The organism is Herbaspirillum rhizosphaerae, from assembly GCF_046025915.1.
Taxonomy (GTDB): domain Bacteria; phylum Pseudomonadota; class Gammaproteobacteria; order Burkholderiales; family Burkholderiaceae_D; genus Herbaspirillum; species Herbaspirillum rhizosphaerae_A.
The window spans coordinates 1-57,258 of the sequence record NZ_JAQQFR010000017.1; the positions used below are offsets into that span (position 1 = coordinate 1).

Consider the following 57,258-nt stretch of genomic DNA (forward strand, 5'->3'; position numbering starts at 1 on the left):
ACGGACAAAAAAAAGCCTGCATGATGTTCATGCAGGCTTTTTCTATTTGCGATCAAACATCTCGTCGCTGATCAATCATCAATGATCAGTCGCCGCTGATATCGCGATAACGTCCGAGGCTTTGTGCCAGATGGCGGCTGCATTCGTCGGCATTGCCGATGGTTGGCGACAACGTTTCCAGTAAACCATCGTGCACGCCATATACCAGCGCGTGAACGCTAAGCTCCTGACCACGTTCCCAGGCGTCGGTGACGATGGTAGTGCGGCAGATATTGGCGACTTGCTCCAAGACGTTCAGTTCGCACAGGCGATCATGCTGATCACCTTCGGACATATGCTCATGGAAACAACCGACGTGCTTTTCATGCACATCCTGCACGTGTTGCAGCCAGTTGTCGGCCAGACCGACACGACGCTTGGTCAATGCCGCTTGCACGCCGGCGCAACCGTAGTGACCGCAGATGATGATGTGTTTGACCTTCAGCACGTCGACCGCAAATTGCAGTACCGACAGGCAATTCAAGTCGGTGTGCACGACCACGTTGGCGATGTTGCGATGGACGAACAATTCGCCCGGCAACAAACCCAGCAAATCGTTGGCAGGTACGCGATTGTCGGAACAGCCGATCCAGAAATATTCAGGAGAACGTTGCGAGCCCAGCTTCAAGAAGAAGTCGGGATCACGCGCCGTAATTTCGGATGCCCAGCGGCGATTGCCCTGGAGGAGGAGTTCCTGAACCTGGTCTTGTTGGCTTGGTTTGGTCATAGTCGGCAAGATCGAGTGTCACACTTCCGTCGCACAGCGTATGAAATGACACGATACGATGTGACGGCATGCATGGTGGTGAATGAACGAAAAACGGTGCACACGCGATCGCGGCGGACGCTGCTTCCGCCCTGCCGGCCCGATCGGCTGAAGCAATCAGCCTTGGCGCATGCAAAAATGTCTTTCGGGAAATGTTCGGCAATCAGGATACAACACTGACTGCCGCGACTGCATTGTATAGAAAATACATGCAAAAAACCTGCAACGCTTTGACTTATGGCCGAAGCGCCGCAGGTTTTATAGGGAGCTTACTCGAAGAATTCCTTGACCTTGTCTTTCCAGGTCTTGGTCTGCGGACTATGCTTGGCGCCGCCTTCGATGGTCAGTTTCTCAAATTCGCGCAACAGGTCTTTCTGGCGTTCGGTCAATTTGACCGGCGTCTCCACCACAACGTGGCAGAACAAATCACCGGCGTAACCGGAACGAACACCCTTGATGCCCTTGCCGCGCAAGCGGAAGGTCTTGCCCGATTGCGTGCCTTCAGGAATCGTGAAGGACGCCTTGCCGCTCAAGGTTGGCGCTTCAATTTCGCCACCCAGTGCTGCCTTGGCAAAAGAGATCGGCATTTCGCAATGCAGGTCGTCGCCGTCGCGCTGGAATACTTCGTGTTGCTTGATGTGGATTTCCACATACAGGTCGCCTGGAGGACCGCCGTTCATGCCGGGTTCGCCGTTGCCGGACGAACGGATACGCATGCCGTCGTCGATACCTTCAGGGATCTTCACTTCCAGCGTCTTGTTGCGTTTCAGACGGCCGGCGCCGGCGCAGGTCGGGCATGGCTCAGGAATGACCTTGCCGCTGCCGTGACACTTCGGACAAGTCTGCTGAATGCTGAAGAAACCTTGCTGCATGCGCACCTGGCCGTGGCCGCCGCAGGTGCCGCAAGTCGTCGGCGAAGTACCTGGCTTGGCACCGGAGCCATGGCAGGTGTCGCACTCGTCCCAGGACGGTACGCGGATCGTGGTGTCGAAACCGTGGGCCGCTTGTTCGAGCGTGATTTCCAGGTTGTAGCGCAAATCGGCGCCGCGATAGACCTGTGGCCCCGAGCTGCGACCACGACCGCCACCACCACCGCCAAAGATGTCACCGAAAATATCGCCGAAGGCATCGGCAAAACCGCCTGCACCCGCACCGCCACCGCCGCCACCCATATTCGGGTCGACGCCGGCATGACCATAACGATCGTAGGCATCGCGTTTTTGCGCATCCGACAACATCTCGTAGGCTTCCTTGACCTCCTTGAACTTGTCTTCCGCGCCCTTGCTGTCAGGGTTGCGGTCAGGATGGTACTTCATCGCCAGTTTGCGATAAGCCTTCTTGATTTCGTCGTCAGTGGCGTTTTTCGCCAGACCTAGAATTTCGTAAAAGTCACGTTTTGCCATGTTTTATAACACCTTGTTATTGGATTTTTCTTGTGGGCGGTCAACACCAACAAGAAACCAACAATGTGAAAAAGCCGAGAGACGATCTTTCGACCATCTTGCTCGGCGTGTCGCCCGGTAAAGCCGGTCGACGTGTTCCTGAATGACTGCTTCGCTTGCCGGCGGAGAAACGTACTCAGAATCGAGAACGCCACCGCCGGCAATCGAAATTACTTCACTTCCTTGAAGTCGGCATCGACCACGTCGTCGTCCTTCGGACGCGATTCGCCTGCACCGGCAGCACCTGCACCTGCCGCGCCAGCTGCACCACCGGCCGCAGCCTGTTGCGCCTGCTGGTCAGCGTACATCTTTTCGCCCAGCTTTTGCGCTGCCACGGACAGTGCTGCTGTCTTGGCGTCGATGGCGGCCTTGTCGTTCGCCTTCAACACTTCTTCCAGTTCCTTGACGGCAGCTTCGATGGTTTCCTTCTCGCCGGCATCCAGCTTGTCGCCGTATTCAGTCAGTGCCTTGCGTGTGGAGTGAACCAGCGCGTCGCCCTGATTGCGGGTTTCGGCCAGCTCCTTCAGGCGCTTGTCTTCGTCGGCGTTAGCCTCGGCGTCGCGCACCATCTTTTCGATCTCTTCTTCATTCAAGCCGGAGTTGGCCTTGATGGTGACCTTGTTTTCCTTGCCGGTGGCCTTGTCCTTGGCGCCGACGTGCAAAATACCGTTGGCGTCGATGTCGAAGGTCACTTCGATTTGCGGCGTGCCGCGCGGCGATGGTGGAATACCTTCCAGATTGAATTCGCCCAGGCCCTTGTTGCCGGCAGCCATTTCGCGCTCACCCTGATAGACCTTGATGGTCACGGCAGGCTGATTGTCGTCGGCAGTCGAGAACACCTGGCTGAACTTGGTCGGGATGGTCGTGTTCTTCTTGATCATCTTGGTCATCACGCCGCCCATGGTTTCGATACCCAGCGACAGTGGTGTGACGTCCAGCAGCAGCAAGTCCTTGCGTTCGCCCGACAGAACCGAACCTTGAATCGCAGCGCCGACGGCGACTGCTTCGTCAGGGTTGACGTCCTTGCGTGGATCCTTGCCGAAGAACTCCTTCACCTTCTCTTGCACCTTAGGCATACGGGTCATACCGCCGACCAGAATGATGTCGTCGATGTCGGTGACCTTGACGCCTGCATCCTTGATCGCCATACGGCATGGCTCGATCGTCTTGGCGATCAGCTCTTCCACCAGCGATTCCAGCTTGGCGCGGGTGATTTTCAGGTTCAAGTGAACCGGCGCGCCATTTGCCATGGCGATGTACGGTTCGTTGATTTCAGTTTGTTGCGACGACGACAGTTCGATCTTGGCGCGCTCAGCAGATGCCTTGATGCGTTGCAGAGCGATCGCGTCTTTCGACAGATCCAGACCGTTGATCTTCTTGAACTCTTCGATGATGTAATCGATGATGCGTTGGTCGAAGTCTTCACCGCCGAGGAAAGTATCGCCGTTGGTGGACAACACTTCGAATTGCTTCTCGCCATCGACATCTGCGATTTCGATGATGGAAACGTCAAACGTACCGCCGCCCAAGTCATACACCGCGATCTTGCGGTCACCCTTTTCAGTCTTGTCCAGGCCGAACGCCAGCGCAGCAGCTGTCGGTTCGTTGATGATGCGCTTGACTTCCAGACCGGCGATACGACCGGCATCCTTGGTTGCCTGACGTTGCGCGTCGTTGAAGTAGGCAGGAACGGTGATGACCGCTTCCGTCACTTCTTCGCCAAGGTAGTCTTCAGCAGTCTTCTTCATCTTGCGCAGCACTTCTGCGGAGATTTGCGGTGGCGCCAGCTTGTTGTCGCGTACGCCGATCCAGGCGTCGCCGTTGTCGGCTTTGACGATCTGGTAAGGCATCAGGGAAATGTCTTTTTGCACTTCCTTCTCGTCGAACTTGCGGCCGATCAGACGCTTCGCTGCGTAGATGGTGTTCTTTGGATTGGTGACGGCCTGGCGTTTGGCAGGTGCGCCAACCAGCACTTCACCGTCTTCCTGATACGCGATGATGGAAGGCGTGGTACGCGCGCCTTCGGAGTTTTCGATGACTTTCGGCTGACCGCCTTCCATGACGGAGACGCACGAGTTGGTTGTACCCAAGTCAATACCAATGATTTTGCCCATGATTTTTCCTTCGATCCTTAAGTCCCCGAATAGGGAACAACAATAGTTTTGATAGTTTTAATATGTGGAGAAAACTGGCGCTTTCAAGCGTGGAATGTCACTTAAAAGCAAATTTTGTGCCGTTTGTTCTCTTTTTTCTGTTTCGTTGCTGCCGAGGCTACTTGTTTGCTGCTTATATTTGATGCTTACAACAGCTTATTTACCTTGTGCCACAGTCACCAACGCCGGACGCAGCAGGCGCTCGGAAATCGTATAACCCTTTTGCAACACTGCCACGACGGTATTGGCTTCCTGCTCTGCCGGCACGGCAGAAATAGCCTGGTGCTTCATCGGATCCAGCTTTTCGCCGGCTTGCGGATGAATTTCCAGCAACTTGTTCTTTTCGAAAGCCGACGACAATTGCTTCAATGTCATGTCGACGCCTTCCTTGAGCGATTCAACCGATGGCGTCTCGATCTTCAGCGCCATTTCCAGACTGTCCTTGACCGCCAGCAGCGACTCGGCAAAACCTTCGATCGCAAACTTGTGGGCACGGCTGATATCGTCCTGAGCACGGCGGCGAATATTTTCGGCTTCGGCTTTGGCGCGCAGGAAAGCATCCTGCATCTCGGCAATCTTCGCCTCGGCGGCGATCAATTGATCTTCCACCGTTGGCTCAGTTGCAGCCGGAGCCGCGTCGGACTGATTAGCCTGAGCGTCCTGCCCTGCTTGTGCGGTTTGCACCTGTTCGTTTTCCGTCTGTTTTTCTGTATCTTGCATATTTAACAATCTCCAACTGATAACGCATATTTAATCTTCAGCGCCTGAACCTGAGCTGAGTCTGGGTCTACACCTCAGACCGGCCATTTTTTGACCGCACGCCGTGCATGGCAAGGCACATGAGGCTATAACCCTTGTTTTTCAAGGGGTATGACACGGGATAGATAAATGTTCAGTTGTTCAGCGAGCATCGGCCGATCAATCGATCGCCGCAAAAAAGTCATCTGCATCAAACTAAACGTTCTAAGCCGCATCTAACGTCTTGTTACAGAATTTACTACACTTGAAATAGGGAATCGCGTTGCAACATTTATGATGATGTCATCGCTCTTTTTCCCCTAACAACCTTCAAGGAGACGTCATGAAATTGCCGCTTATCTCCGCCACCGTCATTGCCTACACCTTGCTGGCAGCAGCCTGGATCAGCTATTCGCAGCTCATCGCGCTGTACTGAATCTGCTTCAGCGGGGCCATATTTCAAGCCCGGCATTGTCTTGGCAATAACTTCACAAGACTTTTGCATTTCCGTAGCGCAATAACTGCGCAGCCCGTTATTTTAACAGGCTGACGCTCGCTTACATCCACTTTAGTCTATTGAGTCGCGCCCAGACGGCGGGCTTGTTCGGCAGAGATTTCGGCCTGCTTCTTTTCTTCTTCGCGCAGCGCGGCGCCGGCCATGGTTGGCCAGCCGACCATATGCAGCTCTGCAATTTCCATCATGCCTTGCACCCAGGCTGCATCGCCATTCAGGCACGGGATGAAGTTGAACTCCTTGCCGCCGGCATGCAGGAACTCCGCCTTGGCTTCCATCGCGATTTCTTCCAGCGTTTCCAGGCAATCACTGGTAAAACCGGGACACATGACATCCACCCGCTGCACACCTTGGCGCGCCAGCTCCTGCAAGGTCGGCGCCGTATAAGGTTGCAGCCACTCGGCCTTGCCAAAGCGCGACTGAAAAGTCACCACATACTCGGTCTCCTTTAAACCTAGCGCCGTTGCCAGCAACCGTGCCGTCTTGTGGCATTCGCAATGATAGGGATCGCCGAGCAGCAAGGTGCGCTTGGGCACACCGTGAAAACTCATCACCAGCTTGTCCGGCTGGCCGTTGGCAGCCCAATGCGCCAGTACGGAAGCCTTGAGCGCCTGAATGTAAGCGTCGTGGTCGTGATAATGCTTGATCAGGCGCAGCTCGGGGACGTTGCGCACCTTGGAGAAATGGCTGAACACCGCATCGAAAATCGATGCTGTCGTCGTACCGGAATACTGCGGATAGGCCGGCAGAATCAGGATACGATCGCAACCCTGCGCCTTGAGGCTGTCCAGCACGTCGGGCAATGCCGGCTGCCCGTAACGCATCGCATACGTCACTTGCACCCGATGGCCGCGCTCTTGCATGCGCGCGCGCAACAGCGTTGCCTGACGCTCAGTATTCACTTTGAGCGGCGAACCTTCGTCAGTCCAGATCGAGGCGTATTTTTCTGCGGATTTGCTGGAGCGAAACGGCAGGATGATGAGATTCAAGATGAACCACCACACCGCCCTTGGGATTTCCACTACACGCGGATCGGACAAAAATTGCTTCAGATAGCGGCGCACCGCACGCGTCGTCGGCGCATCAGGCGTGCCAAGATTGACCAGTACGATCGCGGTACCGGCTGGCGTGCCGTGGGTGTAGGGGGGTTCTTTACGAAATGGCATGAAAGTCCGTGATGGTCTGGCGATGGCGGGAAAATGGAAGCTGCAGCGACGTCAGAGGGCGAGCAATTCACGAGCATGCTTGCGCGTGGTTGCTGTGATTTCCAGGCCGCCCAGCATGCGTGCGATTTCTTCCACGCGCGACTTGGCGTCCAGCGCTTCGATCTGCGACACGGTCTTGCCGCCGTCATTGCGCTTGCTGACCTGGAAGTGCTGATTGCCTTGGCTGGCGACCTGCGGCAAATGCGTCACGCACAACACCTGGCGATCCTGCCCAAGGCGCTTGAGCAGGCGCCCCACCACTTCGGCCACACCGCCGCCGATGCCGCTGTCGACTTCGTCGAAAATCAAGGTCGGCGTCGCCGTCGAGCTGGATGCGATCACGGAGATTGCCAGCGCTATGCGCGCCAACTCACCTCCGGAGGCAACTTTCGCCAGCGGGCGCGGTACGACGCCAGCATGACCTGCAACCAGAAACTCGACTTGCTCCAGACCATACGCCGCCGGTTCGCATGCTTCGAGTCCAATCGAAAAGCGTCCGCCGGACATGCTCAGATCCTGCATGGCTGCGGTCACCGCCTCGCTCAGGGCCTTGGCGGCTTTGGTGCGGCCTCTGGACAATTTCTGCGCGGCGCTGGTGTAAGCGGCCTTGAGTTTTTCTTCCTGCGCGCGCAAAGCGTCGAGGTCGCTGGCGTCGGCCAGTTGCTTCAATTCTTCGGCCAGCTTGATGTACTCTTGCGGCAGCTCATCCGGCGTGACGCGGAATTTACGCGCGGTTGAATGAATCGCTTCAAGACGCCCTTCTACCTGCTGCAGACGCGCCGGATCCAACTCGACGCGATCGAGGTAATCATTGAGCGCGTAAACGGCTTCCTGCAACTGAATCTGCGCCGGCTCCAGCGCATCCATGACCGGCTTGAGAGCGGCATCAACGTCAGTCAGCTTGCTAAGCTTCAGGGTCAGGGACGAGAGTTGCGACAGGATCGGCGACTCCGATTCGGAAATCGCGCTGAGCGCTTCCTGCGCGCCTTCGATCAGACTCGCAGCGTGCGACAGGCGGCTGTGTTCGTTGCTGATATCGCTCCACTCGCCCGGCTTGACGGCCAGCTTTTCCAGCTCGCTGACTTGCCATTCCAGACGCTCGCGTTCGAGCAGAACGTTTTTGGCGTTGATTTCAAATTCTTCGCGTTGCCTGGCAAGCGCCCGCCATGTTTTGTAGGCGGCGGCAACGGCCTTTGCCTCATCCAGCAACCCGGCCTGACTGTCCAGCAACTGACGCTGCGCATCCGCCTTGAGCAAGGACTGATGTGCATGCTGGCCGTGAATATCAACCAGCATTTCGCCCAGCTCCCGCAACTGCGTCGCAGTGGCGGCAATGCCGTTGATGAAGGCCTTGGAACGTCCGGCGTTGTCGATCACGCGGCGCAACAGCACGGCACCATCTTCGTCGGCGAACTCATGCGCTTCCAGCCAGGCAGCGGCCTCGTCACTCACACTGAAATCAGCCGTAATATCTGCTTTGGCCGCGCCTTCGCGCACCACACTGGCGTCACCACGCCCACCAAGGGCCAACGCCAGCGCGTCGATCAGAATCGACTTGCCCGCGCCGGTTTCGCCGGTGAAGACGGAAAATCCGGGTGCGAACTCAAGTTCGATGGCATCGACGATAACGAAATCACGAATCGACAGGGTACGCAGCATGGGATGTTGAGAATGGATGTTTTTAAAATATCGCTTGCCGCGTCCGCGCAGACAGGCCGCGGACTTGGAGATTGGCCGTTATTGTAAGCGGCCTTCGACTGAAGGGTATTCGTTCCAATGTAATTTTTGCCGCAGCGTGTCGTAGTAGCTCCAGCCTTCCGGATGCAAAAAGGTGATCTTGTGCGCTGAACGCTTGATCACAATCAGGTCGCCATGAGTGAGACTGGTCAACGATTGCATATCGAAATTGGCGCTGATGTCGCGGCCATTGACGACGCGGATCAAGATTTCGCAAGAATCTGGAATCACAATCGGACGGTTCGACAGGGCATGCGGCGCAATCGGTACCAGCACGATGCCATGCAAACTCGGATGCAGAATCGGGCCGCCCGCTGATAAGGCGTAGGCCGTCGAACCGGTCGGGGTCGCCACGATCAGGCCGTCGGAACGCTGGTTGTACATGAAGCGACCGTCAACTTCGACGGTCAGCTCGACCATGCCGGACGATGCGCCGCGCGCCACCACCACGTCATTGAACGCCAGCGCATTGAAAATCTGTTCGCCGTCGCGATATACCGTCGCTTCCAGCAAGGAGCGCGTCTCGACGTCGACTTTTCCATCCAGCATGTCGGCCAATACCGGTATCATGCGGTCTAGGGAAATATCCGTCATGAAACCCAGTCGCCCCTGGTTAATGCCGATCAGCGGTACATTAAAAGGTGCGAGCTGGCGGGCAATGCCAAGCATCGTACCGTCGCCGCCGACCACGATGGCGGCATCGGCGAACTGGCCGATCTGCTCCGGCGACATGGCGTCGTAGCCTTCCAATGCGACGTTTTGCGCAGTCTCGGCTTCAAACACGATCGTGTGACCGTGCGCCTCCAGAAACGCTGCGATATCGGATAAAGACTGCGCGATGCCGACGGCATGAAATTTGCCGACGATCGCGATGGTTTTGGGCGTTGCCGCCTGTACGGGTAATTTGATGGGCCACATGCTGCGGATTAAAGCATAATTTAGACGATTCTGAACCGATTTTCATGAACAAAACCAACATACAGGCCGTCCTGTTCGACCTCGACGATACGCTCTGGGCCATCGAGCCGGTGCTGCATCTCGCCGAAAGCCAGCTTTACGACTGGCTGCGTCAACACGCACCAGGCGTAGTCCAACGGGAAACGATCGAAAGCCTGCGCGCGCGCCGCATGCTGCTGGCAAAGAGCGATCCGAAGTACAAGATCAACCTGTGGGCGTTGCGCCATACCGCGTTAATCGCTGTGCTGACCGAACATGGCGAAGACCCGGCGCTCGCCGATCCGGCCATGGAGATTTTCACGACCGGTCGCAATGCCGTCACGCCATTCGACGATGTGGTTCCGGGCCTGCTCCAGTTGAAACCGCGCGTCAGGCTCGGCACCGTCTCCAACGGTTTTGCCGACCTTGGCCGCATCGGGCTGGCGGAGCATTTCGAGATTTCCATTGCTGCGCACCAATTCGGCACGGCCAAACCCGATCCGACCATCTTTCATGCCGCCTGCACGGCGCTGGACGTCGCACCTGAACAGACCGTCTATGTCGGCGACGACCTGACACTGGACGTGCTGGGCGCTCAGCAGGCCGGCTTGCGGGCCGTCTGGATGAATCGTTTCAAACGCGAGCTGCCCGATCATGTGCGCCCTGATGCGGTGTGTACCGACCTGACCGAACTGGCAAGCTGGCTGGCAACCTGAACAACCATGCACATATAAATCAGAAGACGCTGGCAGGCCTGCCCCCGGGTCGTTAGAATGAAGACATGCAACTAGACAATCGCGCTCAAACCCTGCTCAAGGCACTGGTGGAACGGTATATCGCCGATGGCCAGCCGGTCGGCTCGCGCGCGCTCTCCAAGATTTCGGGGCTCGAACTGTCGCCGGCGACCATCCGCAACGTCATGGCCGACCTGGAAGACATGGGCTTCGTCGCCAGCCCGCATACCTCTGCCGGACGGATTCCGACGCCGCGCGGTTATCGCGTGTTCGTCGACACCTTGCTGACCATCGAGTCGATCGATGCCATCGATGAGGCGACGCTAGAGACAAAACTGCAATCGCGCTCACAGATCAACTCGCCGCAAAAGATCATTTCCAATGCGGCCCAGGTGTTGTCGTCGCTGTCGCAATTCGCCGGCGTGGTCATGACGCCCAAGCGCGAGTCGATCTTCCAGCAAATCGAATTTCTGCGTCTGTCCGAAAAACGCATCCTGCTGGTCATCGTCGGTCCGCGCGGCGACGTGCAAAACCGCCTGCTGCTGACCGACGTTGATTACACGCCATCGCAACTGGTGCAGGCAGCCAACTACATCAATCAACACTACGGCGGCCTCGGTTTCGACGAAGTGCGCCTGCGCCTGCAAAACGAACTACGCCAACTGCGCGACGACATGACCAGTCTGATGCAGGCGGCGGTCGAAGCCGGCAGCGACGCCATGACGGATGAATCCGACAACGTCGTGATTTCCGGCGAGCGCAATCTGTTGAGCGTGTCCGATCTGTCGTCGAACATGACGTCCCTGCGCAAGCTGTTCGACATGTTCGAACAGAAGACCAGCCTGATGCAACTACTGGATGTATCGAGCAAGGCCACCGGTGTACAGATTTTCATCGGCGGCGAATCGCAACTGGTGCCGATGGACGACATGAGCATCGTTACCGCGCCCTACGAAGTCAACGGCAAGATCGTCGGCACGCTGGGCGTGATCGGTCCGACGCGCATGGCGTATGAACGGGTAATTCCCATCGTCGACATTACCGCCAAGTTGCTCTCAAGCGCGTTAAGCAACAGTTGATCTCTGAGGCAGCGAGCAACAATGTTGCAAACTCCTTACCCAACTTTACGGGCGCAGGACAGAAAATAAAAAAGCCATCCAGTATGACTACCGGATGGCTTTTTTACAGGTAATGCTGAACCGCTGCTGAACGACTGCTGAACGACTGCTGAATCCAAGCCTTACTTTTTGGTTTTTTGGCAATCGCGGCAATGTCCGTAGAGCGCCAGCGCATGGTCGGCGATCTCAAAACCATGCTCCTGAGCAATCTTGACCTGGCGCTTCTCGATTTCGGCGTCGAAGAATTCTTCGACCTTGCCGCAATCCAGGCAGACCAGATGGTCATGGTGCGAGCCTTCGTTCAGTTCGAACACGGCCTTGCCGGTTTCGAAGTGATTACGCTGCAACAGGCCAGCCTGCTCGAATTGGGTAAGCACGCGGTAGACCGTTGCCAGCCCCACGTCCAGATTATCGGCCAGCAGGATTTTGTAGACGTCTTCGGCACTGAGGTGACGCACTTCAGTGTTTTGGAAGATTTCCAGGATTTTCAGACGCGGCAGAGTAGCTTTGAGGCCGCTGGCTTTCAGTTCGGATGGATTATTAGGCATGTTTCAGTAAAAATCGGGTTATCTGCTTTATCATATAGCGTTTTAGCACAATTGCTCAACCAATTGAAATCTTTATGCGAATGTTGCCTTCCACCCGTATTACCGCCCTCACGCTAATCGCGCTGGGCTCCCTGCTGTCCGGCTGTGCATCCAACAAACCGGCAGAAGGCGCAGCATCGGCTGACGCAAGCGGCGTACATGTGATCAAGAAGGACGGCAGCCTGTTCGGCTTCTTCAAACCTTATCGTATCGATATCCAGCAAGGCAACTTCGTTTCCAAGGAAATGGTTGCTCAGTTGAAGCCTGGCATGACGCGCGAGCAAGTGCGCTTCGTCCTCGGCACACCGCTGCTGACCGATGTTTTCCACACAGATCGCTGGGATTATGAATTCCGTCTGGCCAAAGGCAACGGCGAAATCATGAGCAGCCGCGTTTCGGTGTTCTTCAAGGACAACCTGATGGATCGCTACGAAGGCGGCAACGACTTGCCGACTGAGCAGGAATATCTGTCACTGATCGCCGGTTCCAAAAAAGGCGCCATGCCTGAACTGTCCGATACGCCGATCGCCCCGACCATTACGAACAAGTAAGACTTTAGCACTATGAGCGCACTGAAAATCGCCGTAGCCGGCGCTTCCGGCCGTATGGGCCGCATGCTGATCGAAGCCATCCAGAACGCCGACGACATGGTATTGGCCGGCGCACTGGATGTGCCGGGCTCGCCGAGCCTGGGCACTGACGCAGCCTCTTTCCTCGGCAAGCCTGCCGGCGTCGCCATCGAATCCGACCTGGCCAAAGGCCTGGCCAACGTTGATGTCCTGATCGACTTCACCCGCCCTGAAGGCACGCTGAAGCACGCAGAATACTGCGCCGCTCACGGCATCAAGATGGTCATCGGCACCACCGGCCTGGAACAAGACGCCAAGGATGCCATCGCTGCCGCCGCGACCAAGACGGCCATCATGCAGGCGCCCAATATGAGCATCGGCGTCAACGTGACGCTCAAGCTGCTGGAAATGGCGGCCAAAAGTTTTACGCACGGCTATGACATTGAAATCATCGAAGCGCATCATCGTCACAAGGTCGATGCGCCGTCCGGTACCGCGCTGAAAATGGGCGAAGTCATTGCCGACGCTATCGGCGTCAAGCTTGACGACGTTGCCGTCTACGCCCGCGAAGGCATTACCGGCGAACGCGATCCGTCGTCGATCGGCTTCTCCGCGATCCGTGGCGGCGACATCGTCGGCGACCACACCGTGCTGTTTGCCGGCATCGGCGAACGTATCGAGATCACCCACAAATCGTCCAGCCGCGTCACCTACGCTCATGGCAGCCTGCGCGCCGCGCGCTTCCTGGCTGACAAGTCGACCGGCTTGTACGACATGCAGGACGTGCTGGGACTGAAGTAAGTCATCCCGATCCGGTGCGCCTGCTTTCATCGCGTGCCGGATTGAATCTGCATCGAATCTTTTCACGGATGACCGCTCCAACGGATTGCCATTCCTTTGCTCTTCTATTGCCGTTAACCTAGAGATCACACCATGGAACAAACCGTTGGATTCGCCCATTATTGGGCACAGGGCGACGCCGTTTCACATGCTGTCGCTTATGTATTGCTGGTGATGTCCATCGCCAGCTGGTATTACATCCTTTCCAAAACCTGGAGTTCGTGGCGCATCCGCCGCAGCAGCAATGCACTGGACGGCTTCTGGAAAGCGCCGACGCTGACCGACGCCATCGCTGCCATGCAAGACGTCGACAGCGAAGAAATCTATGTCCCTCTGGCGCTACGCTCGTCCGAAGCGGCCAGTATTTCCTCCAAACAGCAAGGCGCGCCGTCGCTGAACGCCGCCACCGACCCCGGCGAGTTGATCACGCGCACGCTGCGCCGTGAAATCAACCGCGTCTCAGCACGGCTTGAGCGCGGTCTGACACTGCTGGCGTCAGTCGGCTCGACCGCGCCTTTCGTCGGCCTGTTCGGCACGGTCTGGGGCATCTATCACGCGCTGGCGGCGGTATCGGCCAGCGGCACCGTGCAAATCGACAAGGTCGCGGGCCCGGTCGGCGAGGCGCTGATCATGACCGCGCTCGGTCTGGTGGTGGCGATTCCTGCGGTGCTTGCCTACAACGCCTTCACGCGCATCAACCGTCTGACCTTGGCGGAACTCGACGGCTTTGCACACGACCTGCACGCTTATCTGACGACCGGCGAACGTGTCGGCGAGAGGCAATCATGAGCTTCGGCGGCTTCAACGACAATCAGCATTCTGGCCCGATGGCCGAAATCAACGTCACGCCGATGGTCGACGTGATGCTGGTGCTGCTGGTGATTTTCATCCTCTCGGCACCGCTGTTTACTCACTCTTTGCAACTCGACCTGCCGACCGCCAAATCCGCACCGGCACCGGAAAAGCCGCAAACCATCAGCGTCGCCATCGATGCTGCCGGCAAACTGTACTGGCAGGACCAGCCCGTGACGCTGGCCGAACTGACCAACCGCATGAGCGCAGCCGCCGCCAAACAACCGCAGCCGGAAGTCCAGCTGCGTGCGGACAAGGCGACGCGTTATGAAGTGATTGCGGATGTCATGTCTGCGGCGCAAAGCAACGGTCTCACCAAACTCGGTTTTGTCACCGATCCCAAACCTGATTCGCCTGCGGGCGCGGAGAAAAAATAATCATGCCAACCGCCCGCCTGAATGGTGAACTCATCACCGACTGGGAAAGCTTCCACACCGAATGCGAGAAAGTATTCGGCTTTCCCGATTTCTACGGCCGCAACATGAACGCCTGGGTCGATTGCCTGAGCTATCTGCGCGATGACGACGGCATGAGCAAGTTCGTGCTGAAGGAAAATGAAGTACTGACGATTGAAGTCCAGCACAGCGAAAAGCTGCGCGCCGCCGCGCCGGACATCGTGGAAGACCTGCAATTCTGCGTCGCCATGATCAACGAGCGCTGCGAAGACTACGAAGAAACAGCAACGCTCAAGCTGGCGCTGCTGTAATCCTCTTTTTTCCTGAAGAGCTGCTCGATCAGTCGATCACTCAGTCGATCACTCAGTCAATAAGATTATCGCCGTCATAAAACGGATACGGCCCGTCGAACTCACCAACGTAGGCCGTGTGACTGATCAGTCCGGCCCGCTCATCCCACAGATGCAACTGAAATCCCGGCGGTTCCATGACAAACTGCGACGCCGCCTGCGGATCCAGATCCAGCACCACCTGATGCGACACACCCGGGCAGGTTGAGGCAATCGTGCCGCCGAAACGCGTCGTGATCGGGCGGTGCAAGTGGCCGCACAAGACGCGCTCCACCTGAGGATGACGCCGCACCACTTCTTCAAGCAACTGCGGATTCGCCAGACCGATATCGTCCATGTGACCGATGCCGGTCGTGAACGGTGGATGATGCATCACAATCACCGTCGGCCGCTGCGCTTGCTCAATCAGGACGCGATCCAGCCAGACCATGCTGGCGGGTGCAAGCTCGCCGTTGCTGGAACGTGGAATCACCGTGTCCAGCGCAACGATGCGCAACGCATGTTCGTCGATGACGTATTCGATGCGCTCACCACCTTGCTGAAGATAGGCATGCTCCGGAAACGCCTCACGCAACGCCTGGCGCTCATCATGATTGCCCGGCAACAGGTAGTAAGGCACGCTCAGCGGTGCCAGCAAGCTGCGCAGCATCGCGTACTCTTCGGGCAAACCGAAGTCGACCAGGTCACCCGTGAACACCACCGCGTCGGGACGCTGTTTCAACTGGTTCACTTGCGCGATACAGCGACGCAGGCTTTCGGCCGTATCGACCACCTTGTAGGATTTCTTGCCTGCCGCCTTGATGTGCAGATCGGAAATTTGACAGAGAATCATGCGCGTTCCTCTCCTTCCCATGGCTTGCCCGGCAGCTGCATGACCGCCTGTTCAGGCACGCGCAGGCCGATGCGCTCGCCGGCGTGCCAGACGCCGCGGCGGCGCGTTTCCACGATGATCGGCATCTCGCCGCCGATGTCCACCAGCAAGCGCGTGCGGTCGCCCATGAAGAAGGTCGACATGACGTCGCCGAAGATCTCCGCCCCGACGGTTTCCAGCGGCACGATGTCGACATCCTCAGGACGGAACATCGCCGTCATGGTCTGGTTATCCTTCACCGCAGCCATTGGCACCGCACCGGCGGAGAATGACAGCTGCCCTGCGCGTCCCACACCGGTGACACGATTCATCGTGCCGATGAAGTCGGCGACGAAGTTGTTGACCGGACGATAGTAGATGTCTTGCGGACTGCCGATCTGTGCGATCTTGCCGCGCTCCATGACCACCACCCGGTCGCCCAGCGCCATGGCTTCGCCCTGATCATGGGTGACGTAAATCGCCGTAATGCCGAGCTTGCGCAGTAATTGATTGAGGTCGGCGCGCAGAGTCTCGCGCAGCTTGGCATCAAGTGCCGTCAGCGGCTCGTCCAGCAGCAAGACCTTGGGTTCGACCGCCAGTGCGCGCGCCAATGCGACACGCTGCTTTTGGCCGCCCGACAACTGGTCGATGCGGCGATGACTCAGCCCTTGCAGATGTACCATTTCCAGCAGGGTATCGATCTTTGCCAACCGCTCGGCGGGCGCCATCTTACGGATCTTGAGACCATACGCGATGTTCTCGCCGACGGTCATGTTCGGGAACAGAGCGTAGTTCTGGAACACCATGCCGACGCCGCGCTTCTCGATCGGCAAGTCGGTGACATCTTCATCGCCGAAGAGTACGCGGCCACCGGCGTCGGGAAACTCCAGGCCCGCGATCAGGCGTAAGGTCGTGGTCTTGCCGCAGCCGGACGGCCCGAGCAGAACCAGCGTTTCGCCGGGATGGATTTCCAGGTCAATCGGTTCCAGTGCAGGTGCACCATTGCCGAAGGTCTTGGAACACTGAACCAATTTGATCGACAGCGGTTTCAGCGCTGTAGTGTTGGAAAAACTCGTGGAAGAACTCATGGACATACTCATAGCCGTACTCGTGTGCGTGTAGTCTGCGTCACCCATTGCATGGCGATCAGCAGAGGAATAATCATGAAAAGAAAAATCAGCGTATAAGCCGAACCGACCTCCAGCCGCATCGACGCGTAGCTATCGGCAAGTCCCACAGGCAAAGTCATGGTCAGCGGCGTATGCAGCATCCAGGTGATATTAAACTCACCGACGGACAAGGTCACCACCATCAGCGCACCGGCCAGAATACCGGACATCACGTTGGGCACCACCACGCCAAAGAACCGCTGCGACATGCTCGCGCCGAGACTAGCTGCGGCCTCTTCCAGCACCGCCAATTGCGACGATTGCATCACCGCCAGCACCGGCCGCACCATGAACGGCAGCGTGAACAATACGTGCCCCACCAGGATGAACAGCAAACTACTGCGAAACGCGCGGTACTGGCCGTAGGCCATGATCAGCGCCAATGCCGTGGCCAGACCGGGAACCGCAACCGGCATCATCAACAGTTCTTCAAACACGCGCGCCAGGCGGCTGTTGCCACCCTTGTAGCGCGCCAGCATGTAAGCCAGCGGCACGCCAACGACCAGCGTCACCGCCAGGCAAGCCAGCGCGATGACGATGGAACGCCAGATGGTCATCTGATAGGTATCCCACACCTGCGCCACCCAGCGCAAAGTAAAACCGCTGGACAAGCCGACGAAAAAATTCTCCGTCACGCCGGCCAGCATCGACAGCACCACCGGCACGATCAGGAAGGCGCACACCAACAAGGTGAACGCCAGTTGCAGATAGAAACGAAAGGATTGCTTCATACTCTTTTTCACGGTCTTTTCCTCCCTATGCCGTTGCCGGCACAGTGCTGCCGGAAAGAGAACGCGCCAGCGCCAGAGCGATCCAGGTAATCACGCCGAGCACAATCGACAAAGCCGCCGACATCGCGAAATTGGCGTAGCTGGTGAATTCGTTATAGATCGCCATCGGCAAGACATCAATGTTGGTCGCCAGCGTGAATGCGGTGCCGAAGGCGCCGACGCTGGTGGCAAAGCAGATCGCCCCGGACGAAATCAGCGCAGGCGTGAGCGCCGGCACCATGACGTCGAGGAACACGCGCACCGGATTCGCACCGAGTGAACGGGCGGCTTCTTCCAGTGAAGGATCAAGCTTTTCCGCCGCGGCGATCACCGTGAGGATCACGCGCGGAATCGAAAAATACAGATAGCCCAGAAACAAGCCCGCCAGCGAATACGCAAACACCAGCGACTCGCCGAACAACTTGTCGGTGAGCGCGCCGATCAGGCCCTGCCGTCCGGCCAGCATGATGACCATGAAACCGACCACCACACCGGGGAACGCCAGCGGAAACGTCAGCATCGCCAGCAGCAGCGGCTTGCCGGGAAAACGATTACGTTGCAAAAACAAACCGACGAAAGACGAAATCGCCAGCGTCGCCACGGTGACAACGCCGGACAACACCAGCGTCGACACCAGGCTCAAAAAGTAGTGGCGATTGGTCACGACGGCCAGATAGGCCATCGCTCCCGTCGGACCGCTGGCGCCGACGCCGACCAGACGCAGCATCGGCAGCAGCCAGAACGCTGCGAACAGCGTCATGCCCGGCACCGCAAACAACCAGACTTTGCTGCCCGGGCGTTTGCGGTGGGACTTATTAGTCACGTGCACCGACATCGCTATTTCACTTCAGCCAGGTAACGTTCGCTGAACTGACGCTGCACTTGAGCCATCTTGCCGTAGTCGACCGACTTGGCGCGCGCATAGTCGGCGGCAGGCAGGAAACGTGCTTCGGCTTCTTTCGAAATGGCCGAGGCGCGCACCGGGCGCAGGTAAGCGTTGGCCCAGATTGCCTGACCTTCATTCGACAGCAGGAAATCCAGTACCTTCTTGGCGTTGGCCTGGTTCGGACCATTCTTCACGAGACTGACGACGTAAGGTACGGTGACGCTGCCTTCTGCCGGGATCACGAATGCGACATTGGCTTTGTCCTTGTACTTGGCGCGGTAAGCGTCGAAGTCGTAGCCGAACAGGATAGGAATTTCACCCGAGATCAGACGTGCGTAGGAAGTTTGCTTCGGCACAATCGGTTGATTCTTTTGCAGCGACTTGAAGAAGTTGATGCCGGGTGTGAAGTTGTCCAGCGTGCCACCCAAAGCCTGGTTCACCGCCACGGCGCCGACATAGCCGACGAAGGCGCTGGCAGGATCCAGGTAGCCGATCAGCCCCTTGTACTCAGGCTTGAGCAGATCCGCCCATGAGCGCGGTACCGGCTTGCCCTTCAATGCATCAACATTGACCATCAGGCCCATGGTGCCCGAGTGGATTGTGGTCCAGTAACCCTCCGGATCTTTCAGACCGGCAGGCACGTCGTTCCAGCCGGCTGGCTTGTACGGGGTGATGATGTCATTTTTCTTGGCTTCGATACCGAAGGTCACGCCGACATAGGTGAAGTCGGCAACCGGACTGGCCTTCTCTGCCATGATCTGCGCCAGCGCCTGACCGCTGTTCTTGTTGTCAGGCGGCACGGTGATGCCAGTCTTTTCCTTGATGGTCTTGATCTGGGTAGCCCAGTCAGCCCATTCCGGCGGACAGTTGTAGCAGATGACGTTCTGCGCCGCGACGTTGAACGAGGCCGCGAGTGCTACACCAGCTACGAGCGTCTGAAGAACTTTGGACGATTTTGCAAATAAGCGCATGGGGATTCCTTTCTGTTGCTGTTGATATTTTGTAAAACGAAAAACTCAGGGAACAAAAATTTGCACCGATCCGCCGTGACGGATCGCGTGCGCGAGAATGCTGGAAGCGGGCTGACCGGCACCATCAGGACTGCCCTGCTCGATTGCCGCCACCAGCGTACGCAGCGCGACTTCGCCAATCTGCTCCGACGGCTGCACCGCACTGGCCAGTACGGGCGACATCATTTCGCCCAGCGGGATGCCGTCGAAACCCATGACGGAAATATCCTGCGGCACGCGCAGACCCAGCGCGCGCAAGTCGCGCATGGCCGCAAATGCCAGCAAATCATTCGAACAGAACAAGGCGCTCGGGCGCTGCTGCGGGTCTGCAAAGGACTGCAGATAATCGACACCGAGACCGGTGTGACGCGGCACTTCGATCGGCGTCAGCGGCGTCAGGCCGTGTTCGCGCATGGCGTCGACGTAGCCTTGATAACGCTGGATCGCGCGGTCGGAAGCGTGAAAATAACCAGACAGCATCTGGATACGCGTATGTCCCAATGCAATCAAATGTGCCACTGCGTCGCGCGCGGCAGCGCGATTGTCAACCGAGACCGACAGGCGAGAAGCCTGCTGCGGTTGGTTGTAAGTCAGGACATAAGGAATACGTTCGCTGTCGAGCACGTCCAGCGTGGCGCTGGCGCTGGCGTCGGCCACCGTCAGGATTACGCCGTCGACGCGATGACTCAGCAGCAGATCGACTGCGGCGGCCTCATCTTCCTGGCGGTATTCGGTGGCGGTGAACATCACCGAGTAATCCAGCGAACGCGCCGCCAGCTCGATACCCTGCAAACACTGTGCAAAGACCGTGTTGGACAGGGTCGGTACGACGACGCCAACAGTGCGCGAGCGTCCGGCACGCAGGTTGCGGCCGTTGAAGTTGGGCCGGAAGCCCAACGCGGCGATGGCCTGATTGATCTTGTCGGCCGTATCCGAACTCACTGATTCCGGCTTGTTGAGCAGGCGTGACACCGTCGCGGTGGAAACGCCGGCTTGCTGGGCAACTTGTTTGATGGATGGTGGCACGATGTCGGGTGATGACTGTTATGAAAACGATTACATCGTGCCAGCGCAATGTTACGGGCTTATGACCTTGAAACTTTTTCGAGAAAAATTGCGACTATTTCACTATGGAAATTAAAAATCTTTCCGCACAGTCATTTTTTGTGGCCAAACTGACATCAACGCTAAACTAGGTCGACACAGAGGCGAGCCAGTATAATGTCGGGTTTCGATCTTTCCTTTGCCTCAACCCGTCATGCAAGATAAATATAGCCCCGCAGAAGTAGAACAATCCGCGCAGCAGCACTGGATCGCGACCGACGCTTACAAAACCGTCGAACACGCGAAAGACAAGAACGGCCGCGACAAGAAGAAGTTCTACGCCTGTTCGATGCTGCCTTACCCATCGGGCAAACTGCACATGGGTCACGTGCGCAATTACACGATCAATGACGTGATGTATCGCTACCTGCGCATGAGCGGCTACAACGTGCTCATGCCGATGGGCTGGGATGCGTTCGGCATGCCTGCGGAAAACGCAGCGATGGCCAACGGCGTTCCGCCGGCGCAATGGACTTACTCGAACATCGAGTACATGAAGAAGCAGATGGCTTCCATGGGTCTGGCGATCGACTGGTCGCGCGAGATGACGGCCTGCTCGCCTGAATACTACAAGTGGAACCAGTGGATGTTCCTGAAGATGCTTGAGAAGGGCATCATCTACAAGAAGACCGGCACCGTGAACTGGGATCCAATCGACCAGACCGTGCTGGCCAACGAACAAGTCATCGACGGCCGTGGCTGGCGCTCGGGCGCGGTCATCGAGAAGCGTGAAATCCCGATGTACTACGCCAAGATCACCGACTACGCCGAGGAGCTGCTGGACCACGTCGAAACCAAGCTGCCGGGTTGGCCTGAGCGCGTGCGCCTGATGCAGGCCAACTGGATCGGCAAGTCGACCGGCGTGCGGTTCGCCTTCCCGCACGATATCAAGGACGACGGCAACGAAAATAAACTCATCAATGACGGTAAGCTGTGGGTCTTCACCACGCGTGCCGACACCGTGATGGGCGTGACCTTCTGCGCTGTAGCGCCGGAACACGCGCTGGCGACCTTCGCCGCGAAGAACAATCCTGCGCTGCAAGACTTCATCGCCGAATGCAAAAAAGGCAGCGTCATCGAAGCTGACATGGCAACGATGGAAAAGAAAGGCATGCCGACCGGTCTGTTCGTCACGCATCCGCTGACCGGAGCACAAGTCGAAGTGTGGGTCGGCAACTACGTGCTGATCACCTACGGCGACGGCGCTGTGATGGGTGTGCCTGCACATGATGAACGCGATTTCGCTTTCGCCAAGAAATACAATCTGGCGATCAAGCAAGTCGTGGCCGTTGAAGGCAAGACTTACTCCACCGACGCGTGGGAAGAATGGTACGGCGACAAGGAAAGCGGCAAGACCGTCGACTCCGGCAAATACGACGGCCTCGGCTATCAGGCTGCGGTCGATGCGGTTGCTGCTGATCTGACCGCCAAGGGTCTGGGCGAGAAGAAAGTCACCTTCCGCCTGCGTGACTGGGGCATTTCGCGTCAGCGTTACTGGGGCACGCCGATCCCGATCATCCACTGCGGTGATTGCGGTGACGTACCCGTACCTGAAAAAGATCTGCCGGTCGTGCTGCCGGAAGACTGCGTGCCGGACGGCAGCGGCAACCCGCTCAACAAGCATGAAAAATTCCTGCACGTCGATTGTCCCAAGTGCGGCAAACCGGCGCGCCGCGAAACCGACACGATGGATACCTTCGTCGACTCGTCGTGGTACTACATGCGCTATACCTCGCCGCAGAGCAGCGACGCGATGGTCGACAGCCGCAACGATTATTGGATGCCGATGGATCAGTACATCGGCGGTATCGAACATGCCGTGTTGCACTTGCTGTACGCGCGCTTCTGGACCAAGGTCATGCGCGACTTCGGTCTGGTGAAGTTCGACGAGCCGTTCACCAACCTGCTCACGCAAGGCATGGTGCTCAATGAGACCTACTATCGCGAAGACGCCGCCGGCAAGAAGACCTGGATCAATCCTGCCGACGTCGAACTGACGCATGACGACAAGGGCCGTCCGGTTACGGCCATCCTCAAGGAAGATGGCCAGCCGGTCATCATCGGCGGCACCGAGAAGATGTCGAAGTCCAAGAACAACGGTATCGATCCGCAAGCACAGATCGACCAATACGGCGCCGATACCGCGCGCCTGTTCACCATGTTTGCTTCGCCTCCGGAACAAACGCTGGAATGGTCGGGTACCGGTGTCGAAGGCGCCAACCGTTTCCTGCGCCGCGTCTGGGCGTTCGCTTACAACAACGCTGCGCGCATCGAAGGCGCCGGTGCTGTAGATGTTGTACAACTGACCGACGCGCTCAAGACGCTGCGCCGCGAAGTGCACAAGATCCTGCAGCAAGCCGATCACGATCTGAAGCGCATTCAGTACAACACCGTGGTATCGGCCTGCATGAAAATGCTCAACACGCTCGAAGCCGCCAAGCTGGAAGACAGCCCGGTCGCCAACGCCGTGCTGGCAGAATGCACCTCGATCTTCCTGCGTATCCTCAATCCGATCACGCCGCACATTACGCACGCGTTGTGGCAGGAACTGGGCTTCGCCAAGCAACAAGGCGATATCCTCGACGCCGAGTGGCCGCAAGTTGATGCCTCTGCGCTGGAGCAAAGCGAGATCGAAATGATGATTCAGGTCAACGGCAAACTGCGCGGCAGCATCACCGTCGCCAAGAACGCCGACAAGGCTGCCATTGAAGCACTGGCGCTGGCCAACGAAAGTGTGCAGAAATTCCTGACCGGCGCACCGAAGAAAGTGATCGTCGTGCCGGGCAAGCTGATCAACATCGTTGCCTGATATCGGTATTCATCGCGATACGTACAACTCACGCCCACGAACCTGACCACGGACACACACTACATGCCATTTCAACTTCACCGACGCAAAGCGCTGCAATGGTTCCTGATGCTGCTGGCAGCGGTCATGCTCAGCGCCTGCGGCTTTCACATGCGCGGACCGGCGCAGTTGCCGTTCAAGACGATTTACCTCGGCTTTTCCGGCAACTCGTCGCTGGGTACCGAGCTGAAGCGTTACATCCGCGCCAGCGGCGTGGAAGTCACCGATCAGGCCACCGAGGCGGAAGCAGTAATGCAAGTGCTCGCGAATACAACTGAGAAGAAGATACTTACCCTTAACAGCAATGGTCAGGTTCGCGAGTACAGCTTGTATCAACGCTTCAGTTTCCAGGTGAAAGATCAGGCAGGGAAAGTAACAATCGCTCCCATCCAGATCGTCTTGAAGCGCGATGTGACTTATGATCCAAACCAGGAACTTGCAAAGCAGGCAGAAGAGGTATTGCTGTACCGCGACATGCAAAGCGACCTGGTTCAACAGATCCTGCGCCGCCTGTCCGCGACCAAGACCAACGTCGACGAAACCGTCGAGGAATAAGAGATGCAGCTGCGGCTAGACGCGCTTGAGACGCACCTGGCGAAATCACTGTCGCCGCTGTATGTCATCGCCAGCGACGAACATCTGCTGGCGCTGGAAGCCGCCGACAAAATCCGCAAGACTGCACGCGCCAACGGCTATACCGAACGCGACGTGCTCGTCGTGGAACGCAGCTTCAAATGGGGTGAACTGCTCGCCGCCAACCAGTCGCAATCGCTGTTCGGCGACAAAAAACTGATCGAGCTGCGCATCCCCACCGGCAAACCCGGCAAGGATGGTGGCCAGGCGCTGCAGGAATATGCTGCCAACCTGAATCCCGACAATCTGACCATCATCAGCCTGCCCAAGCTGGACTGGGCCACCGCGAAAGCCGCCTGGGTCGGTACGCTGCAACAGGCCGGCGTGTACATCGACATTCCGCTGGTCGAGCGCGCGCATCTGCCCGGTTGGATCGGCAACCGCCTCGCTGCCCAGCAACAGAGCGCCGATCGCCAGTGCATGGATTTCATCGCCGACCGCGTCGAAGGCAATCTGCTCGCCGCGCATCAGGAGATTCAAAAGCTCGGCCTGCTCTACCCCACCGGCAAGCTGACGTTTGAGCAAGTGCATGACGCCGTGCTGAACGTGGCACGCTATGACGTCTTCAAGCTCAACGAAGCCATGCTGTCGGGCGACGCTGCACGACTGATGCGCATGATGGATGGTTTGAAGGGCGAAGGCGAAGCCCTGCCGCTGGTGCTGTGGGCCGTCGCCGAAGAAGTCCGCACGCTGCTCAAGCTGAAGTCCGGCGTTACGCAAGGCAAGCAACTGGGCATGCTGCTCAAGGAATACCGCATCTGGGGTCCGCGCGAAAAATTGATGGAACCGGCACTGCGCCGCATCAGCCTGTCTACGCTGCAGACCGCATTGCAGGAAGCCGCGCAGATTGACAAGATGGTCAAGGGCTTGCGGGCGAAGGCATTTTCCGGCGACGCCTGGGATGCGCTGTCGCAGCTGGGCCTCAAGCTCGCACGCGGCTATTGAGACAGCTACTGAATTTAGTTTAGAGAACACATCATGACGCTCAACATCGAACAATACATGACCGACATCGGCCAGCGCGCCCGCAAGGCGTCGCGCGCCATGGCCAAGGCAGACAGCGCCGCCAAGAACCGCGCGCTGATGCTGATCGCCGCCGCCATCCGCCGTGATGCAGACACCTTGCGCGCCGCCAACCAGCAAGACCTGGCCGCCGCCCGCGCCAACGGCTTGTCGGACGCCATGCTCGACCGCCTGACGCTGTCCGACAAAGCCATCGCCACCATGGCCGAAGGCCTGGAACAGATCGTCGCCCTGCCCGATCCTATCGGTGAAATTTCCAACATGAAGTACCGCCCGACCGGCATCCAGGTCGGACAGATGCGCGTGCCGCTGGGCGTCATCGGGATCATTTACGAAGCACGCCCCAACGTCACCGTCGACGCTGCCGGCCTGTGTATCAAGAGCGGCAACGCGACGATACTGCGCGGCGGTTCCGAGGCAATTCATTGCAATCAGGCGTTGGCGAAACTGGTCAAGGAAGGCCTGACCGGGGCCGGTCTGCCGCAAGACGCCGTCCAAGTGGTTGAGACCACCGACCGTGCTGCCGTGGGCGCACTGATCACCATGACCGAATATGTTGACGTCATCGTACCGCGCGGCGGCAAAGGACTAATCGAGCGCCTGATCAAAGAATCCAAAGTGCCGATGATCAAACATCTGGACGGTATCTGCCACGTCTACATCGACGACAAGGCCGATCTGCAAAAGGCGCTGGACATCGCCTTCAATGCCAAGTGCCACCGCTACGGCACCTGCAACACCATGGAAACCCTGCTGGTGGCGCGCGCCATCGCAGCCGACGTGTTGCCGAAGCTGGCCGAGCTGTATCGCGCCAAAGAAGTCGAGCTGCGCGGCGACGCCGAAAGCCGCCAGATCCTGGCTGGTTATCCGTTGCTGAAAGAAGCCGTCGAAGAAGACTGGAGCACCGAATATCTGGCCCCGATCCTGGCGGTGAAAATCGTCGCCGACATGGACGAAGCAATCGAGCACATCAATACCTACTCGTCGCAGCACACGGACGCCATCATCACGGAAGACTACACCCGCGCCATGCGTTTCCTGCGCGAAGTCGATTCGGCCTCGGTGATGGTCAATGCCTCGACGCGTTTCGCCGACGGTTTCGAATACGGTCTCGGCGCCGAAATCGGCATCTCCAACGACAAACTGCACGCACGCGGCCCGGTCGGACTGGAAGGCCTGACTTCGCTGAAATATGTCGTACTGGGACAAGGGCAAGTGCGCCAGTAAGCGTTACTGTTTTACCTCTCAGCCAATCGCCAAAAAGGAAGTCACATGCTCTGGATCAAAGCCCTGCACATCGTATTCATTGCCTCGTGGTTCGCCGGCCTGTTCTACCTGCCGCGCATCTTTGTCAATCTGGCGCAGGAAACCGAAATCGTCGTCAAAGAACGCCTGCTCGGCATGGCGCGCCGCCTGTATCGCTTTACCACCATACTGGCGATTCCGGCGATCGCGCTGGGCTTGTATCTGTATCTGGTCATCGGTATCGGCAAAGGTCCGGGCAACGGCTGGATGCACGCCAAGCTGGCGCTGGTGATTCTGGTGATCGGTTATCACCATGCCTGCGGTTCGCTGCTCAAGAAGTTCGAAAACGGTCAAAACAAGCGCAGCCACACCTGGTTCCGCTGGTTCAACGAAGTCCCGGTATTATTGCTGTTGGCCATTGTGATCCTGGTCGTCGTCAAGCCGTTCTGATTCTTATCTGATTTTTATCTGATTTTTGGTGCTCCACTTTCGATTCACCCGACCCACCTTTTACGGAGTCCTTCATGGGCAAAGTATGTGAATACTTCTTCGCGCCGCATTCCCCGTTTGCTTACCTGGGACACGCGCGTTTTGTCGCTTTGGCCAAGCAATACGATGTGCAGGTCGTGCTCAAGCCTTTCGACCTGAGCAAGATTTTCGGCCAGTCCGGTGGTTTGCCGCTGGCCAAGCGTGCGCCGCAACGCCAGGCGTATCGCCTCAAGGAACTGGCGCGCTGGAGCAAATTCCTCGGCCTGCCGATGAACCTGCAACCGACTTACTTCCCGGTGCAGAGCGACGCTGCCGCACGCCTGATCATCGCCACACAACTGGCGCACGGCACCAACGCCGCGCTGGAGCTGACCGGCGCCGTCATGCGTGCGATCTGGGAAGAAGAAAAGAACATCGCCGACAACGATACGCTGCTGGCAATCGCCAACGGCCTGGGTCATGACGGCGTGAGCCTGCTGAAGTCTTCCGAGACCGCCAGCGTGCAAGCTGAGTTTGATCGTTTCAGCGAAGAAGCCACCGCCGCCAATGTGTTCGGCGCACCATGGTTTGTCGTGGACGGCGAAGGCTATTGGGGCCAGGATCGACTCGATTTCGTCGAACGTGCATTTGCAGAAAAGTAATTTCCCGAAACTGATTTCAGATCAGTAACGGCAGTAACAACAGTAAGAGATTCGTCATTCCCGCCCAGGCGGGAATCCGGCGACGTTGATCGGAAGATGCCGTCGACGTCGCCGGAAGAAACACCCGCAACGCGATATCAGATCGTGCTGCAACACAGGCATCACTCTCCCCAACGGACAAAAGGTACCCCTTATGAGCACCAACTATTCCTATTTTTGCCCCTGCCCGCGCGGCCTCGAAATCGCACTCGCAGAAGAACTCAACGAGATCGCCTTGCTGGCCGGTCCCGACGCCAATCTCAAAGTACATACCCAGGTTCCCGGCGGCGTGCATTGCTCCGGCAGCATCATCGGCGCTTACCAGTTGAACCTGCGCTCGCGCATCGCCAGCCGCGTGCTGCTGCGCCTGGCCCACGGCTCCTACAAGAACGAAAACGACATCTACGACATGGCACTCGAGCAGGAGTGGGAGAACTGGTTCGAGGTGTCGCACACGATCCGCGTCGACGTGACCGCGGTCAAGTCGCCGCTGCGCAGCCTCGAATTCGCCACGCTGAAAATCAAGGATGCCATCTGCGACCGTTTCCGCGAACGTTTCGACGAGCGTCCATCGGTCAACACCAAGACACCGGACATGCGCATCTCGGGCTTCCTCGACGCACACACTTTCACCCTTTATCTCGATACCTCCGGCGAAGCGCTGTTCAAGCGCGGCTGGCGCGATGACACCGGCGAAGCGCCGCTGCGCGAAAACCTCGCTGCGGGCCTGCTGCGCACCAGCGGCTGGAAGCCTGGCATGGTGCTGTTCGACCCGATGTGCGGCTCCGGCACCATCCTGGCTGAAGCGGCGCAAATGCTGGCCGGCATTCCACCGGGCGCGCGCCGCCGTTTTGCGTTTGAGAAGTTCGACAACTTCGATGCCGAAGCCTGGCTGGCAATCAAAGGTAACTTCAAGCCTAATCCATTGCCGACCGTACCGACGATTTTCGGCAGCGACATTTCCGGTGACATGGTCAACATCGCGCGCAACAATCTGCGCAAGGCCGGTATCCAGTTCGACGTGCCGCTGAAGCAGATCGAGGCGCAAGAAGTTAAGCCTCCTGTGGATGGCAACGGCAATCCGACCACCGGCATCATGCTGACCAACCCGCCCTACGGCGAGCGTCTGAGCGTGCGCGGCGATGCCGCCGTGCCGACCGACGAGCTGTTTGTGGCCTTCTTCAGCGCCTTCGGCACCACGCTCAAGCAGCGTTTCGCAGGCTGGAGCGTATTCCTGTTTTCGGCCGACCTCGGCCTGCCGAAATTGTTGCGCCTGAAAGAAGCTCGCAAGACGCCATTCTTCAACGGCGCCCTGGAATGCCGTCTGTTCCGCTTTGACATGGTGGAAGGCTTCAATCGCCGTGAGGCGGCCAAGCCCAAGCCAGATCAGGCTTAAGCATTGCCAACGGGATGAATTGTCGCGATTGTCAATGCAATCGAGACAATTCATCCCGCTGCGACTTATTTATCCCAAGCTCGCTTTTCCTTACAGTTACTCCCATCGAAGCCAATCCTGGCCTCATTCATCTCTGGGAGCTAACATGACCACTACCATCAATACCAAAGCCGACTACGCCGCCTTCCTGCTGCGCGTGACTTCCGGTTTGTTTTTCCTCGCCCACGCCGCGATGAAGATTTTTGTCTTCACCCTGCCCGGTACCGCTGCGTTCTTTGAATCGCTGGGCCTGCCCGGCTTCCTCGCCTATCTGGTCATCCTGTTGGAAGTGGTTGGCGGCATCGCACTCGTCATCGGCTTCTACGGCGATCTGCTGGCGATTCCCCTGGCCATCGACCTGGTCGGCGCCATCGTCACCGTGCACGGCAAGAACGGCTTCTTCTTCACCAACCCCAAGGGCGGCTGGGAATATCTGGTCATGTGGATTGTTGCGCTGATCGCCGTCTATCTGCTCGGCAACGGTGCCTTCGCCCTCAAACGCAAGAGTCTGAACAACGCTGCATAATCGTTAGCAAAACGTTTTCCACGGGGCGGCGGCCCCAATTCTGGACTGGATTGGAGTACATCATGTCTATCGCACTGCCTTCGCTTTTCGTCTCCCACGGTTCGCCCATGCTGGCGGTGGAGCCGGGCAAGACCGGCCCGCTGTTGCGCAGCATCGGTGAGCGCCTGCCTGCACCGAAAGCCATTCTTGTCGTATCGCCGCACTGGGAAACCCAGACGCCGCGCGTCGGCAATCTGGCCAAGCAGCGCGTGATCCATGATTTCGGCGGCTTCCCGCGCGAATTGTATGCGCTGGATTATCCTGCCGCCGGTTCGCCGGAACTGGCAGAACGTGTCGCCGGCTTGCTGCGCGACGCCGGCCTGCATGCGCAGACCGACGACGGCTGGGGCCTTGACCACGGCACCTGGGTGCCGCTGCGTTATATGTATCCGCAGGCAGATATCCCTGTCGTGCAATTGTCGCTGCAACCTCATCAGCCGCCGGCCTACCACTACAAGATAGGGCAGTTGCTGGCGCCACTGGCGAAGGAAGGCATCCTGCTGGTCGGCTCGGGCAGCTTCACGCACAACCTGCGCGAACTGCGCCGTAATGATCCGAATGCAGAAGATGCACCGCACACGATCGAGTTCCTGCAATGGTTTCTGACGCAGATGCAGGCGGGTAATCTGGAAGCGCTGCTGGACTATCGCCATTCCGCGCCGCACTCGGTGCGTACGCATCCGACCGATGAACATTTGCTGACCTTGTTCTTCGCCATGGGTGCCGCCGACGACTGGACCCAACTGGTGCATCTGGACAGCGGTTCGACGTATCATAGCCTGCGCATGGATGCCTTCGCTTTCGGCAGCCAGTCCTCCATCCTCGCGGATTTACCTGCTGCTGCCTGAACCTGCCCTGAGAGAATCGCTTGAACAAACTGCGCGAAATCGAATGCTTCATCGCTGTTGCCGAACTGGGCAGCTTCGTCAAGGCGGCTGACGCCCTGAACGTTTCCAAGGCGGCGGTTTCGCGCACGATTCTTGAACTGGAGGCCCGGCTCGGCGCGCGCCTGATGCAACGCACGACGCGCCGGCTGTCGCTGACCGAAGCTGGCTCCTTGTATCTGGAACGCTGCAAACACATCGTCTCGGCGCTCGAAGACGCGGATCAGATGCTCACCGTCGGCAACACCGATCCGACCGGCCTCTTGCGCATCAACGTGCCCCAGACTTTCGGCGTGCTGCATCTGGTCAATGTCTGGCCCTGCCTGTTACGCCGCTATCCCGGCATCAAGCTCGACATTACCCTGTCAGACCGCATCGTCGATATCATCGAAGAAGGCTATGACCTCGCAATCCGCATTGCGCGCCTGCCCAACTCCTCACTCATCTACCGCAAGCTGGCGTCGACCCGCATCGTCGTCTGCGCCTCGCCCGACTATCTGGAAAAGCACGGCACGCCGCAGCATCCGGATGATCTCAAGGATCACATGGTGATGGGCTACAGCTATTCGGCCGACAAGGACGAGTGGCATTTTGAAGGCCCCGAGGGCGCCGTCAGCGTCAAGACCAACGTACGCATGCACGCCAACAACGGCGACACCTGCGTCGCCGCTGCGCTGGCCGGCATCGGCATCACACGCCAGCCGACCTTCATGCTGAGCGAATACATCCGCAGCGGCAAGCTGGTGCCGATCATGCCCGACTACATGTCGGCCGAACTGGGCATCTATGCGGTCTACCCGAGCCGCACGCATTTACCTGCCAAGGTGCGCGCGACCATCGACTTTCTCGTGCATGCATTTGAAGAAGTGCAATGGGACGACAAATAGGGCGTTACTCTTTGCTCATCCAACTACCGATGGACTCGTATAAAAAGCTCCCGTTTGAAGCCCTCATTTCCTGACCATTTCCTGACCAAGTGAAAAAATCCGCAGCCTTGCGGATTTTTTTTCATCTCCCTTTTCAGCGGCTCGCTTAAGGCGCACAATCCGGCCTCGCGGTCATTGGTCTGACCATTGGACCGATTTCTTTTTCTTTTAGTGCATACGGCGATTTTGCTCGTATCTGCGCGGTGCGGACTCAGCGCGAACGGCTTGACATACGCTTCGGATTAATTCAAAGTGACCACATTACAGACTATATGTCCATATATTAGACATTAAAAATAGCCTGAAGCAACCGAAATCGCTGAAACCTGAGGAGAAGACACATGCAACCCATTACCCCCGAGGCATCAAAGATGATGCCCTACCAGTATCCGAACCCGAAAGAAGCGCCACTGGAAATCGTGGTCAACTCGGCCATTCCCGAAGATGAAAAAGTCTGGGTGCCGCAAGCCGAGAACGTCTGGTTCCGCCCGCTGTGCCTGAACGTCTCGCAAGGCTACTGGACCAACCTGCTGCGCGTGCGCAAGTCAGGTGTGCTGAGCCGCCATCGCCATCCGGCGCCGGTACACGGCATGGTGCTCAAGGGCCGCTGGCGCTATCTGGAACACAACTGGATCGCCGAGCAAGGCAGCTACGTGTTCGAACCACCAGGCGAAACCCACACCCTGTACGTGCCGGAAGATGTGGAAGAAATGATCACCTACTTCCACATCACCGGCGTGATGTACTACTGCGACCCGTTCGGCAAGTTCGAGGGCTACGAAGACGTCTTCACCAAGCTCGAAATGTGCAAGGCGCATTACGAGAAGGTCGGTCTGGGCGCCGATTTTGTACAGCAGTTCGTGCGCTGATTGTGTGAAGGATTGAACACACCATGAGCTACGCACAAGCCGATTACAACTTCCAGGGCGCCGTCGCCGTGGTCACCGGCGGTACCGGCGGCATCGGCGCCGCCATCAGCGCCCGCCTGGCGCAGGCCGGTGCAGAGGTGGTCTGCTGGGATCTGAAACCCGCCGTCGATTCGCTTTACACCCAAGACACCGTTGACGTCACCGACCCGGCGTCGGTCGATGCGGCGACACAGCGCTTGCTGGCCTCGCGCGGCCGCATTGATTTTCTGGTCAACAACGCGGGCTATGCCGGTTCGACCGTGCCGCTGGATGAGTATGACGTCGCCGAGTGGCACCGCATCGTTGAAGTCAATCTGATGGGCGTGTTCCACACCTGTCGTTCGGTGGTGCCTGCCATGCGCGCCGCCGGACAAGGCCGCATCGTCAACATCGCCTCGCTGGCGGGCAAGGAAGGCACGCCCAACGCGTCCGCCTACAGCGCCTCCAAGGCAGGCGTACTGGCGCTGACCAAGTCCCTCGGCAAGGAACTGGCCAACGCCGGCATCCTCGTCAACGCGCTGGCGCCGGCCGCCGTCAAGACCACGCTGCTGGAACAGATGAGCCCTGCGCACGTCGCCACCATGATCAGCAAGAGCCCGATGGGCCGCCTCGGCTATGTCGAGGAAGTGGCCGAAATGGTGGCATGGCTTTGCTCGGGTTCATGCACGTTCAATACCGGCGCCGTATTCGATTTGTCCGGAGGACGCGCAACGTATTAAGTCGTATCAGTAACAGCCGTCCGGTAGTCACGAGCCATCGGACGTTTCATAACGCTGCAACAAGCACCGCAAAGACGGCGCAAGCAGGTGATGTAGCTCAGAAGCTGTTTGCCTGCAGCACTTTACATTTACCTTGGAGATAACATGGAAGTCCAAAAGAGCAGCAAGCTCAAACGTATTCAGTGGGTTGCACTGACGTTCCTGATGCTTGCCGGTATCGTCAATTACCTCGACCGCAGCACGCTGTCCATCGCCAACCATTCCGTCAGCCAGGAGCTGGGATTGAGCGCATCGGAAATGGGTCTGCTGCTGTCCGCATTCTCACTCGCCTACGCGTTTTCGCAATTGCCGATCGGCGCAATGCTCGATAAATTCGGCGCTCGCGTGATGCTCGGCGCCGGCATGATGGTGTGGTCGGTGGCGCAGCTGGCCGGCGGCTTCGTTGGGTCGCTGCATCAGTTTCTGGTAGCCCGCGTGTTCCTCGGCCTCGGCGAAGCGCCGCAGTTCCCGGCTGGCGCGAAAGTGGTTTCCGAATGGTTTGCCGTGCGTGAACGCGGCGGCCCAACGGGTATCTTCGTCGCCTCCTCGACCATCGGCCCTGCGCTGGCACCACCGATCCTGACCGTGCTGATGCTGTCCTTCGGCTGGCGCATGATGTTCGTCATCATGGGTATTGCCGGTATCGCCGTCGCAGTGGGCTGGTACATTTTCTATCGCAACCGCAATGAAGTCGAACTGACGCCATCCGAAATGCTGTACCTCGCCGACGGCACCGACAACGATCCAAACGCCAATGCCAAACTGACCTGGCACGAATGGAAAGGCCTGTTCAAATACCGCACCACCTGGGGCATGCTGTTCGGCTTCATGGGTGTGATCTACATGGTCTGGCTGTACCTAACATGGCTGCCTGCCTACCTCGAACATGAACGTCACCTGAGCATTGCGCGCACCGGCTGGGTGGTGGTGATTCCTTACATCTTCGGCACGCTGGGCATGCTGTCCTCGGGCTATATCGCTGATGGCCTGATGAAGCGCGGCATGGCGCCGATCCGCAGCCGCAAATGGCCGATCTGCGCTGGTTTGATCGGTGCGGGCGCGTTCACCATTCCTGCCGCCTACACCCCAAGCACCTTCATGGCGATCGTCTACATCTCGCTGGCGATGGCCTTCGTGAACATGGCAAGCGGCGGCGCATGGGCACTGGTCAGCGTGGCGATTCCACGTCGTCTGGTCGCTTCGCTGGGCAGCCTGCAGAACTTCGGCGGCTACCTCGGCGGATCGCTGGCTCCATTGATCACCGGCATCGTGGTCGACAAGACCCATTCGTTCGTCAACGCCCTGTTGATCAGCGCCGCAGTCGCATTCGCTGCCGCACTGGTGTACATGTTCGTCGTGAACAAGCCGATCGAAGGCGACCGGGTAGCAGCGTAGTTTTAATTTCGATCTGAAGGAAAGCACATGACATTCACTCCCAATCTGTTCCAGGGTAAAACCGCGCTGGTCACCGGCGGCACCCAGGGCATCGGCGGCGCAGTGGCGCGCCAGCTCGCCGCCATGGGCGCCAAGGTCATCGCGGCAGGCTTGCCGCCGTTCGCCACGGAGGAGTTCAGCGACACCGGCATCACGCTGGCTGAACTCAACGTGGCGTCCGAAGACAGCGTCAAAAACCTGTTCGCCGGCATCAAGCAACTCGACATCGTGATCAACTGCGCCGGCATCATCAAGCGCGGCACCGAACACGAAGTCGATGTCTTCGAACAAGTGATCGCCGTCAACCTGACCGGCACCATGCGTGTGTGCTCGGCGGCGCGTCCCTTGCTAAAAGAAAACAAGGGCTGCATCGTCAACCTGGCATCGATGCTGAGCTTCTTCGGCGGCGGCCTAGTGCCGGGATACAGCGCCAGCAAAGGCGGCGTAGCGCAACTGACCAAGTCGCTGGCGATTGCCTATGCCGCCGACGGCATCCGCGTCAACGCAGTGGCGCCGGGATGGATCGCAACGCCGTTGACGAAAGCTTTGCAGGAAGACCCGGCACGCTCCGGCCCCATCCTGCAACGCACGCCGCTCAATCGCTGGGGCACGCCGGAAGATATCGGCAACGTCACCGCCTTCCTGTGCACGCCGGCCGCTTCCTTCATGACCGGCGCCGTGGTACCGGTCGATGGCGGCTATCTGGTGTCGTAAGGTTTATCCGAAGTCACTGCTTAGTATCTGATCTGTCTTTTTCCGGCATCGTCCGCATTAGCGATGCCGGAAAATCCCTCGGCTATAATGCCCCTCTGCTGTATCTACTGCTGTATTCGCCTTCCCGTCCTTTGCGTTTTACCTGCCCTATCAGCCCGAGACTATGCCGACTTCCGACACCGCTGCCGAAGAGAATCCAAAGATCGCCGGTACCGCCGCGTTCTCAAAATTCATGGCGGTGCTGCAACTGATCGCCGATCAGGAAACGCCGTTATCGATCGCCCAGCTGAGCGCGCAAAGCGGCTATCCGCGCCCTACCGTCTATCGCATCCTCGCTGCCCTGATGGCCGAAGGCATGGTGGTGGAGAACGCCCGCACCAAGAATTTTGAACTCGGCCCGCGCCTGATCAATCTGGCCAGCAAGTCGTGGTCCAAATCCGACATTCGCACCGCCGCCATCGACGCCCTGCACACACTGCGCGACACCACGCGTGAAACCGTTCATCTGGCCGTGCCCAGCGACAACGGTATGGTCTACATCGAAAAACTGGAAAGCCCGCAAGCCGTACGCATGACCTCGCGCGTCGGTACACGCGTGACGCTGTACTCCAGCTCGGTCGGCAAGGCTTACTTGGCTGCGCTGGGTGAAGAACAACGCCGCAGTCTGCTGCGTGCCGTCAAACTGCAGAAGTTCACCGAGCACACCATCACCGAACCCGAAGCGCTGCGTGCTGAACTTGCCATGACCGAACAGCGCGGCTATGCAGAGGATCGCGAAGAGAACGAAGCGCAGATCTTTTGCCTCGGCGCCGCCATCCGTGGCAGCGACGGCGCACCGGTCGCCTGTATCAGCATCAGCATTCCGGTCTTCCGCAAGCATGAAGACCTGCAAGCCACCTACATCGATCCACTGTTGGCAACCTGCAAAGCCATCTCGCTGAAGCTGGCCGGCCCACGATAAACCTCGGCTTGTTACCTTCCACGATCACGCCTCTCGCTTACACAGCTTAACGAAGTGTTACCAATTGCTTCCCCTGCGCATGACACGCCGGGGAACTGGTTAAATCCAGCTTTCCGTTTGACGAAAGCACGCAATGAAACACGCGGTACTCCTTTCCCGTTTCACCACTTTTCTGCAGGCTGCGGTGCTGTCGCTAAGCATACTGGCGATAACGCCGCTGTCAGCACACGCGACACCACTGATGGATCTGTTCCCGGAAGACATCATCAATACGGTGCAGCAGCTCAAACCTGAGCTGAACCTCAACCCCAACCAACAAATACTGTGGCGTCAGACTGAGCAAAAGACCCTTGCCATCGTGCGGCAACATCAACTGCGGCGCGATCGATTGCAGGCAGAAACTGCACGCAACATGAGCAAACCCGGTTTTGAGTTGCGCGATCTTGGCCGCGCAGTAGAACAAGAGTCAGCGCTCTCGGAACAAGACAACCGTCAACTGCGCGAACTGTGGCTAACCGTCGCTGATGCCCTGGACGATACACAACGGCAGGCGGTTCAAACCTTCATCGCCGACCGTTTGCAGCGCGCGGCAGAACATGGCGGCGGCGCTCCGGAAAAGAGTGAAGGCGGACGCATGGGTGGCAAGCGCGGTGGCGGAGGTGCTAGCAGCGGCGGAATGGGAGGTTCCGGCGGCATGGGTGGCATGGGTGGATCCAGCGGTGGATCGCAATTCTGATGTGCGGTCGCGTACCGTTAAGCAGACAGCAAAGCAGCTTCCGACCAATGGCGGAAGCCGCTTTCTTTGCTCACACCTCAGGCGGCAAATCCACCGTGAACAGATTCTTGCCATCGACGTTATGCAAGGACACCGTCATCACCTTGGTCTTCGCATCGATCTTGCCAATGCCGAAAAATTGAAACAGATCCGCCGGTGATCGGTTCTGCTTCATGTCGGCAGGAATACTCACATAGCGCACGTCCGGACCGAATGTCCGGTCGATCTCGCCGGGACCGAAAGTACCTGCATGCAAAGGCCCGCCGACAAATTCCCAGAACGGTTTGAAGTCGGTGAATTGCGCCTTCTCCGGCATGTAATAGGTTGCTGATGCATAGTGCACGTCAGCCGTCACCCACACCACGTTCTTGATATTGTGACGCTTGATAAAACGCAACAACTCCGCGACCTCCAGTTCGCGCCCGGACGGCTTGCCGTTGTCTGCATTGGCCCATGCTTCAAAGGTGCCTTGCGGCACATCCGGATTCAGATCGGGCACAACAATCGAAATCGGCATGTCGCTGGCGATGACCTTCCAGGTCGATCGCGAACGCAGCAGCGCCTGCTTGATCCAGCGCATCTGCGCCGCGCCGAGGAAGGCCGCATCTTGTCCTTGCACTGATTGACGGTTCGGTGAATTGGCACCGCGATAGCTGCGCTCATCGAGCATGAAGACTTCCAGCAACGGCCCGTAATTGAACGCACGATAGATGCGTTCCGGATCGGCGACATCGATGCGAAACGGGTTGTACTCGAACATCGCCTGCCGCGCGCGTTGCTTCAGCACGTTCAGCTCACGCTCCTGATAGCGTTTCTCCGCCTCACCAATGACCTGACCGGGATACCAGTTGTTGCGCACCTCATGGTCATCCCATTGCACGAGGAAAGGTACCTCGGCCATGAAGCGCTTCTTGTTGGCATCCATCAGGTTGTACGCAAAGTTGCCGCGATAGTCGTCGAGTGTCTGCGCGACTTTAGACTTCGCCGGTGTCACCAGATTGCGCCAGATGCTACCGTCGTCCAGCGTCACCTCGGCCTGGATCGGACCATCCGCGTAAATCTGATCGCCGGAATGAATGAAAAAATCCGGCTTGAAACGACGCATGGTTTCATACACGCGATAGCCGCCCCAGGCTTCATTGATCCCCCAGCCCTGCCCTGCTTCATCACCGGAAAACGCGAAGCTGATATCGCGTTCTCCGCCTCCCGGAATGATGAGACTGCCAGTCACCGGCGCACTCCATGCCGACTCGTGCTGCAAGTCCTGAAAGCGCACGCGATAAAACAGCCGCTGCGACACGGGCAAGCCGCGCAGATCCACCCGTGCGGTGTAATCGTTGCGCGCCAGTGCCGCCGGACCGGCGATGGTCAGCGCATCCTTGAAATTCTCGTTCACCGAATACTCCACCACCATCCGCGCTGCGCGATCAGTGCGGCTCCATAGCATCGCTGTATCGCGCGTGATGTCGCCACTCATGGCGCCGCTGTCGACTTGCGGCCGCAACCGCTCCGACGTCACGATGGCAGGTGCCTGCTGGGCAAATGCCGGCGCAAGCGTACTGACGGTCAGCAAGGCTCCGGTACCAAGCGCCGTATCGCGCAGGAAGTTGCGACGGCCATTGCCGTCCGCGCTGTCGGCATGACTGGTGTTGCTGAAGGAGGATGAAGATGGAGAGGATTGATCGTCGGACATGGCAGGCTCCTTGGCTGGCGGTATAAAAATTGCAATGTAGCAAGGCAATGTGACCGTCCCATGAACAGATACCGACGTAATCAACCTTCTCGCACTCGCCTTCACATTTTCGCTATTTCCCAAAGAAAGCCCTGAATTACTTCGACTTCACGTCGGCAAAATAAGCTTCCCGACAAAATGTGCGCCGGCTGCTCGTCTTTTTGGAACGCACCAAGCAGACGCATCGTTTTGCACGGTTTGCGTGCGGCAGCTGATTAGTCACGGAAGGTGCTAACAATTTTCCCTTTAAATTCAGTTGCTTAAAATTTTGCACCGAAATGGAATGATTTTTGCTTTATTAGGTGCTTTTTAAACTTTTTTGCACAGTTATTGGGAGATTTTTCTGTGGACGATCACAAAAATGGTGCCGATGCGCTCTTCATTTTGCTCGGCGCAATCATGATCCTGGCGATGCATGCCGGCTTTGCCTTCCTGGAACTGGGAACGGTACGCCGCAAAAACCAGGTCAACGCGCTGGTCAAGATACTTGCCGATTTTGCGGTATCGACCATCGCCTACTTTTTCGTCGGCTACTATGTTGCTTACGGCGTCAGCTTTTTCAGCGGTGCGGAAACGCTGGCCGCGCGCAGCGGCTTTGAGCTGGTCAAGTTCTTCTTTCTGCTGACATTTGCAGCCGCGATTCCCGCCATTATTTCCGGTGGCATCGCCGAACGCTCCAAATTTCATCCGCAACTGATCGCCACCGCAGTGCTGGTCGGTCTGGTCTACCCTTTCTTCGAAGGCATCGCCTGGAACCAGCACTTCGGCGTGCAGGCATGGATCAAGAACGTCTTCGGTGCGGAATTCCACGACTTTGCCGGCTCCATCGTGGTCCACGCGGTCGGTGGCTGGATCGCCTTGCCTGCAGTGCTGCTGCTGGGCGCACGACGCGGGCGCTACACCAAGGAAGGCGCCGTCGCCGCGCATCCGCCGTCGAACATCCCCTTCCTCGCACTCGGCGCCTGGATCCTCACGGTGGGCTGGTTCGGCTTCAATGTCATGAGCGCGCAAACCCTCGACAAGATGAACGGCCTGGTTGCCATGAACTCACTCATGGCCATGGCCGGCGGCACGCTGGTCGCGCTGATCATGGGCAAGAACGACCCCGGCTTCGTCTACAACGGCCCGCTGGCCGGACTGGTTGCCGTGTGTGCAGGCTCGGACCTGATGCATCCGCTGGGCGCGCTGGTCACCGGCGGCATCGCCGGCGCCATCTTCGTGTGGATGTTCACGCGCACACAAAACAAGTGGAAGATCGACGACGTCCTCGGTGTCTGGCCGCTGCATGGCCTGTGCGGGGCATGGGGTGGACTGGCAGCGGGCATCTTCGGTCTGAAGGCACTCGGCGGCATCGGTGGCGTGTCCTTCATGGCGCAGCTTTGTGGCACCGTGCTGGGCATTGCCATCGCCTCCATCGGCGGCTGGATCGTCTACGGCCTGCTCAAGAAAGCCATCGGCATCCGCCTTGATCCGGAACAGGAATTCGAAGGCGCGGATCTGTCGATCCACAAGATTTCATCGACGGCTGAGCGGGAGACCAGTTGGTAGTGATAATTAACAATAAAGTCTGTATGGAATCGCAAAATCTGTAAAAAGACTTGATACCGTGCTGATATTTTGGTCGCAAGATAAACTTTCCAAAAGCAAAAGCCAGCTGCTGGCTTTTGCTTTGAAACATCGATGATCATTCTGGCTAAGGTCTGCTTCCGACACTTGGTCGCTCAACTGCGCATCGTTGATTATTTGCTCAGCACATAATCAAATTTTCCCGGTTGCACGAGGAAGAACAAGCAGTCGGTGTCTGAGATGCACTCCGTCACATGCGACTCTTCACCGCGTTGAAACCAGTAGGAACCTACCGGAAGCGGAACCGCTTTCCCACCGGCTTGATAGTTGGCGCCGACACCCTTCAGCACCACGGCATAGTAGTCCTCGGTGTGCGTATGCGGAGCGCTCTTGAAGCCGGCCGGTGCGCGAACGAAAGTACCGTGACGTCCATTTGCCAAATTGCCATAGGCCGGACCTGCCTTGAGCTCCTTGCCATCCGACTTCACGCCGGTATCAACAAACTTGATGTCGCCGGCGGGAACGCTCACCGACGGGCCTTCGTGCACAGGCTTCTTGTCCGCAGCGCTTGCGGCTATAGACACACCGAAAGCCAGCCCCATTGCAATGATTACTTTTTTCATGTTCATGATAGTTTTTGATATAAAAGTGATGTTGAATGATCGTGACAGTCACGGATCATGATTGCCAATCGGCGTCGTGATTGATGAAGGTGAATATCCACCCACCTACCCACCCATCAGTCCACTCCGCGTTACTTGTTCAGAAGCCCGGCCACTTTGGCTACACCTGCCTGGGCGCAGACTTCGTCCTTGTCGCCTCCAGGCGAGCCACCCACACCGAGTCCGGCAATGGTTTCTTCTCCCACCTTGAATGCCACCCCGCCAGGCAACGCCGTGACATTGGGTGTGCTTGCCAGCGACTGAGCCAGCAGAGGCGGATACTTCGACAGAACACCGATATAGCCGCTGGTCGTATCGACATGGAAGATCGGTCCCATCGTCACGACCGTATAGGCCTTGCGGAAACTGCTGTCCTTGGTGTGAATCACCGCATGGTCACCGCGCAGAACGACTTGGGGCGTTCCCGACACATCGACAACCGTCGCAGTCACGTCGTAGCCGTTTGCCTTGCATGTGTCCACCGCCGTCTGCGCTGCAATAATCGCCGTGCTCAACGGCAGCGTCTTGCCGCTGACCGAGACCTGTGCCTGAGCCGGCGCCTGAGAGATCAGGGCGATAAGTGCCACCATAACGGTCAACGATGTGACCCCTACGCCAAGTTTTTCTTGTAGGCTGGCAGTGTCAAATCGGTTGTCCGATCTGCTGCCGGTGCCGCGTACAATTTTGTTCATGATTTTCATATTTCAGTTATCTCGCATGGGTTGATTTGAGCGGCAAAAGAGTCGATACACGAAACGCCTATTACGCTTCTTCCTGATCATCCAAGCTGATCGGTCGTCTTGTTTCGGTTGATCGCTTTGCCTGAAATGAATCATGCTCTGAATCGATTTAAAACAGAATCATGCAAATATGAGAATCATTTCTTCAAAAAATGACTAAATTGTGGGGATCTGCAGAGGGGAGCAGCCAGTTCATTCGTTCTTGGCCTGGCGACACCTGGGAATCAAGGAAGACGGCGCATGAGCTCGCCCTCGCAATGGCAAAGCAGGGGCCATGATCGCGTTTCGCCATATTTGACAGGGGGGCGCACTAGTACCTGAGGGAACCAGAGCTCAGATGGCCTGCAACGGTGTCTATAAGGTGCGTCAGAACGGGAGGGGGCATTCAATCAGAAGGAATGCGCCCGAATTCAGCCAGCAACTCCCGAAGTTGCGGTACAGCATAGTCAATGAATCTACGCAGCTTTGCCGGCATCGCTTCCCGGGACAGAAAAACCACATGAACCGGAATCGGTTCAACCTCAAACTCTTGCAAGACGTATTTCAATTTCCCTGCCTTTACCGCGTCGTGCACATCGTGTTCAAGGATGAAGGTCACACCGATGCTCGCGATAGCAGCATCAACTGCGGCATCCGGCGACGAAACGAGTAAGCGCGGTACATCGGGCACCGTGTATGTTTGCCCCGTATCCTGGCTGCGGTAACGCCATGGGGAGAGGCTAGGGCTGTCGAATACGACGCAAGGAAACTTGTTCAAATCCTCCGGCGTCTCGGGCAGGCCATATTTATCCAGAAGCGCCGGGCTAGCTACGGTCACCACCCTCAACGCCCCAACCCTCGTAGCGACCAGACTGCTGTCACGCAGATGCCCGACACGGATGGCTACGTCGGCGTGTACGTCGATCAAGTCAATGATGCGATCGGACTGCACGAGCCGGATTCGAATCTCGGGATACAACCCGAGAAATTGATTGATGACCGGCAGCACCCGCAAACGCGCAACCTGCACAGGCGAGGTGACAACCAGCTCTCCTCGTGGGGTCGTGAATTCACCAGCGGCACGCCGCTCCAATTCGTCCACGTCTTCGAGGATTCGCTTTGCCGCTGCGACATACTCAACGCCCGCTTCGGTCAACGCGAGCTTCCTTGTTGTCCTGATGATCAATCTCGTCCCCACCATCGCTTCAAGGTCGCTGACGTTCCTTGTGAGCGTGGGAGCCGATACATTCAATTTTCTGGCCGCGGCCGACAAGCTGCCTTCCTCAACCGAGGCCACCAACATCGCCATCGCTTCTAGTCGGTCCACTTGATGCACCTAGAAAAAATATGAAGAATCAATTCTAACCCCAGGTTGCCCGATTCAAACCAGGCCCCATCCGCCGGGACGGGACCTAGTTTGTCGCGACATAGTGTCGCTGCACATTAGAACTGTGTCAGGCCGCCATCGACCACCATTTCGGTTCCAGTGGTGTACGACGAATCGTCGCTTGCCAGGAACAACGCTGTCTTGGCCAGTTCCTCAGGGTTGCCGAAACGCTTCAGTGCCACCTTGTCTGTAATGTTGGCGGCGACTTGGGACAGCACGTTGTCGGGCAAACCGATCTTGCTGTAGAACGGGGTTGCAATTGCGCCCGGGCTGATGGCGTTGACACGGATGCCGAGTGGCGCCAGTTCGGCACCCAGGGTGCGAACCAGGGAGCGCGTTGCCGCCTTGGTGGCTGCCAGAATCGACAGGCCTGGATAACCGATGGTGTTCAGGAAGGAGGTCGTCACAATGACGCTGCCGCCACGGCTCATCAACGGAGCCGTCTTTTGGATCGTGAAGAATGTGCCCGTGAAGTTCAACGCGAGGTTGTCGTTGATGTAGTCCTCAGTGACGGAAGCGAGAGGAGCGACTGTGGTAGCGCCGGCGTTGGCAAAGACGACGTCGATGTGCCCGAACTGCGCACGGGTTTTTTCGACTGCACGTTCGATATCCGCTACCTTGCGGATGTCCGCCTGGATCAGCAGAGCGTTGCCGTTGAGCGCCTTGCCGGCTTCTGCCAGACGTTCGGCGTTCGAGCCAACCAGCACGACATTGGCGCCTTCCGCTTGGAACAGCTTTGCAGTTTCCAGTCCGATGCCTGATGTGCCGCCGGTAATAAATGCCACTTTGTTGCTGAGTTTCATGATTTTTCCTTTGAGTGATAAGTTGGATCGCAATGCAATGGCTGACGATGACCTCGCTTCGTCAACTTGTTGTGTTGAATGCCTTGCTTGGAACGAATAGTAGATCTCGCCACTTTTGAAGAGAATCCATCAAACTTGATTAATATCTAATCAAAATATGACGAAATGACCAACGCAGCTGGGGTCGAGGTCAATAGCGACTGGTAGGCAGGCAAGTCAAAGTTGTGGCTAGTGTGGCCATGACTATCTCCCAAAAAAATCCCTGAATTGGCAGATCGTAAGCGCGAAGACTTATGACGTAAAATGGTCTTATCTTAATAAACCATGAATTTTTATCATGCTTGATCGTATCCACTTATCCACCGTCCAAGAGGTAGAAAAGCAAGGTTCGCTGACTGCAGCCGCCGGCGTGCTCCATGTGACGCAGTCGGCGTTAAGCCACAGCATGAAGAAGCTGGAGCTGCAGTTGGGCACCGACATCTGGCTGCGCGAAGGCCGCAGTCTGCGCCTGACCCAAGCCGGGCAATACCTGCTGGCCGTGGCCAATCGGGTGCTGCCGCAGCTGACGTTGGCGGAAGAACGTCTGCAACAGTTCGCCCAAGGCGAGCGTGGCGCGCTGCGTATTGGCATGGAGTGCCACCCTTGCTACCAGTGGTTGCTGAAGGTGGTGTCGCCTTATCTGGCGGCGTGGCCGGATGTGGACGTGGACGTGAAGCAGAAATTCCAGTTTGGCGGCATCGGCGCCTTGTTCGGCTATGAAATCGATTTACTGGTCACACCCGATCCGCTGGACAAACCCGGCCTGGTGTTCGAGCCGGTGTTCGACTATGAACAAGTGTTGGTTGTCGCCGGCAGCCACAAGCTCGCCAAGGAAGAGTACGTCAAGCCCAAGCAGTTGACCAACGAAGTGCTGGTGACTTACCCGGTGCCTGTGGATCGCCTCGACATCTACACCATGTTCCTCGCGCCGGCCGGCATCACACCCAAGCGCCACAAAGCCATCGAGACCACCGACATCATGTTGCAGATGGTCGCCAGCGGACGCGGTGTGGCAGCGCTGCCGCGCTGGCTGGTGCAGGAATACGCGGACAAGATGGATGTGGTTCCGGTACGGCTCGGCAAGAATGGCATTGCCAAGAACATCTACCTGGGTGCACGCGAAGCAGATGTGGGTATCGATTATCTGCGGGCTTTCGTCGAGCAGGCGAAGAGGCCGGTCGTCGCTTGATCCGTACTGGCGTGCTGTAGCATTCCCGTTCCGTTCCTGCTGCGTTCCTGCTGCACACCGTGCTCGGGAGAGGATGGAAACGTAAAAGAAGGCCGCGCAGGAAAACGCTCAAACCGCGTTATGCGCAGCGATGTTGCGATATTGTCCTTTGTAATACAGCAATGGCTGCGTAGCGGCAGCTTCTTGCAGGCTTAACGCTTTCACTTCACCAATCACGATCAGGTGATCGCCTGCGGCGTGCTCGGCGTGAATTTTGCAGTCAAGCCAGTGCAGGCTGCCGGCGATGATGGGATTACCCAGCGGCGATTCCTGCCAGTCGATTCCATGCCACTTGTCCGTGCCGCGCCGAGCGAACTGGTTGGAAATCTTGACTTGCTCATCCGACAGGATATTCACGGCAAATCGACCTGCCTGGCGAATTTTGGGATAGCTGGCCGAACTGGACATGACGCTGAATGACACCAGCGGCGGACTCATCGACACGCTATAGAACGACTGGCAAGTGAAACCAATCGGCTCGCCGTCGATGTGTGACGTAATCACCGTGATACCGGACGCGTAGTGACCAAGCGCCTCTCGCAAGCTCAATGGCTCGATCGAAAAACCAGAGATTGACATGTTAAGTCCTCAATATTGGGCGCGGTTCGAAAGCGCCAGGGGAGGCCTGAAGTACAACGGTAATTTTTCAATCCACCACTTCAATTCCCCACAGCACTTCCGACCTTGGCTCAGACTAGTTCGAGAGTTCTCTTCGGATGATCTCTGCGCCTGCGCTTAACGCATTCAGCTTGCCTCTTGCGACGTGGCGAGGCAGCGGAGCCATGCCACAGTTAGTGCAGGGATAGAGCTTGTCGGCATCGACAAACTGAAGTGCTTTTCGCAAGGTATTGGCGACTTCCTCTGGTGTTTCGATGGTATTGGATGCCACATCAATGGCCCCGACCATCACTTTCTTGCCGCGAATAAGTTCAATCAAATCCATCGGAACATGAGAGTTGTGGCATTCCAGCGAGACGATATCGATACTGGATTTTTGCAGCTTGGGGAACGCTTCTTCATATTGCCGCCACTCGGATCCCAGCGTCTTTTTCCAATCTGTATTGGCCTTGATGCCATAGCCATAGCAAATGTGGACAGCAGTCTCACACTTGAGTCCCTCAATGGCCCTTTCCAAGGTGGCAACGCCCCACTCATTCACCTCATCAAAGAACACATTGAATGCGGGCTCATCAAACTGGATGATATCGACACCGGCAGCCTCTAATTCTCTCGCTTCCTGATTGAGAATTTTGGCGAATTCCCAAGCCAGCTTTTCGCGACTTTTATAGTGGCTGTCATACAAGGTATCGATCATTGTCATGGGACCTGGCAGCGCCCATTTGATGGGCTGCCTGGTTTGCTGACGCAAAAACTTGGCATCCTCGACAAAGACCGGCTTTTGGCGAGAAACAGCACCAACGACCGTGGGTACGCTCGCATCGTAGCGATCACGAATTCTAACCGTCTCACGCTTCTCAAAATCGACGCCGTCGAGGTGCTCAATAAACGTGGTTACAAAATGCTGGCGCGTTTGTTCACCATCACTGACGATATCAATCCCTGCGTGCAGTTGCTCTTGCAGCGACAAACGCAAGGCGTCTTGTTTGCCGTCACTTAATTCGTCACCTTGCAATTTCCAAGGTGACCAAAGTTTCTCGGGCTCTGCAAGCCAGGAGGGTTTAGGCAGGCTGCCTGCGGTGGAAGTGGGTAGCAATTTTTTCACAATAGATGACCTTATGTTTTTGATTAGTCAGAGAGCGTAGTTAGCGGACCATTGCTCAAGAATCGCCTGGTATGGTTTGATAAAGTTCTGCTCAACAAACCTGCCCTGTTCGATCGCCAGTCGGCTGCGTTCTTCTCGATCATAGACAATCCGGGTTAATGAATAATCCTGATTCTTCAAACTCGGTTGATAGGATTTCCCTGCGGCAGAATTCGCGTTGTAAATCTCAGGCCGGTAAATCTTTTGGAAAGTGTCCATCGTGCTGATGGTGCTGATCAACTCAAGATTGGTGTAGTCACCAAGCAGATCGCCGGAAAAATAAAAAGCCAACGGCGCGGCGCTATTCGAAGGCATGAAGTAACGAACCTTCAACCCCATCTTCTTGAAATAGTCATCCGTCAGGGAATATTCATCCTGCTGGTATTCGACGCCCAATACGGGATGCTGATTTTCGGTTCGATGATAGGTCTTGCTGCTCGATACGCTGAGACAGATCACGGGCGGCTTGGTGAAATGCTTTTTGTAAGTGTCTGAATTCACGAAGCACTTGAACAGCTTGCCATGCAGATCCCCAAAATTATCTGGCGTGCTGAAGCCGGACTGATTTGGCTGATTTTGCTGGCTTTTGGAATGCTCCAGCAGTAGCACGCTAAAGTCATAATCCCGCACGTAAGAGGAAAAATTATTCCCTACGATGCCTTCAATGCGCTCGTTGGTTTTTCGATCAACAATATTGGTCTTCAATATTTCAATCAAAGGCAGCGCATTGCCACTGTTTGCACCATCGACATTCATCTCAACGGAAATGATTTCAAGCTGGACCGTATAACGATCGCCTTTTGGGTTATCCCAATGTGCCAAGGCGTTGAAACGGTTGTCGATCATCCTGAAGGTGTTGCGCAGATTTTCTTCGCGACTCTCCCCTCTGGCCAAATTGGCAAAGTTGGTGGTGATACGCGTATTGTCCGATGGGCGATAGTTTTCATCGAAACAAATGCTCTTGATGGCAAATGTAAATTCTTTACTCATTGTGATCCCGCGTCCTAATTTGTGAGATGAATCCTGCGTCTATTTCTTGCTTTTTCTCACTCAGCAGTTTTTACACTGTGGATAATTAAGGCGAATCTTATGCTGATCGATCAATGAATAAAAATGATTTGATCTCATGAAACCATTAGTAATACTCATAAATGGTCTGCGCTAAGTTACGGAAATCTCTGAGGCCGGGTCGAGCAAGGCTATGTGATGTTCATCACGCACATCTAGAGCGATGGCGTGATGACTGAGATGTCGCTGACATGCGCGCCACCAAGTCTGGAAAGCAAAGACGCGAAATCAAGCCGATGACTTGTCCTTGATCTGCTCGTTGAGCACAGCACCCAGCATCTTGGACAAATCCGGATTGCCGCTGTCGTCGAGAAATCGTGCATCGATCTGCGACGTGTTGATATGCGCCACGCCGACGGAGTGGCAATTGCATTGACGCCGACGTATCGCGACGTGCAACATCTCGAGTTGACGCTTGATAAAGCCGGAGCCGACGACGACGTCGCTCATCGCCAACAACAATTGTGTTTTCAGATCTTTGCCCTGATTTGCAATGCCTGTGGCCGACGTTTTTTCCTGCCCCGACGACTGCACCGCCGAGACAATCCCGATGTCCTGATGCCGCCCTCGGGACAAGGCAGTCCGAAGAGCGGGATCCGACGCAGAAAGCAAACGCTGCAGCATCAACAGATAGTCGGATTTTTTGTCGCCAGCAGGTGCTTCCTTTTTCAGCGTTGTCGTGGCCAGCTCTTCCCCCTGCTTGCCTCTTGTCACATTGACGGTAGGAAGCGGAAGCCCGGTGCCATCATTGTCGGCAACATCGGCAACATCGGAGGCTGCCGCAGCCGCCAGATTTTTCGCCAGAACGTTGATGCTCACGCCTGTCTCATCGCCGACGGCAATCATCGGCATCCAGTTACCAAGCTGCTGCCGTCTGCGTTCGGCAGCTTCTGCGCGCGAACCGCGTCCGCGCACCTCCAACTCCTCAATGTAGTCGAGCAAGGTCTTGGGCTTTTTTTGCTGCTTCCATTCTTTCTGGTTGTGCAGTGTTGTACTCGCAGCATCAAGTTCCGCCAGGCGTTGCGCCTGCGGCGAGATTTGTACGATGGTGTCGATATCCTGAGTCGATACGGCAGGTAGCGGCGTGTCAGCTGGCTCTGTGATCTTCGGCGCAGATGAAGATGAAGAGGAAGACGTATCGTTCAGCGGCGTCTGACCGGCAGGGAGTCCAGAGATCATTTTATCTTCCTGGTTGCTGCAGCGTATCGGAGATGCAGAGCCATGTAGGAAGGCTCGTCGGAATGAGAATTCTGCCGTCGCTCTTTATGAATATATATTTTGCAGGCTAGTCAGTTTATCGTCAGCGTTTCAGAAATCTTTACACTTTTTGATGCGTAACTACGCAGAAATTTTATCCATGATAAATGTGTCGAAAAACCTGCGGCCACGTAGGTTGGCGAAGCTGAATGAAAAACATTTCGCCATGAAAAAAACCCGGCATCGCCGGGCTTTTCGCTGAAGAAAACTTATCGCAACGTATCGTCTCGCTATACCGGATCCACGTGCGTCATCACATCCAGCACATGATGCTGCTCCATCACCCGCTGGCGCGCAAGGGTGGCGATGGCATGGCCTTCGGTCACGGTCTGGTTGCCGTCCAGTTCAAGATGCACATCGACGATGGTCATGTCACCCATCTTGCGTGTACGCAGGTCATGCACGCCAAACACGCCCGGTGTGGCCAGCAACGTCTCGCGTATTGCCTGCGACTCTTCTTCGGACACAGCCTTGTCCATCAGATCATTCAGTGCACGCCAGAAAAACACGGCGCCGGTGCGCACGATCATCAACCCGACGATCAGCGCCGCGATCGGATCGAGCAAGGGAAAGCCGAGCAAGTTGCCGGCAATCCCCAACGCCACCACCAGCGACGACACCGCATCCGACCGTGCATGCCATGCGTTGGCGACCAGCATGCTGGATCGCACTCGCTCGGCGATACGCAGCATATAGCGGAACAGAATCTCTTTACTGATCAATGTCGCCAGCGCCACCCACAATGCCGTCAGATGCACAGTCTGGACATTGAGCGTCTGCAGTTTGAAGAAGGCCGACACCAGCATGCCGATACCGACTGCCAGCAAGGTGCCGCCCAGTGCCAGCGATGCAGCTGTTTCAAAACGCTGATGACCATATTGATGATCGTCGTCGGCCGGACTCCGGCTTTGCCATGCGGCAAACAAGACGACAAAATCCGCCACCAGATCGGACAGCGAATGTACGCCGTCGGCGACCAGCGCCTGCGAACCGGAAAATATCCCAACGATGATCTGCAGCGTGGTCAACACCAGATTGACGAGGATGCTGACCAGCGTGCTTTTGCGCCCGGCCTCGTAGCGTTGGTCTGCAGCGGTGGATCCGTTTTTTTCTATAATTAACATATTGACAATTCAGCAAGGGCATCCTAAACAGACCTTGTACTTAACGGCAATTTACAGGATGATCTTGCCACACAACAAAATCACATTTAAAGGAACCGGAATTCTTGCCGATTAGCTAAGCACAAGGACTTCCGAGAAATATCATGGAACAAACAAGGCCGCAATCGCTGTCGTTCAACTTCGACAGAGTCAGCGGAGAACTGGTCGCAGTGTTCACCCCGATTGAGGGTGTGCAAGTCCCCAATCTCGTGATTCTGAAACAAGCGCTCACTGACGGCGGCTTTACCAAACTCTATATCGACGAAGCGCAGGTCAGCGACTTTGCTGCCAAGGCCACGACTGCCAAAGAAGCATTTTCGCAAAAGATCGGCGAACGCCGCGACGGCGAATTCCTGCTCGAACTTTCTGAAGACTTCATGGAAGCCTACCTGACGCTGGTGCCGCCACAAGGTGGCCGTGCACGCGCGGTAGAAGTCGTCAACGAAATCCGCGCACGCGGCATCACGCACGGCATCATGCACGAAAAGTTGCGTGGCGCATTGAGCGCAGGCCATTGCTCCAAGTTACTGGTCGCTAAAGGTGACGAACCCATCGAAGGCCAGCAAGCGCGCTTTGAAAGCCTGCTGGAAGAAAAAGAAGAAGAACTCGCGGAAGTTGACGAAGATGCTGTCGTCAGCTATGCCGACCTCGGCCACTTGCTGCTCATCAATGTCGGCGATCCACTGATGCGTCGCATCCCGACAGTCGAAGGCGTCAACGGCGTCAACCTCAAGGGTCAGGCGGTTCTGGCAAAGCCGATCACTGAAATCACTTTCAACAAGGATTGTGTCGGCACCGAAGTCAAAGAAGACAATCCCGACCTGCTGGTGGCCGCTATCGCAGGTCAGCCTTCCCTCATCACCAACGGCGTGAAGATCAACCCTATCGTCGAAATCGAAGACGTCGACCTCAGCACCGGCAACGTCACCTTCTCCGGCACGGTCAAGATCAAAGGCGACGTCAAAACCGGCATGCGTCTGCATGTCTCCGGTGATGTGTTCGTGCATGGCACGGTCGAAGCGGCCGAGATCATCGCCGGCGGCAATGTGTTCGTCAAGGGCGGCATCATCGGCCACTCGGAAACCCAACCAGGCGTGACTACCTCGATCGCCGCGCGTATCAAAGCGGAAGGTTCGGTGCAGGCCCTGTTCGCGGAAAGCGCACTGATTGAAGCACGCCAGGACATCATGATCGCCGGCAATGCGCGCCAGTGCGAAATGATGGCAGGTAACGAAATTCTGGTCGGCAAGACCAACCCAAAACTGGGGCAGATCATCGGCGGCCGCGCGCAAGCCACCATGATGGTCAAGGCTGTGGCACTCGGTTCACCAAGCGCCGCCACCACCAAAATTCAGGTTGGTCTCGATCCCTATCTGGAAGAAAAGCTGCGCGCCAAGGAACAGGAATTCCAGAAGAAGCTGGATGAACTTGACCGCACCATCAAGCAGCTCGCCCACTACAAGCAAAATCCTGAAAAAGCCAAGAATGGCGTCGGCGAAGAAGCTGAGCTGAAACGCAAGTTGCTGGCACAGGAAGTCAAAGACCTGATCGCTGAACAGACAGAAATGAAAGAAGATCTGATCGCGGCCGAGTCGGCCCGCATCGTCGCCGTCAAGACCGTCTACGAAGGCGTGGAGATGCGCATCGGCCGCCAGGTCTGGCAAGTGCTCAGCGATCTTGGTGGTGGTACTGCCCAACTGCAAGGCGGGAAAATTTCTTTCGGCGGAAAGTAAGCAGCTTCATGGCCGATTTACCCTTGCTCGACAGCCAGCGGTTGCGTGCACTGGCGCAACACAGCGCTACAGTGACCACCAATTGCCCGTGCACTGAACCTGCACTCGCTGCATGGACCAGCACACCGCTGTCCTTCCCTGAGGCGCAATTGAAGGACATCGGCACGTTGTACGTCGATCCTTACGATGAACCCGGCTTCGCCGAGTATCACCCTAACGGCACGCGCTACGAATCTGCCGATGCGCCGATTGCGCCGCTCTACTTTCCTTATAACCGCTGTAATGTCGCTGCCTGCGAGGTGTGCGGCCGCTGTTATTTGCGCTACACCGAAGCCGGCGGCTATTTTGTGGATCGCCGCATCCGCGCGCTGAACCAGCCTGAACTGATTGTGGACGCCGCATTGCCTGGGTAATGTGCGGTTGTTTTCATTGCGGTTACTTCCTGCTTAGTTTACTTCGACTTTGGCGGCTGCATGCGCATGGCAGTCATGAGGCCGTACGCGCACAAGGATTCGACACCGCTGCGAAACGCCGCCACTTCAATCTGGCAAATACTTAGTGACCTTCCACTCTTGATGACCTTGCCGCGCGCGACGAAATACTCGCCCTGCGCAGGTGCCAGCAGATTGAGTTTGAACTCCGTCGTCAACACGTCTTCGCCCTCGCCGAACAAACTCATCGCGGCATAACCGCCCGCCGTATCGGCAATCGTGGCGCTCATGCCGGCATGCAGAAAACCGTTTTGCTGCCCAAGCTCCGGCCGAAAATCCAGTCTGATTTCCACCAAACCCGGTGTGACCGTTTGCAGTTGCGCACCAATGGTTTGCAAGGCGCGCTGCCGCGCAAAACTTTCTTCCACACGCGTGGTGAATTGCGCATCCGCTGCCTGCATGCTCTTGCCCGTCATCCTGATCTCCTTTTAATCGTTTTCAGCGATCTTACCGCAGACCTTACTTACCCGGCAGCGCGTGCAGTTCGCTCTCCATGAGGATCTGGAACAGTGTGTCGGCCGGCCGACTCAGGCGCTTTGCCGTCAGCGCGACGTATTCAACATCGGGAAATACCGGCAGGCTGGCGTGATTGAGCGGCAAGGTCAGCTCACGCGTGGCGAGATGCTGCGGCAAGATCGTCAATCCCAATCCGCCGCGCGCCGCCGCCATACAGCCGGCGTGGCTGCCGCTGGTGCAGACGATGCGCCAGTGATGGCCTGACGCTCCCAAGGTAGTGAGAATGGCCGCACGCGTGACGCTGGGCTCGGGCAGCAGGATCAGCGGCAACGGCTGGTTGAGATCCACCGTCGTCTCCGGCCGTGCCAGCCAGACCAGCGGCGTGCGGAACATGGCCTGACCGCGCTGCTCGCCGGGACGACGCTTGCCGACGATCAGATCGAGCTCGCCGTTGTCCAGGTGCTGGTAAAGCTCACCGGTCAGGCCGATGGTGATTTCCAATTCCACTTCAGGATGCTTGTTGCGGAACAGCGCCAGCATGTCGGGCAGCGGCCCCATCGCCAGATCGTCCGAGGTACCGAAACGCACCCGGCCGCGCAGTCGCGGTGCATTGAACTGCGCCTCGGCGCGGGCGTGCGCTTCCAGGATCAGGCGCGCGTGGATCAGCAGGCTCTCGCCGTCGGCAGTCAGGGCCAGCGAATGCGTATCACGCACGAACAGGCGGCGTCCGGTGCTGTCCTCCAGACGACGGATGTGATCGCTCACGCTCGATTGCGTGAGGCCAAGCCGTCGCCCCGCTTCGGTAAAGCTGCTGGAGGCGGCAACGGTGCTGAAAGTCTTCAGCCAGACGGGATTGAACATGGAAGCTCCTGAACTCGTCAACGCTGACTGTCATCGGCATATCCGATCACAGTCAACGCTATCAAAGGGGTTCCCGATGATAGCCGTTTTTTCTATCATGTGACAAAGGGCGGAATTATCGTTTTCATCCCGCCCGCCGCCTTTTTCCTATCCCTTCCTTACTGCCATGAAACGTTACCTTCCAGACACCTTCACGCTGATGCTGCTCAGCACAGTGTTACTCGCCACCTTGCTGCCGGCGACCGGCTCCTTCGAAAGCTTCATGCATCTGGCCAGCAATACCGCCATCGCGTTGCTGTTTTTTCTGCACGGCGCGCGCCTGTCGCGTGAAGCGGCGTTGTCCGGCTTCAAACAACCGCGTCTGCATCTGCTGACGCTGGCCAGCACCTTCATTCTGTTTCCGTTGCTGGGGCTGGCGCTGCAAGCCTTGTTTCCAGGCCTGCTGACGCCGGATCTGTGGCTGGGCGTGCTGTTCGTCTGTACCTTGTCGTCGACGGTACAATCGTCGATTGCTTTCACCTCGATTGCGCGCGGCAATGTGCCGGCGGCGATCTGTGGTGCTACCGCATCGAACCTTCTTGGCATCGTCTTCACACCGATTCTGGTGACCTTGCTGCTACATCGCCATCATGACGGCGGCGGTATCGAACAAGTCACCGGCATCCTGCTGCAACTGCTGCTGCCTTTCGTGCTCGGCAATGTGCTTCGCCCATGGATTGGCGATTGGGTCTTGCGCAAGAAGAGCCTGCTGGCCGTAGTCGATCGCGGCGGCATCCTGCTGGCGGTGTATGCGGCATTCAGTGCGGCGGTAGTGCAAGGCGTGTGGCATTTGTTCCCGCCGCAGCAGCTTGCGCTGCTGGTGCTGGTCAATGCGATTCTGCTGGGCGGCGTGCTGGTGCTGACTACTTTCGGCAGCCGCGCCCTGGGCTTCTCGCGCGAAGATGAAATCGTGCTGGTGTTCTGCGGTTCGAAGAAGTCGCTGGCCTCGGGCATCCCGATGGCATCGGTGCTGTTCAGCAGCACCGGCGTAGGCATCGTGCTGCTGCCGATCATGGTGTTCCACCAGATGCAGCTGATGCTGTGCGCCGTGCTGGCGCGCCGCTATGCAGAGCGTACTGACACCAAGGAAGCTGCAGAAGCCAGCGTGGTCGTTTAGTTTTTTCTCCCGCGCTTTCCCGCTTTCGTCCGCCGTTCATCCCGCTAGCAACGAAAAGCTACTGACACAATGGTGTCAGTAGCCCTCCGTCATGATGTCTTCCATGCCAACCGGCATACCAACCAAGACAACAAGGAAAACATCATGACTACCCAAATCAACTGGTTCGAAATCCCGGTCACCGATCTGCCGCGCGCCGCCAAATTCTACGAAACCGTGCTGGCGGCAAAGCTCAACATCACTTGCGTCGGCCCCGCTGCGAGTGAACCCTCGATGGCGATCTTCAACAATGCCGCCGGTCAATCTGCCGGTTGCCTGCTCATCTCCGACGCCGCCAAACCTACCAGCGACGGCGTGCTGGTCTATCTGTACGCCGGTCCCTCGATTCAGAATGCCATCGACCGCATCGTGCCGGCCGGGGGCAAGATCGTGCTGGACAAACTGGAATTGCCGAACCAGCTCGGGTACATCGCCCGCTTCATCGACACCGAAGGCAACCGCGTCGCCTTGCATGCGATGCAGTAAATGAAATAAGCAGCGCGCCCTGCCGGCCTTCTCTCGTCAATGTGCAAAAGCAATGCAGACAAGAAATGGCGGCAGCGCATCCGAGTCATGCCAGAATGGCAGCCTTCCCCTTTCTGGCAGAAACCATGCGCCGAGCCGACCGCCTGTTTCAGATCACCCAATACCTGCGCGGACGCCGTCTCACCACGGCGCGCCAGCTGGCCGAATGGCTGTCGGTGTCAGAACGCACTGTCTATCGCGACGTACGCGATCTGTCCCTGTCGGGCGTGCCGGTCGAGGGTGAGGCGGGTGTCGGCTATCGCATCAACAAATCGGCTTTCGATCTGCCTCCGCTCATGTTCTCTCCTGACGAAATCGACGCGCTGGTGATTGGCATGCGTATGGTGCAGGCCTGGGGTGGCCCGCAACTGGCTGCGTCGGCTGCAGCATCGCTGGCCAAGATCGTGCTGGCGCTACCCAAGGACAAACGCGACTTTGTCGAGAACACGGCTCTGTTTGCGCCCAGCTTCCATATCGAAGCCGCACATGGCGAACGATTGGAAGAAATTCGCCAAGCCATCGGCCGACGTTGCAAGCTGCAGCTCGACTACGTCGATGCGCGCAGCCAGGCGACCCAGCGCGTGATCTGGCCGCTGGCCTTGTACTTCTGGGGCGGCGGCTGGTCGATTGCGGCGTGGTGTGAAACCCGCAGCGACTTTCGCTCGTTCCGCCTCGATCGCGTCAGCAAGATGGCTGAAGCCGACAACTATCCCGACCAGACCGGCCGCCGTCTTGCTGATTTCGTGCGGGCAGTGAAAAAAACGCAGTATTAGAAATCCGCATATCCAGATGCCAATATCTTCGTTCGCGCGGGTGAACGAAAGGTTTAGTCTGTGGACACGTCTCCTCCGAGGCGTGCCCACGACAACCGAGGTCTCCATGCATCGCGCGACGAACAAGAACAGCTACGCCCCCGCAGCATCCACCGTCCCTGCTGCCATCGATGTCTCCGGCTTCAGCCTGGCTGATCGATGTGTCCTGTGCGTGGGCGGCCTGACCGGCGCACGCAACCACTACCGCCATGCTATCGAAGAACGCCAGGGCCGCTTCATCCATCATGACGGCGGCCGCGAAGACAGCCTGCACCGCTTGCAACCGATGCTTAACGGCGCCGACATGGTGGTCTGCGCCTCCGGCAACATCAGCCACAACGCCTACCATCTGGTCAAACAGCTCTGCAAGAAAATGGGCAAACCTTGCGTCATGGTCAAAGGCACCGGCATCGCCTCCTTCATCGACGGCCTCGGCAGCCTCAGCGGAAAGTTAACATCCTCGCAACGTGGAGAAACCGTTCTCAAATCGGGACGGCACGCTTAAATCATTCATCTGCCGTAAGGCTGCGGTGCGGGCCATCTGGCCAGGCGCCACGACGCAGACAGTACGAAGGTACGGCAAGGAGCTGCAACAACGCCAGACAGCCATTAGCAAAAAAAGGAAAAGCCCCCTACAATCTGCGCATCGCACCATTCACTATCTGACGGCGTCTGCAAGAAGACGCCGCGCGCAACAGGGAGTTTGTTTGAAAATTATCCATCGCATCGCGTTCGCCTGCGCGCTGCTGGCGCCGAG

58 protein-coding genes (1 of these 58 only partly in view) are annotated in these 57,258 nt (G+C 57.4%); 32 read left to right on the plus strand and 26 right to left on the minus strand.

From position 1 onward, the window contains the following. Positions 1–85: 85 nt before the first annotated feature. The 7 genes from can to PQR63_RS21305 all read right to left on the minus strand — a co-directional run bounded on the left by can (position 86) and on the right by PQR63_RS21305 (position 9,512). Positions 86–766 (minus strand): carbonate dehydratase, encoded by a 681-nt coding sequence (gene can / locus PQR63_RS21275; RefSeq protein WP_408169942.1) that lies wholly within the window; start codon positions 764–766, stop codon positions 86–88. 308 nt (positions 767–1,074) lie between these two features. Further along, the gene (dnaJ, locus tag PQR63_RS21280) at positions 1,075–2,208 is read right to left on the minus strand and encodes a molecular chaperone DnaJ (RefSeq protein WP_408169943.1); all 1,134 of its coding nucleotides are present in this window, start codon (positions 2,206–2,208) and stop codon (positions 1,075–1,077) included. Between the two features lie 209 nt (positions 2,209–2,417). Further along, positions 2,418–4,361 (minus strand): molecular chaperone DnaK, encoded by a 1,944-nt coding sequence (gene dnaK, locus PQR63_RS21285; RefSeq protein WP_408169944.1) that lies wholly within the window; start codon positions 4,359–4,361, stop codon positions 2,418–2,420. Positions 4,362–4,556: 195 nt separating this feature from the next. After that, entirely contained in the window at positions 4,557–5,120 is a 564-nt protein-coding gene (gene grpE / locus PQR63_RS21290) for a nucleotide exchange factor GrpE (protein WP_408169945.1), read from the minus strand. A 591-nt stretch (positions 5,121–5,711) separates the two neighbouring features. Beyond that, positions 5,712–6,818 (minus strand): ferrochelatase, encoded by a 1,107-nt coding sequence (gene hemH, locus PQR63_RS21295; RefSeq protein WP_408169946.1) that lies wholly within the window; start codon positions 6,816–6,818, stop codon positions 5,712–5,714. Between the two features lie 51 nt (positions 6,819–6,869). Continuing rightward, positions 6,870–8,516, minus strand: coding sequence for a DNA repair protein RecN (recN, locus tag PQR63_RS21300; protein WP_408169947.1), 1,647 nt, complete (start codon positions 8,514–8,516; stop codon positions 6,870–6,872). A 78-nt stretch (positions 8,517–8,594) separates the two neighbouring features. Then, a complete protein-coding gene (locus tag PQR63_RS21305) occupies positions 8,595–9,512 on the minus strand; it encodes an NAD kinase (RefSeq protein ID WP_408169948.1) in 918 nt (305 codons plus the stop codon). Between the two features lie 44 nt (positions 9,513–9,556). On the opposite strand from PQR63_RS21305, the gene PQR63_RS21310 reads away from it, so the two are divergent. Both PQR63_RS21310 and hrcA read left to right on the plus strand, forming a co-directional pair. Continuing rightward, positions 9,557–10,246, plus strand: a complete 690-nt coding sequence (locus PQR63_RS21310; RefSeq protein ID WP_408169949.1) for an HAD family hydrolase — start codon at positions 9,557–9,559, stop codon at positions 10,244–10,246. A gap of 65 nt (positions 10,247–10,311) precedes the next feature. Then, entirely contained in the window at positions 10,312–11,343 is a 1,032-nt protein-coding gene (hrcA, locus tag PQR63_RS21315; RefSeq protein WP_408169950.1) for a heat-inducible transcriptional repressor HrcA, read from the plus strand. Positions 11,344–11,504: 161 nt separating this feature from the next. On the opposite strand, the gene fur is transcribed toward hrcA, so the two are convergent. After that, entirely contained in the window at positions 11,505–11,930 is a 426-nt protein-coding gene (gene fur, locus PQR63_RS21320) for a ferric iron uptake transcriptional regulator (RefSeq protein ID WP_007881067.1), read from the minus strand. Between the two features lie 80 nt (positions 11,931–12,010). Here fur and PQR63_RS21325 point away from each other — a divergent pair, with 80 nt between their 5' ends. From PQR63_RS21325 to PQR63_RS21345, 5 genes are all read left to right on the plus strand, one after another. After that, positions 12,011–12,520 (plus strand): outer membrane protein assembly factor BamE, encoded by a 510-nt coding sequence (locus PQR63_RS21325; protein ID WP_408170072.1) that lies wholly within the window; start codon positions 12,011–12,013, stop codon positions 12,518–12,520. Positions 12,521–12,532: 12 nt separating this feature from the next. Further along, positions 12,533–13,339: a 4-hydroxy-tetrahydrodipicolinate reductase gene (gene dapB, locus PQR63_RS21330; protein WP_408169951.1), complete on the plus strand. Its 807-nt coding sequence runs from the start codon at positions 12,533–12,535 to the stop codon at positions 13,337–13,339. Positions 13,340–13,471: 132 nt separating this feature from the next. Further along, positions 13,472–14,167 (plus strand): MotA/TolQ/ExbB proton channel family protein, encoded by a 696-nt coding sequence (locus PQR63_RS21335; RefSeq protein WP_408169952.1) that lies wholly within the window; start codon positions 13,472–13,474, stop codon positions 14,165–14,167. Beyond that, on the plus strand, positions 14,164–14,607 hold the full coding sequence (locus PQR63_RS21340; protein WP_408169953.1) for an ExbD/TolR family protein: 444 nt from the start codon (positions 14,164–14,166) through the stop codon (positions 14,605–14,607). Before PQR63_RS21335 ends, PQR63_RS21340 begins: the two co-directional genes overlap by 4 nt. 2 nt (positions 14,608–14,609) lie before the next feature. After that, positions 14,610–14,936, plus strand: coding sequence for a barstar family protein (locus tag PQR63_RS21345; protein ID WP_408169954.1), 327 nt, complete (start codon positions 14,610–14,612; stop codon positions 14,934–14,936). A 52-nt stretch (positions 14,937–14,988) separates the two neighbouring features. Here PQR63_RS21345 and PQR63_RS21350 read toward each other — a convergent pair whose 3' ends face one another. Genes PQR63_RS21350 through PQR63_RS21375 form a run of 6 tightly spaced genes read right to left on the minus strand, consistent with a single transcriptional unit; the run spans position 14,989 to position 20,686 of the window. Further along, positions 14,989–15,807: a phosphodiesterase gene (locus PQR63_RS21350; protein WP_408169955.1), complete on the minus strand. Its 819-nt coding sequence runs from the start codon at positions 15,805–15,807 to the stop codon at positions 14,989–14,991. Next, positions 15,804–16,913 (minus strand): ABC transporter ATP-binding protein, encoded by a 1,110-nt coding sequence (locus PQR63_RS21355; protein ID WP_408169956.1) that lies wholly within the window; start codon positions 16,911–16,913, stop codon positions 15,804–15,806. Before PQR63_RS21355 ends, PQR63_RS21350 begins: the two co-directional genes overlap by 4 nt. A gap of 8 nt (positions 16,914–16,921) precedes the next feature. Further along, positions 16,922–17,725 carry an ABC transporter permease gene (locus PQR63_RS21360; protein ID WP_408169957.1) on the minus strand — a complete coding sequence of 268 codons (804 nt, stop codon included), beginning with the start codon at positions 17,723–17,725 and terminating at the stop codon, positions 16,922–16,924. A gap of 25 nt (positions 17,726–17,750) precedes the next feature. Further along, positions 17,751–18,599, minus strand: coding sequence for an ABC transporter permease (locus PQR63_RS21365; RefSeq protein ID WP_408169958.1), 849 nt, complete (start codon positions 18,597–18,599; stop codon positions 17,751–17,753). Between the two features lie 2 nt (positions 18,600–18,601). Beyond that, a complete protein-coding gene (locus tag PQR63_RS21370) occupies positions 18,602–19,621 on the minus strand; it encodes an ABC transporter substrate-binding protein (protein WP_408169959.1) in 1,020 nt (339 codons plus the stop codon). A 45-nt stretch (positions 19,622–19,666) separates the two neighbouring features. Then, the gene (locus PQR63_RS21375; protein ID WP_408169960.1) at positions 19,667–20,686 is read right to left on the minus strand and encodes a LacI family DNA-binding transcriptional regulator; all 1,020 of its coding nucleotides are present in this window, start codon (positions 20,684–20,686) and stop codon (positions 19,667–19,669) included. 232 nt (positions 20,687–20,918) lie between these two features. Here PQR63_RS21375 and leuS point away from each other — a divergent pair, with 232 nt between their 5' ends. From leuS to PQR63_RS21455, 16 genes are all read left to right on the plus strand, one after another. Further along, positions 20,919–23,573 carry a leucine--tRNA ligase gene (gene leuS / locus PQR63_RS21380; protein ID WP_408169961.1) on the plus strand — a complete coding sequence of 885 codons (2,655 nt, stop codon included), beginning with the start codon at positions 20,919–20,921 and terminating at the stop codon, positions 23,571–23,573. Positions 23,574–23,636: 63 nt separating this feature from the next. After that, positions 23,637–24,167, plus strand: a complete 531-nt coding sequence (locus PQR63_RS21385) for an LPS-assembly lipoprotein LptE (RefSeq protein WP_408169962.1) — start codon at positions 23,637–23,639, stop codon at positions 24,165–24,167. A gap of 3 nt (positions 24,168–24,170) precedes the next feature. Next, positions 24,171–25,190 carry a DNA polymerase III subunit delta gene (gene holA, locus PQR63_RS21390; RefSeq protein ID WP_408169963.1) on the plus strand — a complete coding sequence of 340 codons (1,020 nt, stop codon included), beginning with the start codon at positions 24,171–24,173 and terminating at the stop codon, positions 25,188–25,190. A gap of 33 nt (positions 25,191–25,223) precedes the next feature. Further along, entirely contained in the window at positions 25,224–26,495 is a 1,272-nt protein-coding gene (locus PQR63_RS21395; RefSeq protein WP_408169964.1) for a glutamate-5-semialdehyde dehydrogenase, read from the plus strand. 45 nt (positions 26,496–26,540) lie between these two features. Continuing rightward, positions 26,541–26,963: a CopD family protein gene (locus PQR63_RS21400; protein ID WP_094565381.1), complete on the plus strand. Its 423-nt coding sequence runs from the start codon at positions 26,541–26,543 to the stop codon at positions 26,961–26,963. A 74-nt stretch (positions 26,964–27,037) separates the two neighbouring features. Beyond that, positions 27,038–27,643, plus strand: coding sequence for a 2-hydroxychromene-2-carboxylate isomerase (locus PQR63_RS21405; RefSeq protein WP_408169965.1), 606 nt, complete (start codon positions 27,038–27,040; stop codon positions 27,641–27,643). Positions 27,644–27,836: 193 nt separating this feature from the next. Then, positions 27,837–29,078 (plus strand): THUMP domain-containing class I SAM-dependent RNA methyltransferase, encoded by a 1,242-nt coding sequence (locus PQR63_RS21410; protein WP_408169966.1) that lies wholly within the window; start codon positions 27,837–27,839, stop codon positions 29,076–29,078. Positions 29,079–29,223: 145 nt separating this feature from the next. After that, positions 29,224–29,643 (plus strand): DoxX family protein, encoded by a 420-nt coding sequence (locus PQR63_RS21415; protein WP_408169967.1) that lies wholly within the window; start codon positions 29,224–29,226, stop codon positions 29,641–29,643. 62 nt (positions 29,644–29,705) lie between these two features. After that, complete coding sequence (locus PQR63_RS21420) at positions 29,706–30,530, plus strand: dioxygenase family protein (RefSeq protein ID WP_408169968.1); 825 nt, start codon at positions 29,706–29,708, stop codon at positions 30,528–30,530. 20 nt (positions 30,531–30,550) lie between these two features. Next, positions 30,551–31,453, plus strand: coding sequence for a LysR family transcriptional regulator (locus PQR63_RS21425; protein WP_408169969.1), 903 nt, complete (start codon positions 30,551–30,553; stop codon positions 31,451–31,453). 380 nt (positions 31,454–31,833) lie between these two features. Next, positions 31,834–32,361 carry a 2,4'-dihydroxyacetophenone dioxygenase family protein gene (locus PQR63_RS21430; protein ID WP_408169970.1) on the plus strand — a complete coding sequence of 176 codons (528 nt, stop codon included), beginning with the start codon at positions 31,834–31,836 and terminating at the stop codon, positions 32,359–32,361. A 23-nt stretch (positions 32,362–32,384) separates the two neighbouring features. Further along, positions 32,385–33,119, plus strand: a complete 735-nt coding sequence (locus tag PQR63_RS21435; RefSeq protein ID WP_408169971.1) for an SDR family NAD(P)-dependent oxidoreductase — start codon at positions 32,385–32,387, stop codon at positions 33,117–33,119. 144 nt (positions 33,120–33,263) lie between these two features. Beyond that, entirely contained in the window at positions 33,264–34,553 is a 1,290-nt protein-coding gene (locus PQR63_RS21440; RefSeq protein WP_094565389.1) for an MFS transporter, read from the plus strand. A 27-nt stretch (positions 34,554–34,580) separates the two neighbouring features. Further along, positions 34,581–35,306 carry an SDR family NAD(P)-dependent oxidoreductase gene (locus PQR63_RS21445; protein WP_408169972.1) on the plus strand — a complete coding sequence of 242 codons (726 nt, stop codon included), beginning with the start codon at positions 34,581–34,583 and terminating at the stop codon, positions 35,304–35,306. A 163-nt stretch (positions 35,307–35,469) separates the two neighbouring features. Continuing rightward, positions 35,470–36,267 (plus strand): IclR family transcriptional regulator, encoded by a 798-nt coding sequence (locus PQR63_RS21450; protein ID WP_408169973.1) that lies wholly within the window; start codon positions 35,470–35,472, stop codon positions 36,265–36,267. 133 nt (positions 36,268–36,400) lie between these two features. Continuing rightward, a complete protein-coding gene (locus PQR63_RS21455; RefSeq protein ID WP_408169975.1) occupies positions 36,401–37,003 on the plus strand; it encodes a hypothetical protein in 603 nt (200 codons plus the stop codon). 70 nt (positions 37,004–37,073) lie between these two features. Here the strand turns inward: PQR63_RS21455 and PQR63_RS21460 are convergent, their stop codons facing one another. Beyond that, positions 37,074–38,735, minus strand: a complete 1,662-nt coding sequence (locus tag PQR63_RS21460; protein ID WP_408169977.1) for an alkaline phosphatase D family protein — start codon at positions 38,733–38,735, stop codon at positions 37,074–37,076. Positions 38,736–39,119: 384 nt separating this feature from the next. Here PQR63_RS21460 and PQR63_RS21465 point away from each other — a divergent pair, with 384 nt between their 5' ends. Continuing rightward, complete coding sequence (locus PQR63_RS21465; protein WP_408169979.1) at positions 39,120–40,322, plus strand: ammonium transporter; 1,203 nt, start codon at positions 39,120–39,122, stop codon at positions 40,320–40,322. Positions 40,323–40,513: 191 nt separating this feature from the next. On the opposite strand, the gene PQR63_RS21470 is transcribed toward PQR63_RS21465, so the two are convergent. The 4 genes from PQR63_RS21470 to PQR63_RS21485 form a co-directional block, all read right to left on the minus strand. Beyond that, positions 40,514–40,969: a DUF4437 domain-containing protein gene (locus PQR63_RS21470; protein ID WP_408169981.1), complete on the minus strand. Its 456-nt coding sequence runs from the start codon at positions 40,967–40,969 to the stop codon at positions 40,514–40,516. 125 nt (positions 40,970–41,094) lie between these two features. After that, a complete protein-coding gene (locus tag PQR63_RS21475) occupies positions 41,095–41,592 on the minus strand; it encodes a GlcG/HbpS family heme-binding protein (RefSeq protein WP_408169983.1) in 498 nt (165 codons plus the stop codon). A gap of 535 nt (positions 41,593–42,127) precedes the next feature. Next, entirely contained in the window at positions 42,128–43,048 is a 921-nt protein-coding gene (locus tag PQR63_RS21480; protein ID WP_408169985.1) for a LysR family transcriptional regulator, read from the minus strand. 116 nt (positions 43,049–43,164) lie between these two features. Next, positions 43,165–43,911 carry an SDR family oxidoreductase gene (locus PQR63_RS21485; RefSeq protein WP_408169987.1) on the minus strand — a complete coding sequence of 249 codons (747 nt, stop codon included), beginning with the start codon at positions 43,909–43,911 and terminating at the stop codon, positions 43,165–43,167. A 337-nt stretch (positions 43,912–44,248) separates the two neighbouring features. Here PQR63_RS21485 and PQR63_RS21490 point away from each other — a divergent pair, with 337 nt between their 5' ends. Further along, positions 44,249–45,139: a LysR family transcriptional regulator gene (locus tag PQR63_RS21490; RefSeq protein ID WP_408169989.1), complete on the plus strand. Its 891-nt coding sequence runs from the start codon at positions 44,249–44,251 to the stop codon at positions 45,137–45,139. Positions 45,140–45,247: 108 nt separating this feature from the next. On the opposite strand, the gene PQR63_RS21495 is transcribed toward PQR63_RS21490, so the two are convergent. The 5 genes from PQR63_RS21495 to PQR63_RS21515 form a co-directional block, all read right to left on the minus strand. Then, positions 45,248–45,757, minus strand: coding sequence for a flavin reductase family protein (locus PQR63_RS21495; RefSeq protein WP_408169991.1), 510 nt, complete (start codon positions 45,755–45,757; stop codon positions 45,248–45,250). Positions 45,758–45,872: 115 nt separating this feature from the next. Next, positions 45,873–46,901, minus strand: coding sequence for a methionine synthase (locus tag PQR63_RS21500; protein WP_408169993.1), 1,029 nt, complete (start codon positions 46,899–46,901; stop codon positions 45,873–45,875). Positions 46,902–46,928: 27 nt separating this feature from the next. Next, positions 46,929–47,930: a DUF1852 domain-containing protein gene (locus PQR63_RS21505; RefSeq protein WP_408169995.1), complete on the minus strand. Its 1,002-nt coding sequence runs from the start codon at positions 47,928–47,930 to the stop codon at positions 46,929–46,931. A gap of 306 nt (positions 47,931–48,236) precedes the next feature. Continuing rightward, positions 48,237–49,187, minus strand: coding sequence for a hypothetical protein (locus tag PQR63_RS21510; RefSeq protein ID WP_408169996.1), 951 nt, complete (start codon positions 49,185–49,187; stop codon positions 48,237–48,239). A gap of 308 nt (positions 49,188–49,495) precedes the next feature. Continuing rightward, positions 49,496–50,389 carry a cation diffusion facilitator family transporter gene (locus PQR63_RS21515; protein WP_408169998.1) on the minus strand — a complete coding sequence of 298 codons (894 nt, stop codon included), beginning with the start codon at positions 50,387–50,389 and terminating at the stop codon, positions 49,496–49,498. Positions 50,390–50,532: 143 nt separating this feature from the next. Here PQR63_RS21515 and PQR63_RS21520 point away from each other — a divergent pair, with 143 nt between their 5' ends. Next, positions 50,533–52,161 (plus strand): flagellar assembly protein A, encoded by a 1,629-nt coding sequence (locus PQR63_RS21520; RefSeq protein ID WP_408170000.1) that lies wholly within the window; start codon positions 50,533–50,535, stop codon positions 52,159–52,161. A gap of 8 nt (positions 52,162–52,169) precedes the next feature. Then, positions 52,170–52,574, plus strand: coding sequence for a hypothetical protein (locus PQR63_RS21525; protein ID WP_408170002.1), 405 nt, complete (start codon positions 52,170–52,172; stop codon positions 52,572–52,574). Between the two features lie 38 nt (positions 52,575–52,612). Here the strand turns inward: PQR63_RS21525 and PQR63_RS21530 are convergent, their stop codons facing one another. Together PQR63_RS21530 and PQR63_RS21535 are read right to left on the minus strand one after the other, a co-directional pair. Then, the gene (locus PQR63_RS21530; RefSeq protein ID WP_408170004.1) at positions 52,613–53,068 is read right to left on the minus strand and encodes a PaaI family thioesterase; all 456 of its coding nucleotides are present in this window, start codon (positions 53,066–53,068) and stop codon (positions 52,613–52,615) included. A gap of 43 nt (positions 53,069–53,111) precedes the next feature. Beyond that, a complete protein-coding gene (locus tag PQR63_RS21535) occupies positions 53,112–53,969 on the minus strand; it encodes a LysR family transcriptional regulator (RefSeq protein WP_408170006.1) in 858 nt (285 codons plus the stop codon). 166 nt (positions 53,970–54,135) lie between these two features. Between PQR63_RS21535 and PQR63_RS21540 the strand changes: the two genes are divergently transcribed. The 5 genes from PQR63_RS21540 to PQR63_RS21560 all read left to right on the plus strand — a co-directional run. Further along, positions 54,136–55,125, plus strand: a complete 990-nt coding sequence (locus tag PQR63_RS21540) for a bile acid:sodium symporter family protein (protein ID WP_408170008.1) — start codon at positions 54,136–54,138, stop codon at positions 55,123–55,125. A 144-nt stretch (positions 55,126–55,269) separates the two neighbouring features. After that, positions 55,270–55,650 (plus strand): VOC family protein, encoded by a 381-nt coding sequence (locus PQR63_RS21545; RefSeq protein WP_094566481.1) that lies wholly within the window; start codon positions 55,270–55,272, stop codon positions 55,648–55,650. Positions 55,651–55,775: 125 nt separating this feature from the next. Continuing rightward, positions 55,776–56,462, plus strand: coding sequence for a helix-turn-helix transcriptional regulator (locus PQR63_RS21550; protein ID WP_408170074.1), 687 nt, complete (start codon positions 55,776–55,778; stop codon positions 56,460–56,462). A gap of 106 nt (positions 56,463–56,568) precedes the next feature. Next, positions 56,569–57,006, plus strand: coding sequence for a DUF2325 domain-containing protein (locus PQR63_RS21555; RefSeq protein WP_408170010.1), 438 nt, complete (start codon positions 56,569–56,571; stop codon positions 57,004–57,006). 202 nt (positions 57,007–57,208) lie between these two features. Beyond that, positions 57,209–57,258, plus strand: partial view of a hypothetical protein gene (locus PQR63_RS21560; RefSeq protein WP_408170012.1) — the 5' portion only. The gene runs 445 nt beyond the window's last position; the window shows 50 of its 495 coding nt (coding positions 1–50); the start codon lies at positions 57,209–57,211; the stop codon falls past the right edge of the window.

Coding starts and splice junctions, on each gene's coding strand:
- can (WP_408169942.1), bottom strand. CDS start 766: ATGACCAAACCAAGCCAACAAGACCAGGTTCAGGAACTCCTCCTCCAG.
- PQR63_RS21530 (WP_408170004.1), bottom strand. CDS start 53,068: ATGACGGGCAAGAGCATGCAGGCAGCGGATGCGCAATTCACCACGCGT.
- grpE (WP_408169945.1), bottom strand. CDS start 5,120: ATGCAAGATACAGAAAAACAGACGGAAAACGAACAGGTGCAAACCGCA.
- PQR63_RS21435 (WP_408169971.1), top strand. CDS start 32,385: ATGAGCTACGCACAAGCCGATTACAACTTCCAGGGCGCCGTCGCCGTG.
- PQR63_RS21310 (WP_408169949.1), top strand. CDS start 9,557: ATGAACAAAACCAACATACAGGCCGTCCTGTTCGACCTCGACGATACG.
- PQR63_RS21450 (WP_408169973.1), top strand. CDS start 35,470: ATGCCGACTTCCGACACCGCTGCCGAAGAGAATCCAAAGATCGCCGGT.
- PQR63_RS21485 (WP_408169987.1), bottom strand. CDS start 43,911: ATGAAACTCAGCAACAAAGTGGCATTTATTACCGGCGGCACATCAGGC.
- PQR63_RS21515 (WP_408169998.1), bottom strand. CDS start 50,389: ATGTTAATTATAGAAAAAAACGGATCCACCGCTGCAGACCAACGCTAC.
- PQR63_RS21490 (WP_408169989.1), top strand. CDS start 44,249: ATGCTTGATCGTATCCACTTATCCACCGTCCAAGAGGTAGAAAAGCAA.
- PQR63_RS21345 (WP_408169954.1), top strand. CDS start 14,610: ATGCCAACCGCCCGCCTGAATGGTGAACTCATCACCGACTGGGAAAGC.
- PQR63_RS21525 (WP_408170002.1), top strand. CDS start 52,170: ATGGCCGATTTACCCTTGCTCGACAGCCAGCGGTTGCGTGCACTGGCG.
- PQR63_RS21510 (WP_408169996.1), bottom strand. CDS start 49,187: ATGATCTCTGGACTCCCTGCCGGTCAGACGCCGCTGAACGATACGTCT.
- PQR63_RS21340 (WP_408169953.1), top strand. CDS start 14,164: ATGAGCTTCGGCGGCTTCAACGACAATCAGCATTCTGGCCCGATGGCC.
- PQR63_RS21350 (WP_408169955.1), bottom strand. CDS start 15,807: ATGATTCTCTGTCAAATTTCCGATCTGCACATCAAGGCGGCAGGCAAG.
- PQR63_RS21455 (WP_408169975.1), top strand. CDS start 36,401: ATGAAACACGCGGTACTCCTTTCCCGTTTCACCACTTTTCTGCAGGCT.
- PQR63_RS21395 (WP_408169964.1), top strand. CDS start 25,224: ATGACGCTCAACATCGAACAATACATGACCGACATCGGCCAGCGCGCC.
- PQR63_RS21470 (WP_408169981.1), bottom strand. CDS start 40,969: ATGAACATGAAAAAAGTAATCATTGCAATGGGGCTGGCTTTCGGTGTG.
- PQR63_RS21335 (WP_408169952.1), top strand. CDS start 13,472: ATGGAACAAACCGTTGGATTCGCCCATTATTGGGCACAGGGCGACGCC.
- PQR63_RS21385 (WP_408169962.1), top strand. CDS start 23,637: ATGCCATTTCAACTTCACCGACGCAAAGCGCTGCAATGGTTCCTGATG.
- PQR63_RS21355 (WP_408169956.1), bottom strand. CDS start 16,913: ATGAGTTCTTCCACGAGTTTTTCCAACACTACAGCGCTGAAACCGCTG.
- hemH (WP_408169946.1), bottom strand. CDS start 6,818: ATGCCATTTCGTAAAGAACCCCCCTACACCCACGGCACGCCAGCCGGT.
- PQR63_RS21430 (WP_408169970.1), top strand. CDS start 31,834: ATGCAACCCATTACCCCCGAGGCATCAAAGATGATGCCCTACCAGTAT.
- PQR63_RS21535 (WP_408170006.1), bottom strand. CDS start 53,969: ATGTTCAATCCCGTCTGGCTGAAGACTTTCAGCACCGTTGCCGCCTCC.
- dnaJ (WP_408169943.1), bottom strand. CDS start 2,208: ATGGCAAAACGTGACTTTTACGAAATTCTAGGTCTGGCGAAAAACGCC.
- PQR63_RS21505 (WP_408169995.1), bottom strand. CDS start 47,930: ATGAGTAAAGAATTTACATTTGCCATCAAGAGCATTTGTTTCGATGAA.
- PQR63_RS21420 (WP_408169968.1), top strand. CDS start 29,706: ATGTCTATCGCACTGCCTTCGCTTTTCGTCTCCCACGGTTCGCCCATG.
- PQR63_RS21520 (WP_408170000.1), top strand. CDS start 50,533: ATGGAACAAACAAGGCCGCAATCGCTGTCGTTCAACTTCGACAGAGTC.
- PQR63_RS21400 (WP_094565381.1), top strand. CDS start 26,541: ATGCTCTGGATCAAAGCCCTGCACATCGTATTCATTGCCTCGTGGTTC.
- dnaK (WP_408169944.1), bottom strand. CDS start 4,361: ATGGGCAAAATCATTGGTATTGACTTGGGTACAACCAACTCGTGCGTC.
- PQR63_RS21410 (WP_408169966.1), top strand. CDS start 27,837: ATGAGCACCAACTATTCCTATTTTTGCCCCTGCCCGCGCGGCCTCGAA.
- dapB (WP_408169951.1), top strand. CDS start 12,533: ATGAGCGCACTGAAAATCGCCGTAGCCGGCGCTTCCGGCCGTATGGGC.
- hrcA (WP_408169950.1), top strand. CDS start 10,312: ATGCAACTAGACAATCGCGCTCAAACCCTGCTCAAGGCACTGGTGGAA.
- PQR63_RS21495 (WP_408169991.1), bottom strand. CDS start 45,757: ATGTCAATCTCTGGTTTTTCGATCGAGCCATTGAGCTTGCGAGAGGCG.
- PQR63_RS21370 (WP_408169959.1), bottom strand. CDS start 19,621: ATGCGCTTATTTGCAAAATCGTCCAAAGTTCTTCAGACGCTCGTAGCT.
- PQR63_RS21325 (WP_408170072.1), top strand. CDS start 12,011: ATGTTGCCTTCCACCCGTATTACCGCCCTCACGCTAATCGCGCTGGGC.
- PQR63_RS21540 (WP_408170008.1), top strand. CDS start 54,136: ATGAAACGTTACCTTCCAGACACCTTCACGCTGATGCTGCTCAGCACA.
- PQR63_RS21545 (WP_094566481.1), top strand. CDS start 55,270: ATGACTACCCAAATCAACTGGTTCGAAATCCCGGTCACCGATCTGCCG.
- PQR63_RS21460 (WP_408169977.1), bottom strand. CDS start 38,735: ATGTCCGACGATCAATCCTCTCCATCTTCATCCTCCTTCAGCAACACC.
- PQR63_RS21365 (WP_408169958.1), bottom strand. CDS start 18,599: ATGTCGGTGCACGTGACTAATAAGTCCCACCGCAAACGCCCGGGCAGC.
- fur (WP_007881067.1), bottom strand. CDS start 11,930: ATGCCTAATAATCCATCCGAACTGAAAGCCAGCGGCCTCAAAGCTACT.
- PQR63_RS21415 (WP_408169967.1), top strand. CDS start 29,224: ATGACCACTACCATCAATACCAAAGCCGACTACGCCGCCTTCCTGCTG.
- PQR63_RS21475 (WP_408169983.1), bottom strand. CDS start 41,592: ATGGTGGCACTTATCGCCCTGATCTCTCAGGCGCCGGCTCAGGCACAG.
- PQR63_RS21550 (WP_408170074.1), top strand. CDS start 55,776: ATGCGCCGAGCCGACCGCCTGTTTCAGATCACCCAATACCTGCGCGGA.
- PQR63_RS21360 (WP_408169957.1), bottom strand. CDS start 17,725: ATGAAGCAATCCTTTCGTTTCTATCTGCAACTGGCGTTCACCTTGTTG.
- PQR63_RS21440 (WP_094565389.1), top strand. CDS start 33,264: ATGGAAGTCCAAAAGAGCAGCAAGCTCAAACGTATTCAGTGGGTTGCA.
- PQR63_RS21305 (WP_408169948.1), bottom strand. CDS start 9,512: ATGTGGCCCATCAAATTACCCGTACAGGCGGCAACGCCCAAAACCATC.
- leuS (WP_408169961.1), top strand. CDS start 20,919: ATGCAAGATAAATATAGCCCCGCAGAAGTAGAACAATCCGCGCAGCAG.
- recN (WP_408169947.1), bottom strand. CDS start 8,516: ATGCTGCGTACCCTGTCGATTCGTGATTTCGTTATCGTCGATGCCATC.
- PQR63_RS21555 (WP_408170010.1), top strand. CDS start 56,569: ATGCATCGCGCGACGAACAAGAACAGCTACGCCCCCGCAGCATCCACC.
- holA (WP_408169963.1), top strand. CDS start 24,171: ATGCAGCTGCGGCTAGACGCGCTTGAGACGCACCTGGCGAAATCACTG.
- PQR63_RS21405 (WP_408169965.1), top strand. CDS start 27,038: ATGGGCAAAGTATGTGAATACTTCTTCGCGCCGCATTCCCCGTTTGCT.
- PQR63_RS21445 (WP_408169972.1), top strand. CDS start 34,581: ATGACATTCACTCCCAATCTGTTCCAGGGTAAAACCGCGCTGGTCACC.